This is a genomic window from Vibrio sp. Vb1980 (assembly GCF_033338615.1).
Taxonomy (GTDB): Bacteria; Pseudomonadota; Gammaproteobacteria; order Enterobacterales; family Vibrionaceae; genus Vibrio; species Vibrio alginolyticus.
The window spans coordinates 57,672-115,342 of sequence record NZ_JAWOSZ010000013.1 but is presented as its reverse complement, the minus strand read 5'-3'; the positions used below and the strand labels follow the sequence as shown (position 1 = coordinate 115,342).

The following is a 57,671-nucleotide window of genomic DNA, read 5'->3' as shown; positions in this document are numbered from 1 at the left end:
ACCAAAAAATGAGCATTTTGACCAATATTTAATCGTGCATTTTTATCACTACTCTATGTTCGCTGAGGGCCTATTTACCCATAGGTACAATGAATACAATGCCGTTCCTTTTAGTATGAACAGAATCATTTAGGGCGAGACAAATGTTAAAGAAAGTTTTCGGCATTGGCCTTTTATCCGTTTTAGCTGCTTGTGCAGACGAAGAGATAACCAAGCAACCTAATACTCCCTTACCTACGATAGACGTCTCCAAAGTCATCTATGAGCCCGTTCAATCGTGGTTCACCTTTACAACAAGGCTTCAAGCCCCAGAGAAAGTTTCTTTAATGCCACGCGTTTCCGGAGTTATTGAAACGGTAGAGTTCAAAGACGGACAGAGTGTCAACAAAGGCGACTTACTCGTCACTCTTGATGATCGAACCTTCAAAGCTCAGGTCTCACGACTTGAAGCGCAAGTTAAGAGTGCTCGAGCTGCGCTAGAGCAAGCAGCAAACGAACAAAAGAGAGCCGCCCAACTGGTTAAGCGAAAAGCCATCTCAGCGGAACAAGCAGAGGCCCGAGATACCGCAGTAAAGCAACGCTCTGCAGAACTAATGGCCTTGCGTGCTCAGTTAGAATCCGCAAAGTTAGATCTTGAGTTTACGAAGATATATGCCCCTATTAGCGGCACTATTTCAAGAGCATTCATTACTAAAGGAAACAATGTAAACGCAAATCAAAGCGTTATATCAAACATTGTCTCTAACGATCAGGTATATGCATACTTTGATGTCGATGAGCGAACTTGGAACCGTTACTTCTCGACAATCAATGCCGACTCTAACTTACCTACTCGTCTTGAACTATCTGGACAAAATGGGCAGGTGTTTTTTGGACGCGTTGACTTTGTCGACAACTCCATCAACGAAAACACCGGTACTTTGCAGGTTCGAGCGGTATTCGATGCAACAAAATCAAACTTAAAAGTGGGATCGTTTGGCCGAGTTCAGATATCAACAACCAAACCAGTTGAACGAGTTCTCGTTCCAGAGCGTTCTATTGGCACAGATCTAGAAAACCGCTTTGTATTAACACTCAATGAAGAGAATACGTTGCAATACAGCATCGTAACCTTAGGCGAACGTTACGGAACATTTCGTGCTATCGAGAATGGCTTGAACGCCGACTCAATTATTGCGGTAAATGGCCCAGCAAAAGTTGGCCCAAATAGCAAAGTCACACCAAAAAATGTCACGCTAGATATTAGCAATACTTCATTGATTATGGCTTCAAACTCAACATCGTTGCCAAACAAACGTTTAGCTCAAGACTAAGAAGACAACCGAATGAAATTTGCACACTTTTTTATTCAAAGACCCATATTTGCCTCTATGTTATCGCTATTGATATTAATAGTAGGCGCAATTTCACTTTTGCAGTTGCCTGTGAGTGAATATCCAGAGGTTGTCCCTCCTACAGTAGTAGTTACAGCAAACTATCCTGGTGCGAACCCAAAAGTAATCGCAGAAACAGTTGCTACGCCTCTGGAGCAAGAAATTAATGGTACAGAAAACATGTTATATATGTTTTCACAGGCAACCAGTGACGGCAGAATGACATTGACCGTAACCTTTGCTTTAGGTACGGACTTGGACAAAGCTCAGGTTCAAATTCAAAATCGCGTCACTACAGCTTTGCCCCGGTTACCAGAAGCCGTCCAACGGTTAGGAGTTGTTGCCGAAAAAGCCTCTCCTGATCTCACCATGGTTGTGCATATATATTCTCCAGATTCTAGCCGTGAAGTCAGTTATTTAGCTAACTACGCTAATTTAAACTTGAAAGATGAGATAGCTCGGCTCGGAGGCGTTGGTGATGTGCGCCTTTTCGGTGGTGACGAGTACTCAATGCGCTTGTGGTTAAATCCAGATGAGCTCGCTTCTAGAAATCTAACCGTAATGGACGTTGTCTCCGCCGTCCGATCTCAAAACCAACAGGTGGCAGCAGGCTCATTAGGTGCGCAACCAGCCGCTAATGAAAACCAATTCCAAGTTTTGTTGAACGTAAAAGGCCGCTTGGAGAATATTGATGAATTCAACGACATTGTAGTAAAAGTTGACGAAACAGGGGCTTTGACACGTCTTAAAGACGTTGCACGCGTAGAGCTAGGTCAAAACTCTTATGCACTGCGCGCCTTGTTAAATGGTAAACCAGCGGTGGCGATGCCCGTATTCCAGCGCCCTGGTGCTAATGCTATTGAGCTATCTAATCAGGTTCGTTCAACCATGGACCGTTTACAAACAGCCTTTCCAGCTGGAGTTTCATATGAAATAGCCTACGACCCGACCGTCTTTGTTCGTGGTTCGATAGACGCGGTGGTTCATACTCTGCTAGAGGCAATTGTACTTGTTGTTGTCGTAGTCATTTTGTTTTTGCAAACATGGCGCGCGTCTATCATCCCTATCATTGCGGTGCCTGTTTCATTAATCGGTACGTTCGCTGTAATGCAAATGCTCGGAGTATCGATTAACACACTTTCGTTGTTTGGACTTGTTCTCGCCATAGGCATCGTCGTCGATGACGCCATTGTCGTCGTCGAAAACGTGGAACGGAACATCCATAATGGCCTTGCACCACTAGAAGCAACGAAACAAGCAATGACCGAAGTTACCGGGCCAATTATTGCAATTGCTTTAGTGTTATGTGCGGTGTTCATCCCGACGACCTTTATTACAGGGTTATCCGGTCAGTTTTATAAGCAGTTCGCACTAACAATTACGATCTCGACGATTATTTCAGCAATTAACTCGTTGACGTTATCGCCTGCTTTATCAGCACTGCTATTACAAGATAAGAACGCAAAACCCGATCGGCTAACCAAGCTATTGGATGCGGTTTTTGGTAAGTATGTTTTTGCGCCATTCAATAGAATTTTTGAGTACAGCTCGAACCAATATCAAGCTCTGGTCAAGAAGCTGATTCGCTTTAGCCTTGTTGTTGTGGTGGTATACATTGCGTTACTCGGGGGAACGGCTTCTCTATTCAAAGCAGTTCCTGGAGGATTCATTCCTCAACAAGATAAGCAGTATTTAGTTGCGATCGCCCAACTTCCAGATGCAGCAAGTTTAGATCGAACAGAGTCCGTTATTAAAGAAATGGAAAACCTCGCGCTGGCAACACCTGGCGTAGCACAAACCATTTCTTTCCCAGGCTTATCGGTCAATGGTTTTACTAACAGTCCGAATAGTGGCATCGTTTTTGTTACGCTTGAGGACTTCGATAAACGAAATGATCCAACTCTCGGAGCAAATGCGATTGTTGCATCTTTGAATAAGAGCTTTTCAATCATTGATGAAGCCTTCGTTGCGATTTTTCCACCACCACCAATCCAAGGACTTGGCTCTACTGGCGGCTTTAAACTTCAAATCGAAGACCGAGCGAACAAGGGGTTTGATGAGCTCTTCAAGCAATTGAACTTGGTAATAAGTGAGGCATCAACAAGACCCGAGCTGATGGGATTATATTCCACATTTCGTATACAAGTGCCGCAGATGGACATCCAAATAGATCGTGAACAAGCGATGCTGCAAGGTGTTCCTCTAGAGCAGGTTTTTGATGCGCTTCAAGTTTATTTAGGATCATTATACGTCAATGACTTCAATATGTTTGGTAGAACATACAAAGTGAATGCCCAGGCAGACATGAACTATCGTCTCGAACCTGACCAAATACTTAACTACAAAGTAAGAAATGCTGCCGGACAAATGGTTCCTCTCGGCGCTGTACTGGAGATCATACCCACGATTGGGCCTGACCGCGTGATGCACTATAACGGCTACCCTAGTGCAGAACTAAACGGCAGTCCTGCTTTTGGTTACAGTTCTGACCAAGCCCAAACGGCTATTGAGGAAGTACTGGATCAAAACCTAGCAGAGGGAATGGTTTATGAATGGACTGATGTAACCTACCAGCAGATTTTGGCTGGTAACACGATGGTGTATATATTCCCACTTGTTGTTTTGTTAGTTTTCATGGTGCTAGCTTCGCAGTACGAGAGTTTAAAACTACCATTCGCTATCATTTTGATCGTTCCTATGACCATTTTTTCTGCACTAGCAGGTGTTTGGTTCATTGGTGGTGACAACAATATATTCACACAAATTGCTTTGATTGTCCTTGTGGCTCTAGCGTGTAAAAATGCCATCTTGATGGTGGAGTTCGCTAAAGAACTTAAAGACAATGGCCAAGATACCTTATCAGCGATTTTGGAAGCATGTCGTTTACGTCTTCGACCGATTCTAATGACATCAATTGCATTTACCGCTGGTGTTATTCCATTAATGATTGGTACAGGGGCCGGAGCGGAAATGCGACAAGCAATGGGTATTGCCGTATTCTCGGGTATGGTAGGCGTAACGGTATTTGGATTACTACTCACACCTGTTTTTTACATGTTAGTGAGTCGAAACAAAAAACGTCAAACACTATAACCATAATATAAATACTCATTTAAATTCATACTAAAGGGAGCTATTGCTCCCTTTTCTTTTGGTTATTAAGTATATTAATAATTTCTAGACAGAGCAGTAGTTATACATGAAACTAATACGCTAATATCTAACTTGGATAAACATTGTGGATTTAGCAAATAAACTACACCTGCTTTTAGAAGTCTCTAAAGCTGGATCTTTTGCAAAAGCAGCAGATGGGATGAATATCGACCGCTCTGTTTTATCTAAACACATCAAGCAGTTAGAAGAGCACTTAGGCGTTAGGCTATTAAACAGAACAACTCGCTCTCTTTCATTAACGCAAGTCGGCAAGCAAATAGTTGAAAAAGCAGACCAAATATCTCAACTCCTTGATGATACTCAACAAATAGCGGAGAACTTTCAGACTGAGCCTTCAGGGAAAGTACGAATTTCAAGCTCAACATTATTTGGAAAACTCTATCTACAACCTTCGATAGAGAAGTTTTTACATAAGTACCCAAAAGCAAGTGTTGAACTAATGCTAGATGATCTTCATGTAGACGTGATTAGAAGTAATTTTGATATTGCTTTTCGAATCGGACCTATGAGGGATTCATCAATGGTAGCAAGAAAATTAGCAAAAAATACGACTGCAATCATTGCTTCTCGAAATTTAATTGAAAAACATGGTAACCCAGAAACGCCTGATGAGTTAGTTAAGCTACCTTTTATTATTTATTCAAATGGTAATTTTATTGTCGATAAACTTAAATTCTACGACAAAGAAAAATCAGATGGTTTAGATACATACCCAATATCAGGATCATACATGGTCAATGAAGCTGAGCTAATAATTGAAAGCGTAAAGTCAGGTCTGGGCGCAGCACTTATAGGTCAATTTATGCTCCCTAACAACCTAGAGTCTTCTAATTTAGTTCAACTTTTACCAGAATATGAAACTCAAGATTTTGGTGATATTTATGCCATGTACTCACACCGTCAGCAATCACCATTGGTTAGGGCATTCATTGATATCGTTCAAGAAGAAATTGGCATACCACCAATATGGGAAAAGCATTTCAATAAAAGCTAGGTGATTCTATTTAACCAAAATAAACATAAAATAAAACATCAAATAAAATCAATAAATTAAACCAGGAATGTTTAATATTCATCGAAGTTTAACGTTAGGTGAATTAAGTTCCATTCTAAATGGCGCTTAATTCACTAAATATAAAAAATTCTTGATTTATAATACTAACAAATCCATCACCTATACAAGTTACGATGTATATTAAAGAAAAACACACCTCGGTCACTAGTTTGTTAGTATATAAAATATCTTATCTTATTTTTTTGGTTATTTATACGTTAGCAACGATTTATTTTAGCGTAAAAATGGACAAAAGCACATCGGAGAACTCTCTAATAGAAATGACTCAAATAGCATTTGTGCTTTTTTCATCGTTAATGTGTTTGTATAAATCTAAGGAATATCTTGAACTCAAACACATATTAGTAATAATGTCTTCATTTTTTATGGTTATATTCGTTAGAGAAATGGACTACCACATAGAGCAGTATTTCCCTCACGGTTCATGGAAGTACCCTGCTTGGATTATAATAGTCTCGGTCTGTTATTTTTGTTTTAATAATATAGTTAACATAAAAAATGAGGTAAAACTTTTCATTTCTCATTCTAGCTTCACGACATTAACGATTGGCTTTTTTATTGTTTTCTTATTCTCACGCTTTGCAGGGTATGGTGATTTTTGGGTCGAGTTCATGGGGAACTCATACAATAGAGACGTGAAAAACTTGGTTGAAGAAAGCTTAGAGTTACTAGGTTACGCGATACTTTTAAACGGTGTTTTACTTATTAAAGTAGAAAATCACTAAGTATAAATAAGAGTTCAGAGCTTGTAGTTCAAGCTTTGAACTTTTTTGGCTAAAAAAAAGCAGCAAATTATATTTGCTGCAAATGATGAAAAAAACAATATGCGTAAGTTAACTTCCTAGCAATGGATGCGTTAACGAGTTAATAATAACGAACCGTAACAATTAAGTCTCGTTGAAAATAATCCATAAAGAATGGCATTTATTACACTGTTAATTATGTAACCTTATCTAATCTAGTTATCACACGCCGTCGTTTTTATATCTTATCTCTTTCCGTCAATAAATAGCTCTTCACATCAGATCCCATTTATCATCCCACAACAGTCGGATTCACAACAAAGCAATAAAAATCAATAAATTAGAAGTAGCCACTTAAAAAGTAAAAAGGAGTAAAAACGAAACTATGTCAGATAGAACATATTAAAGATCACCGGCTCTGAGTAGAAAACCGTTCATACTCGTTACGCATACAATCAATAAAGACTTCCATCGCCGGCGTCACACACTTCCCAGCATGATAAGCACAAAGTGGCTTGATCATCTGTGAAAATTCGGTGAACTCAAGCTCTTGTAAACTGCCCTCTTGCAACTCTTTTTCAACCGTAAAACGAGGTAAATAAGAGATACCAATATTACTCTCAACGCAGTTTTTGATCGTATTAATACTGCTAAGTTCGATCATGTTGTCGATGCTAGTATCACGCTCCTGAATAATGCTCTCAAACATCTGTCGAAAAAGGCACTTAGGGCCATTGCTTATAAACCCTAAATCAATATGTTGCTCTCTCTTCTTTAAATCTAGCCCTTTTAAAAGCGGTGAAGCAACCAATACCAGTGGCTCCTGCTCAAACTCGTGGACCTTGAGCGTATCGTCATTACCTACTCGATAAAACACACCTAAATCAGCTTTATCCGCTATCAACTCATCTCGAATCTGATAGCAATTTTGTGATTGCAGAGAGAGTCGGACATTGGGCGCTCTGATCCTGAACTCTTTTAAAACATTAGCCATCTTATAAGCAAGTTGAGTCTCAGCAACCAGCACTTTCAATTCACCGGTCGGCTCCGAGTTTTCTTGCTGTGCTGTTCCCTCAATATTTTCCATCACTCGCGCCAGTTCATAGACGTAAGGCAGTATCTTTTCTCCTGCTTGAGTCAAAACCATCTTACGCCCTATTTTTTCGAACAGCTGCAAAGACAGATCTTGTTCCAACTGCTTGATTTGAAAGGTGACGGTTGATTGCGTGCAATAAAGCTTCTGTGACGCTTTTAGAAACGATCCTTCTTCAACAATAGCTTTAAAAGTAAGAAAGCGTTTTAGATTCATGACTAGACTCCACAACCAACAGTTCAATAAATTAAAAGTCTAAGTTTTAATTTATTCAATTTTTTAATCAATTGTAGCGAAGTATAGTGCAGTAAAAACAGGAGAGATAGAGATGACCGCCATCTACACCGCATTTTTTACTTACGTAATCATTACTTCAATTACACCAGGGCCAAACAACATTTTATCGCTCAGCATCGCGACGCAATATGGACTAAAACGCTCAACAAAAGTGATTTCGGGGATGTTTTGTGGCTATGTTGTTTTGATGCTACTTTGTGGCGCTTTCACGTATAACATGATCAGCCTCTTGCCCGTGATTACACCTTGGCTAACATGGATTGGAGCAGCTTACATTGTTTGGTTGGCTTGGGGGCTTGCTACGAGTGAGATCAAAACTTCATCGGATAATTCTAAAGGTATCAGTTTCTTAACAGGTTTCGGTTTGCAGTTCGTTAATGTGAAAATCATTCTTTATGGAATTACCTCTATTTCTACGTTCGTACTGCCCCACACTCAGAATATCTACTGGATCTTAGCGACTAGCCTCATTCTTGCTTTGATCGCACTTCTTAGCAACGTAGTTTGGGCCGTTGCAGGAAAGCTACTTCAATCGCAATTCCAGAGATATGGCAAAGTCATCAATATGAGCTTAGCAGCAGCTCTGATCTATTGTGCGACACAGTTATTTACTTAAGTATATAGTTGATCATCAAGAACAATATTGCTCTTCAACTTAGACGACTACGTTTATGTGAAGAGCAAATTCTGCTCTACAAATCGCTGCGGTTTCTCGTGCCCTTACTCGCTCCTCCCGCGCCTCCATACGGCAGTTTTTGAAGAAGTAGATTCAACGTCACTTAATCAACCTAAAGATACGAAATCTTGTTTAGCTATACATACACGGCCTTGGCGACCTCGGCAATAACTAAGCATTACTTAGTATACACAAATCAGAAAAACTAAGATAATCTTAGTCATCCAAGTCCTTCGTATGAACTTTAAGTGTTGTTTAATAACCCACTCCCAGCCCGCCTTAAGCATGCGCGTAAACAAGCGAATCTGTCCCAAAAAGCACTGGGCATCCGTATCGGCATGGATGATAGTTCTGCAAGTGCAAGGATGAACCAATACGAAAGGGAGCGCCATACTCCCGACGTAAAAACGCTCAAACTTATCGCAGATGAGCTAAACGTACCTCTAAACTATTTTTTTTGTGAAGATGAAATCACCGCTGAACTTGCTGTGAATCTCCACAAGCTGTCAAATGATGACAAGCAAAGAGTGCTTGAGAGCACAGCCCAGTTGATTGCGGACGCAATCGCTACGAACAAGTCGAGTACGTAATTGGGATTAAACGCCTAAGAATACGTATCAATACCAAAGAATCAAAGAGCATAACTAAGGGTTCAACATGGCTACAACAAAAGCACTTGTGGTTTTTTCCGGTGGGCAGGACTCTACGACCTGCTTAATCGATGCATTAAATACATATGATGAGGTTCATGCTATAACGTTTGATTATGGCCAGCGTCATTCAGATGAAATAGATATCGCTATCGAATTAGGTAAGCAACTTAACATCAAAAGCCACAAAGTCCTGGATGTAAAATCAATTAATGAGTTAGCGATAAGCTCGCTGACAAGAGACAACATTCCGGTATCTAATGACTTAAGCGACGCTAACGTACCCAATACATTCGTTCCAGGGAGAAACATCCTCTTTCTTACTTACGCATGTATCCATGCTTACCAGCTTGGTATTCAAGACATCATTACGGGAGTTTGCGAAACAGACTTTAGTGGTTACCCTGACTGCCGAGACAACTTTATTCGCTCTCTAAATCTCTCTTGCAATTTAGGTATGGATAAAGCCTTCAATATTAAGGCTCCTTTAATGTGGCTTACTAAAGCAGAGACCTGGGCTCTAGCTGATAAGCACAATATGTTGGAGTTTGTCCAAAACAATACGTTAACATGTTACAACGGAATCGTTGGTAAAGGCTGTGGTGAATGCCCAGCGTGCCTACTGCGACAAAGCGGCTTAGAAGAATACTTAGCGAGCAAATAGTCTTTGTTAGCGGTAATAGCGCTGGGATAAAACCTTTTGCGTTAGCTTCTAAACGTTTTATCTCAGCGTGAAACTCCAGCCAACAGAGCTTTATTTTGATGCCGCCAGATTGGTGGCATCAATTAAATGCGAAACGATTGTCGAACCAAAGATAGCACTACACCACAACAGCCAACACTGCTTAGCTTTTACAACGCTATAAATTGCTTAGATATATCGACAATGTTTCGATAGCAAAGCTACCAACGGCATTACTCGCGAAACCGGGATTAGATAGAAAAGCTACCTCGAATGATGACGAGTCTCTCGTCTAAGCAATACTCAAATATTTATGAGTTTGAACAGACAAACGCCAATTGCGGGCAATACACGTATCAATACACAATTGCGTAGCACGAGGCTTCTGGCTAATTGGTTGTAGTGCAATGATAGTCTCAGCCGCTACGTTCGCATTTGCTAAAAGATCATCAAGGTGGTCGATGTCTTTCTGGGTACCGACTGGATGCTTAATCTCATTTGCCCGCTCTAACGCGCTATTAAGCACTGGTAATTTACCTTTCATTGCTACTTTTGGTGACACTGTCACCCACGTATTTTCTGAAGTAATCACTTCTGATGTGCCACTGGTTTCAATTTGGCATTGGCACCCCATATCTTCAAACGCCTTTGTTAAAGGGCGCAGATCATAAATACAAGGCTCTCCACCAGTAATCACGATATGCTTAGCATTAAAGCCTTGCTGTTGATATTGCTCTACGATGTTCTCGGCAGATGCAACACACCACGTCGGAGAGTCTTCCGTTTTCACCAGAATATCGCCTATTTGACGTTGATCATTCTCATCTGCATACCACGTTTGTTTGGTATCGCACCATGAGCAACCAACCGGACACTCTTGAAGCCGAACAAAAACAGCAGGGACTCCAGTGAAAACCCCTTCCCCTTGGATGGTTTCAAACATCTCATTTAGCTTATACAACGCAGAACTCACTCAACTCATAACATTTCGAGGCGAAGACCATAATGGACACGCGTGTCTAGGTCAATTTAAACCAAAAATTAATTGTTAAAATAGACCATTTTGTAGTTTCATAGCGTAATGAATATAGGTTTCTGGTTAACGTTAAACCAAGCCTTATTCACTGACAGCTCCCAAAAAACTTTAAGGTAAGAAATGATGTATAAACTGATCGCACTAGATATGGATGGCACGCTACTCAATAGTGATAAAGCCATTTCTGAAGAAAACAAACAAGCGATCGCAAAAGCTCGAGAAGCAGGCGTTACTGTCGTTCTCGCTTCTGGTCGCCCATTAGAAGGAATGCAAGACAAGCTCGACGAACTGAATATCCATTCCGATCGAGATTTTGTTCTTTACTACAACGGTTCGATGGTCAAGAACGTAGGCACAAACGACATCATCCACCAGCAAATCATAGATGGTAAAGCTGCAAAATTGGTGGCGCGAAAAGCCGAAGAGCTAGGTGCGTACGTCCATGCTTTTAGTCAAGTTCATGGTTTAATCACCAACGAACACAACCCTTACACCGATATTGAAGCAAAGATAAATGGCTTAAATGTCACCGAGATGAACTTCGAATCACTAGAAGACGATCATCCAATCATCAAAGCTATGATGGTTGCAGAGCCAAGCAAACTAACAGAAGTTATAGCAGCACTGCCAGCTGAAATGCGCGAAGCGTTTACGGTTGTTCAAAGCGCTCCGTTTTTCCTTGAGTTTCTTAACCCTGCGAGCAACAAAGGTATTGGTGTTGCCGCAATTGCCGAGTATCTGGGAATTAAACCGGAAGAAGTTATCTGTATGGGTGACGCAGAAAATGACCACCACATGCTGAAATACGCTGGCCTTGGTATCGCGATGGCAAATGCAATGGAAGAAACCAAGCAAATCGCTGACTACATTACGGCAAGTAATGATGAGCACGGTGTCGCTAAAGCTATAGAAAAGTTCGTGCTCAATGCATAGCCCTTTCCGCCATGTCTGTTGCGTTAAGCTTCTTACGTTTAACATCCCTAGCCGTCCAAGATAGGCAAGCGGCGTTGTTCGTGGACTAAACGTGTAAAAGCCTTGCTGTAATGCAAGGCTTTGTTTTTACTTAAATACTAATAGATAACAAATACAGCCATCAATCTAGCAACGTTTTGCTCGGTTGGTTTTCACAAGTCAGCTTCCTTGCAAGCAGCATAAATAACAACATTAATAATGGATAATGTAACGTCGACAAGACTAATGACCACAAACCGCTAAACGATACGATATTAGCCGAGTACAAATAGAGTTGATCAACAAGCAACAATGCCAGCGTCACAAAGATCATCTGCCGAGTATCTAAATGTGCTTTCGACTCTTTAAATGTCATGACCAACGCTGATGCAGTGATTAAAATTGCTAGCCAGCGACCAAACACAGGTAATGGCCAGATGACGGAGATGACCGCTGTTGCCGCAGTCATAATTAACCAGACGCCTTTTGAGCTTAGAACTTGATCAACGTTCACATCTTGATTTGTTTCCAGTCGAAGAACATGCCAAGCCACCAAGCTGCCTAACAGCGCGCCAAATAACATATCTAAAATAAAGGCACTGCCGAGGAAAAACTTACCTAACACCACAGTAAGAGTGATGAACACGAAGACTGCCGTTGTTCCATTCAAACCAAAATACTGGGTTCTATGAAACAAGAACGTCAGCACACAAAACCACACAGCGATAGGCAAGCTAGGAAAACTAAAGCCAAAGCTGTGCGTTAACTCCATCATTGGTATATAGACATGTGGGCGCGGTAGCGAAAAGCCTTGTTGAGCGACAAGCACCATAAGCGACGTTGTACTAATTGCGAAAAAGAGTCGGTACACAAACCGGCTACCAAAGCGCATCATGGCAAAAGGAAATAGAAAGAGTAGTACCGTCGGTTCTATCAGATCTATAACGAGTTTCGAGATCTGACTAGCTACCTCGTAACTCGTTTCTGACAACGCCCCTACCCAACTCTGTAAATCTATCAGCCACGCCAATTCAACCTGACGAAATGAAGGCGCGGATTCGATCAACTGAGTCACATAAGATACTGATTGCTTGGTAGCTTGATCAAAAAACTGAGTGGCTTGTGGCCATTGCTCAGGATAACGATATAAAGATGATGGTAATTCAGATGGGCTAAGCAACATCGCTGACGCAACTTCTACTCCATAATGAGGGGCAAACCAAATAGGCAGTTCATTTCCACCTAAAGAATTATTCATAGAAAAAGCGATAATGTCAGAGTCTGATATACAGTCGTAAAAAACCGCAGTGTCCGTTCTGCCAAGCTCCTCTCCAACCGTAACCACTATACCGGTTTCTTCCCACGTTTCTCGTTGAGCAGCAACTTGTGGAGACTCACCATCAATAATGGTTCCGCCAGGTAGAGAAATCTTATCCGTTAATACTTCATGAACTAGCACTAACTTGTCATCAGCGCGAACAATACAGAGCGCTCCTTTAACTTCGCTCGCAGTGGCTTTAGCCGTAGAAATCGGTGAAACAGGTAACAAAATAAAACAAAGGATGAGTAATAACAGCTGTCTCAACACAAAATATGACCTTAAATAAACATAATGATAACCAATGAATCATGGCAGTTAATCTTATCTTTTTCGACAAAAATTAAGTAACGAGTTATGCCAAACTGAGTTGATCGCGTAAAACCTGATCTCAACGCTCACTGGAGAATAATTTAATGCAAACCTGACAAAAATCAGACAAAACATAAAATGTTGATCGCAATTCTGCCAGTTATATAAAGATAACGTCAGGACAAAGTCATACACATTTTGTGGGTTCTCATAGTTGACACAATAAAAAAGGGCTTATTATTCGCAAACAATAAACCCCAGTTATGGTAACTATGTACTGATCGTTGAAACCAAGAATGAATCTTATCTCATGGTCAACGAATCAAATTCACTGGCCCGATCGTTAGTTAGACGTGCAATTCGCATCGCCGACTTTTTGCCAAACACCCCAAGGCCCTGAGTCTGCTGGATTATCACCTTGAGTCCACCACTGCGCTTGCCAAACTTTACCATTCCAAGTAACCGTATCTCCTTTGAGATACACTAAGCTGGCTTGCCATACAGTTTTACAGCTATCTGTGGGAGGCGTTGTCACCGTTTTCGCTTGAGCGGATACTAACGCTTGGTATTGTGTGCTGGTCTTATCAACGTTGAAGTTCAAAGCCACTCTTGCTTCTCCGCTCTGAGTAGCACCAAATTCAACATCAACACGACAACTTGCATTCATTGCTAACGTCGCCTGAGAGCACTGATCATTGGCAATAACAGCTGCATCAGTAACACCCGAAGCAAACGCGCGAACATTTTCCACAGTGAACGTGGTGTTCCCTGAATTCTGGATAACAAAGCTATGTTGCTGTAACTCCCCAACATTAAATGATGCCAGTGTCTGTTCGGTGGTGTATCCAACAGAAACATTTTCTTTTGGTGGTGTTGCTGTTCCGATAACACCATCGACAAAATTGCGCATAGCAGCGATATCGCTATAAACCCCATACATACCAGGACGAGCACAACCTATTCCCCAACTGACCACACCAAGTTGAGTAATTACACCACTGCGATTAATAACGATTGGACCACCACTATCTCCCTGACAAGAATCTATCCCACCTTGAGGAATACCCGCACAGAATGACACTTCTCCAACCGTTGTGTAGTTGCCACCGGCTTGACGGCAAGTCATATCCGACACAAGTGGGACGTCAACCTCCTGCAATCGAGACGGAGAGCTTCCTCCTTCAGAAGTTCGCCCTAAGCCAGCAACACTAAGCCAATCTCCGATGCTCGCGTATTGCGTTAGACTACCATTCGCAATCTCAACTGAAGAAACACCTTGAGGCACAGAGTCGAGCTTCAATACCGCGAGGTCATGAGAAAGCGTCGCGCGGCGATATGCCGGGTGCATATGGATCTCACTGACGTTTGCACGAACACCATCACTACCGTTATAAACAACGCCACCGATTTTAACCGCAATCTGACTCGGAGAATCACCCTCAACACAATGTGCAGCAGTCAGGACGTAACCATTCCCGATATAACTGGCCCCACAATACGATCGGTTACCATAACGACTAACAATTTGGGTGTAGAATTTCCAGTCACGTGGGTCGGCAGTTACTCCGCCTACGATCTGGGGTTGGATAGTGTGATTTTGCGTCTGAGACAAATCATCAGCACTTGCGAACATTGGCAAAACGGCTAAAGCAAGTAACGATTTTGTTAGTTTCAAAATATTGTCCTCTTGTTTTTGTAAGCACGATCCTCGTGCTACTAATAAACAAGCAGACAAAAACGCCGATACCAATGTGGGTGCATATCAATTTGTTAACATTGCGAGCAACTTATAGAGAAAAGTCTATTGACGAACTGAATGATTTCAATTCGATAGAACCTAAATCACAATATTAAAGTTAAATACGATTATTCGTTCAGCGGTTTTCTTAAATAGTGGATATGATGTGCAAATCCTTGTTTTTCATACAAAGATATTGCGCCCTGGTTAAAATGCCATACTTCAACAAACATCTGTTTTGCACCGTAATCAGAGAACGTTGACTCAATTTTATTAATCAATGCCTGCGCCGTACCTTGTTTTCGATATTCAGGCAGCACATAGAGCTCATCCACACTTCCCATCATAACTGGCTGGCTGACGGTAGAAATAAGTTCACAGAAGTGACCAGAGATAAAGCCAATAATTTCATCTCCTTGTTTTGCTACGTAAACAAGGCACTCAGGGTCGTCAATATATCGAGCAATGCTTTTTTCTTGTTCTATCTCCTCTGCCGTTTTGAAAAGCTCAGGAGATTGAAGATGATGCTCATCATGAAGCTCGAACATAAGATCGTTGAGCAACTCTAGGTCGCTAAAACACGCAGGTTTAATCGCAAACGTGGTCATACAAAGGGTCACTAAAAATGGAATGGCTGTAGTTTGTGAGGAAAACGTCGTATTGGCAAGTCACAAATGCTTTCACGATACGTTTGTACTGTTTGAACAACAAAAAGGCCCCTGCACTTAATAAACGTACAGAGGCAGAACCAACCAACAGAGTTCGAGGATCAGGGGTTAGTTAGAATTGAGTTTTTCTCAGCGTCGTAGCACTCGCTCAATTTCGTTCAAGCTACTTGGGTCATCAATCGTTGACGGAACGGTGTATTTTTCACCATCAGCTATTTGACGTATAGTTCGACGCAAAATTTTACCTGAACGTGTTTTCGGTAAACGGTCTACAACCAACGCATGCTTGAAGCAAGCAACTGCACCTATCTCACTACGCACTTTGCCAACAAGCTCACCTTCAAGGTCTAGCTCATCCACTTTGACGCCGTCTTTTAGTACCACAAAGCCAAGTGGAAGCTGACCTTTTAGATCATCGTGGATACCAACCACCGCACATTCTGCAATCGCTGGGTGGCCTCCTACTATTTCTTCCATTTCACCTGTCGACAATCGGTGTCCCGCGACATTAATCACGTCATCAATACGTCCCATAATAAACAGGTAACCGTCTTCATCCAGATAGCCACCATCACCTGACACGTAGTAGCCTGGGAACTGGCTAAGATAACCAGTTTCAAAACGGTCATGATTACGCCAAACCGTTGGCAGACAACTTGGTGGTAGCGGACGTTTTAATGCGACAAAGCCTTGTTGGTTAGGCCCGACAGCCTCTCCAAGTTCATTCAGAATTTCGACCTGATAACCCGGAATGGGCTTCGTCGAAGAACCAGCTTTAACTGGCATCATTTCGACACCTGTCGGGTTGCCAGCGATGGCCCAGCCCGTCTCGGTTTGCCACCAGTGGTCAATAACGGGCTTGTCCGCTTTGCTCTGAACCCACTCCAGTGTCGGAGGGTCAAGGCGTTCTCCCGCCATAAAGATGGTTTTCAGATTCGACAAGTCGTACTGTTTTAAGTGCTCGCCTTCCGGATCCTCTTTCTTAATCGCACGAAACGCCGTTGGTGCAGAGAACAACGCATCTACTTTATATTCATCACACACTCGCCAAAATGCGCCAGGATCCGGTGTTCGAACAGGCTTGCCTTCGAATAGGATAGTAGTGCAACCGTGAATCAGTGGAGCGTAAACAATGTAAGAGTGCCCTACTACCCAGCCCACATCAGATGCCGCCCAAAAGACGCCATCTTGAGGAATGTTATAGATTGCGCTCATGGAGTACTTCATCGCGACAGCATGGCCACCGTTATCACGCACAACGCCTTTCGGCTTACCTGTCGTGCCCGATGTATAAAGTATGTAGAGCGGATCGGTTGCTAACACCGGAACACAACCATGTGGCAGCGCTTGTTTGTACTCTCGCTGCCAATCTAAGTCTCTTTCTTGGTTTAGCTCAGCGTCGCACTCTGGACGTTGGAAAACAAACACTTTCTCAGGCTTCCAACGGCTGTCCATAATGGCTTTGTCTACCATTGGTTTGTATGGAATGACTTTGTTGATCTCAATCCCGCACGACGCCGTCATGATCACTTTCGGCTCTGCATCTTCAATTCGTACAGCAAGCTCATTAGGTGCAAAACCACCGAATACTACGGAATGAATCGCCCCCAAACGCGCGCAGGCAAGCATCGCCATTGCGGCTTCTGGGATCATCGGCATATAAATAACGACTCGGTCGCCTTTTTCAACACCTTGAGCAGACAGCATGCCAGCAATTTTTGCTACTTGGTCACGTAGATCGCTATAGGTGTACGTGGCTTTACGACCTGTCACTGGCGAGTCATAAATGAGTGCAGTATTATCACCGCGTCCTTGCTCGCAATGGTAATCTAATGCTAACCAGCACGTATTCATTACACCATCTGGAAACCAACGTTCTATGCCGTTTTCATCAGATTTCAAGATAGTTTTAGGAGATTCAAACCAATCGAGATTCTCCGCTTGAGCGCGCCAAAAACTCTCCGGTTCATTCTTCGCCCATAAGTATTCTTTTTCGTATGAAGACATATTGCTTCCTCCAGTATGTCCTGACATTGCTCTCGTTCTACTCAAAGATCGCTCTTTTAATCCAAAGATCGTCTCTTTTAATCGAAGACATAGAAGGGTACACGCACAAATCCCTCCATCAGTATTCTCGCACTTCGGCTCATAATGGCTTTTTGCACCACCCAGCCCTGCTCAGTTTGCTTCGCTTGTGCCCCAACTTTTAACGTTCCTGACGGGTGACCAAAAGTCACGGACTCTTTTTCACCGCCACCAGCGGCTAAATTCACTAACGTTCCGGGCACACACGCAGCAGAAGCAATAGCAACGGCTGCTGTTCCCATCATTGCATGATGTAGCTTGCCCATCGACAGCGCGCGAACGAGCACATCAATATCCGACTCATTAACGGCTTTACCACTTGAAGACAGGTAACTTTTCGGTTTAGAAACAAACGCTATTTTCGGCGTATGTTGGCGTGTTTGAGCTTCTTCTAAATCAGAAATCAGGCCCATTTTTAACGCGCCATATGCACGGATGGATTCGAACATCGCTAATGCTGTGTCATCGTTGTTGATATCGTCTTGCAGCTCGGTGCCCTGATATCCTATCGATTCAGCATCAATAAAAATGGTTGGTATGCCCGCGTTAATAAAGGTCGCGTTGAACGTACCCACATCCGGCACCACCAAATCATCAACTAAGTTACCCGTTGGGAACATACTTCCTTCGCCATCGGAAGGATCAACAAAATCCACTTGAATTTCTGCCGCTGGAAACGTGACACCATCGAGTTCAAACTCTCCGGTTTCTTGGACGAAACCATTGACGATTGGCACGTGAATCAAAATCGTTTTGCTTATGTTCACTTGCCAAACACGCACCGTCACAATTCCATTTTCTGGAATGCGGTCTTGTGGAATCAGCCCAGCATGAATGGCGAAGGGACCAACTGCCGCAGACAAGTTGCCGCAGTTACCACTCCAATCGACGAATGGTTTGTCGATCGACACTTGTCCAAACAAATAGTCAACGTCATGACCGTCTTGGCTACTGCGCGAAACAATCACTGTTTTACTGGTGCTGGAGGTTGCACCACCCATACCGTCGATTTGCTTCGCGTAAGGATCCGGGCTGCCGATAACACGTAACAACAGCTTGTCACGTGCGGCTCCAGCCACTTGCGCTTCTTGAGGTAAATCCTCTAGGTTGAAAAAGACACCTTTACTCGTGCCGCCACGCATGTACGTCGCGGGCACTTTTATTTGGCTTGTTTGATTCGGAGTATTATTTGACATACGCACTCCTTATTGTGCCAAGAAATCTTGCGCGAAACGCTGCAGAACACCGCCCGCGTTGTACACGTGAACTTCGTCAGCGGTATCTAAGCGACAGGTGACCGGAACATCGACTTTCTCACCATTGCTACGTGTAATAACCAAGGCTAAATCTGCACCCGGCTTGATTTCACCAACCACGTCATACAGTTCAGTACCATCCAGTTCTAATGTATTGCGATTAACACCCGGCTTAAATTGCAGTGGTAACACGCCCATGCCAACCAAGTTAGTTCGGTGAATACGCTCAAAGCCTTCTGCAACGATTGCTTCTACACCAGCCAATCGAACGCCTTTTGCTGCCCAGTCACGAGATGAACCCTGACCATAGTCAGCACCTGCAACAACAATCAGTGGTTGCTTGCGGTTCATGTAGGTCTCAATCGCTTCCCACATGCGTACAACCTGACCTTCCGGCTCGATTCGCGCCAGAGAACCCTGAACCACTTCACCGTTCTCTTTCACCATTTCGTTAAATAGTTTCGGGTTAGCAAAGGTCGCGCGTTGCGCCGTTAAGTGGTCACCACGGTGAGTCGCGTAAGAGTTGAAATCTTCTTCTGGCACACCCATTTTCGCTAAGTATTCACCTGCTGCGCTGCTTGCGAGAATCGCGTTGGATGGTGATAAGTGATCAGTGGTGATGTTGTCGCCCAGAATCGCCAATGGACGCATACCAGACAATGTTCTTTCTCCCGCTAGCGCACCTTCCCAGTACGGTGGTCGGCGGATATAGGTACTCATCGGACGCCAGTCGTACAGCGGGTTGGGATTTTGCTCTTGATCATTCAGCTTAAACATCTGAATGTAAACTTGCTTAAACTGCTCTGGTTTAACATGAGTACCGACAACTGCATCGATCTCTTCATCGCTTGGCCACAAATCATTGAGATAAATTGGTTTGCCGTTTTGGTCCGTGCCAAGCGCATCGCGCTCGATATCAAAACGAATGGTACCGGCTAGTGCATAAGCGACAACCAATGGTGGTGAAGCCAAGAAAGCTTGTTTGGCGTACGGATGGATTCGACCATCAAAGTTACGGTTACCAGAAAGCACCGCTGTTGCATATAAATCACGGTCGATGATCTCTTGTTGGATTTTTGGATCCAGCGCACCACTCATACCGTTACAAGTTGTACATGCGTAACCAACAATGCCAAAGCCAAGCTTCTCTAGCTCTGGTAATAAGCCCGCTTCTTCCAGATACAAGCGTGCAACTTTAGAACCCGGAGCAAAAGACGATTTCACCCAAGGTTTACGTACAAGACCAAGTTCGTTGGCTTTCTTCGCGACAAGGCCAGCAGCAACCACGTTTCTTGGGTTACTGGTATTCGTACATGAGGTAATAGCAGCGATGATCACTGCACCATCTGGCAACTCGCCTTCTTTCTCTTCCCACGCTCCAGAAATACCGCGCTGTGCCAACTCAGAAGTTGGTAAACGACGATGAGGGTTTGACGGACCAGCCAAGTTACGGCTAACTGATGATAAATCGAACTCAAGTACGCGCTCGTAAACGGCGCTATCAAGATCGTCTGCCCAAAGACCGGTTTGTTTTGCGTAATTTTCTACTAGAGCAACTTGTTCTTCATCTCGACCAGTTAGTTTCAAGTAATTGATGGTCTGCTCATCAATATAAAACATGCCAGCTGTTGCGCCGTATTCTGGTGTCATGTTTGAAATCGTTGCGCGGTCTCCGATCGTTAGATCACGTGCGCCTTCTCCGAAGAATTCAAGATATGAAGATACCACACGCTCATTACGCAGAAACTCAGTAATCGCGAGGACAATATCCGTTGCGGTAATGCCCGGTTGACGTTTACCCGTCAGTTTGACACCGACAATATCTGGTAGACGCATCATTGATGGTCGGCCAAGCATGACGGTTTCTGCTTCCAGACCACCGACACCTATCGCAATAACACCAAGAGCGTCTACGTGAGGCGTGTGACTGTCCGTACCCACACAGGTGTCTGGGTAGGCAATGCCCTGCTTTGCTTGTACCACAGGAGACATTTTTTCCAAGTTGATTTGGTGCATGATGCCATTCCCAGCTGGAATCACGCTGACGTTTTCAAACGCTGTTTTACACCACTCAATAAAGTGGAATCGGTCTTCATTACGGCGCTCTTCAATCGCGCGGTTTTTGTCGAAGGCATCAGGGTCAAAGCCCGCATGTTCAACCGCTAAAGAGTGGTCAACGATCAATTGTGTCTCAACCACTGGGTTCACTTTTGCAGGATCACCGCCCTGATCTGAAATGGCATCGCGCAGACCCGCTAAATCGACTAGAGCGGTCTGACCAAGAATGTCATGACAAACAACGCGTGCTGGATACCAAGGAAAATCAAGATCGCGTTTGCGTTCAATTAACTGTTTCAGGCTATCTGTCAATGTGTTCGGGTCACAGCGGCGGACCAGTTGCTCAGCTAGCACGCGAGAGGTATAAGGGAGTGTTTCATAGGCTCCAGGAGAAATGGCATTGACGGCTTCGCGTGCATCAAAATAATCCAGTTGAGTTCCCGGAAGCGGCTTACGATATTGAGTATTAATATTTGTGTTCATGGTTTGCTTCCATTCAGTCTTTACATCTTGCCTTCATCAAGGTTTTCCATTGCTCCAGAAACACAGTGATGAGAGGATCTCCTTCCTCTGTTAGAGAGAATGACAAAGGAAGGAGGTGGTCAACCAAAGCATATAATGCCCTCGTTGACCTTCGCGCTAGCGATTCTCGATAGGCACCCATTCTTGATGATCTGGGCCCGTATAATCGGCACTTGGGCGAATAATACGGTTATTGGCACGCTGTTCATAAACGTGTGCAGCCCAGCCCGTTAAACGACTCATCACAAAGATTGGGGTAAATAGTTTGGTTGGAATGTCCATGAAGTGGTAAGCCGATGCATGGAAGAAGTCCGCATTACAGAACAGACCTTTCTCTCGCTTCATCACTGATTCAACACGCTCAGAAACCGCATATAGATGTGTATCACCAACTTGTTTCGATAGCTCTTTGGACCATCGTTTTATTAAGGCGTTGCGAGGGTCACTTTCACGATAAATCGCATGACCAAAGCCCATGATCTTGTCTTTATTGGCTAGCATTTTCATGATGTTCGCTTCCGCCTCGTCGGGCGTTTGCCAATCTTCAATCATTTCCATCGCCGCTTCGTTCGCACCTCCGTGAAGTGGCCCACGAAGCGTACCGATTGCCGCCGTGATACAAGAATGAATGTCTGACAACGTTGATGCACAAACGCGTGCTGCGAATGTAGAAGCATTAAACTCATGTTCAGCATAAAGAATGAGCGAGCAATGCATCACTTGTTTGTGCAGCGCAGATGGCGCTTTGTCTGTAAGTAATCGCAAGAAGTAACCACCGATGCAATCTTCAGTCTGATCCTCGGTGTTGATACGCACGCCATCATGACTAAAGCGGTACCAGTAACAGATGATGGCAGGGAACAAGGCTAGCATACGTTCGGTTGCTTTCAGTTGCTCCTCGAAGCTCATTTCCTGCTCTAGGTTACCCAATACAGAACAACCCGTGCGCATTACGTCCATTGGGTGTGCGCTTGCAGGAATCAACTCTAAAGCTTGTTTTAGCTCGGCTGGCAAACCTCTAAGGCTGAGTAGGTGTGTTTTGTACGCATCAAGTTCTTGTTGATTCGGCAAGTGACCGCGTAACAGAAGGTGAGCCACTTCTTCAAACTGTGCGTTGTTCGCAAGATCAGTAATATCGTATCCACGATAAGTTAAACCAGTTCCCGTTTTTCCGACAGTACATAAAGCTGTGCTTCCTGCGCTTTGACCACGAAGGCCTGCGCCACCTAATTCTGCTTTCTTTTCTGCAGTTTGAGACATTGTTTGAACTCCTTTTCTGTCTGACTTTTCCCTCTCTGGGGTGTTTTTAGCCAAACGAATTTCACGTTATTAGATGAGATAAATTCCGATTATCTTTTTCTTGGGCTTCCGTCTATTTTTGCTTTTCCCCGCTATTTCCCTTCAGAGAATAACTGGTCAAGTTTGTCTTCATAGTCGTGGTAATTCAGGTGCTGATACAACTCTTTACGTGTTTGCATCGAATCAACCAGTGCTTCCTGATTACCCACTTCTAGCAAATGTTTGTAGACCGTTTCAGCAGCTTTGTTCATGGCACGGAACGCACTTAATGGATAAAGCACCATGTCCACTTTTGCTTTCGCTAGCTCATCGCAGCCATACAGCGGTGTCGCGCCAAACTCTGTAATATTCGCCAGAATAGGAACGTGCTTTCCGGTCGCTTGCTCAAGCGCATTTGAAAACTGAAGGTACTGGTCCAGCTTGTTCATCGCTTCGGGGAAGATCATGTCTGCGCCAGCTTCCACACACGCAATCGCACGCTCGATTGCGCTGTCCATGCCTTCAACAGCTAGCGCATCAGTACGAGCCATAATCACGAAACTTTCATCATTGCGTGCATCAACCGCGGCTTTTACACGATCAACCATCTCTTGCTGGCTGACTATTGCTTTGTTCGGACGATGACCACAACGTTTCTGTGCAACTTGGTCTTCCATGTGCACCGCTGCCGCGCCTGCTTTTTCCATCGCTTTGATCGTGCGAGCAATGTTAAATGCACCGCCAAAACCCGTGTCGATATCAACCAAAAGAGGCAAATCACATGCGTTAGTGATGCGGTCAACGTCAACCAAAACGTCGTTTAATGTTGTGATACCGAGATCCGGCAATCCGTATGACGCATTTGCGATACCGCCACCAGACAAGTAAATCGCTTGGTGACCCAAGTTTTTTGCCATCATGGCGCAATACGGGTTTATAGTGCCGACAATTTGTAGTGGATTATTTTGTTCAATGGCGAGTCTGAATTTCGCTCCCGGTGTTAAGCTCATGACGAATTCCTTCTAGTCTTTGTCTAAACTTTCTGTATGTATAATTTGAGATTGGATGAGCTTTCGACTTCCTGATATGTGTCTTCTCATCAACATTTCTGCAAGCTCTTCATCGCGATTGCGAATGGCTTCCAAAATGAATTTGTGTTCGGTGAGTGCCTCATTCGGGCGAGATTGTGCACGTGGCGACTGGTAACGATACATCCGTAATAAGTGATAGAGTTCATCACACAGCAGAGATATTAACTTACTGTTTCTGCTCGCTTGGATGATGCGATAGTGAAAATCAAAGTCACCATGTTGATGGAAGTAAGACGCGCCTTCCATTTGGTCTATATGCTTGGAATGTGTCGACAATAGCATTTCCAAGCTTAAGAGCTCTTCTTGCGTAATGTGTCGCGCAGCTAACCTTGCCGCCATGCCTTCCAATGCTTCTCGAACGGCATAAAGTTCTATCAGCTTTTCCGGAGAAAAAGTGGTCACTCTAGCCCCAACATGAGGAATTCGCTCGATGAGCCCTAGCCCCTCTAAGCGCATCAATGCTTCACGCAAAGGCCCACGACTGACTTGATATTTCTTTGCTAGCTCAGGCTCTGATATCTTATGGCCAGGCTTCACGTCGCCATTAACAATGACTTCAATGAGTGTTTCGGTCAGCGTTTCGGATTTGGTGTGTTCTTTCTCAGAACCCAGCACTTTATAACGAGCTTTCAACTCAGAGTTCATATTCAGATACTCTTGTTACCGACATCGAAATGTCTACAATTTTTTAACCTGAATATAAAGTAGTCGATCAAAGTGTCGACAATCAAGTAAATTGTCGACAATTTAGACTAAGGTCGTAATTTAAATGGGCCTAAAATGCCTATTAAGTGCCGTTTTTAGCAGGAATAAAGAATGGGGAACTCATATTGTCGACAACTTATAAACCTTTAAGCTTATGATCTAAAAACTAAAAGCTCAGCTGTCGAACAATAATCGGATAAAAAACTATTCTTTAGGTACAAATTGATCAAAGACTTGTTGCGAAGTCATCTTTTGTGAAGCGGAATTGAGGTCATAATAAGCTGGCTTTTCATCGGTAAAAATCTCTAAAGTGAGTTTGAAATCTGGGTTATCGAACAAACCAGCGGAAAGAATGTACTCACCTGTCGGCAACAAATGGTAGAAAAGGTTTGTGCCACACTCACCGCAAAACCCCCTCACTCCCCAGTCTGACGACTGATAACGTTTAGGTTCGCCACCTTTAAACGTCACGTTAGGCCCACAATGCACCGCATGAAGTGCGCCACTCGACCATTTTCGACACATCGAGCAATGGCACAGGCTAACCTCATTTTTAACCTCAGCGATGACTTCAATTGCCCCGCACAAACACGTCCCTTTCATTCTCTTTTCCTCGTTCATTTCCGTCATTTTATTATGGCCTACCAAAGCGTAAAGCCGCGTGACCTAACACCAACTTCTCGCCGTGCACTTTATGAACAAAATAACCGAAATGCTCAATATTCTCTTTATATCTCTTTTACAGACAGATATTTAACACTTAATTAACCTTTACACCAAGTTCAGCTTTAACGCTTACAAGGCATGACAACTGAGCAAAAACAATAAGGCTCAACTAAATAGAGTCGCTAACATAAGGAACGTGAACATGTTAAAGGTACTCAAACCAACGCTCGCCGCTTCAATCATCGCAGCTTCATTTTCATTCAACGCTCTTGCTGCAGATATTGAAAAAATGCACTTTCTTATCCCTGGAGGTGCCGGTGGCGGTTGGGACATGACCGCCCGAGGTACTGGTGATGTATTAATAAAGTCAGACATCGTCGAAACCGTATCATTTCAAAACCTATCTGGTGGTGGCGGTGGCAAAGCAATCGCACATTTGATTGAAACGGCTGATCGTCAAGAAGATACACTCATGGTGAACTCAACACCGATCGTCGTTCGCTCGCTCAGTGGGATCTTCCCACAATCTTTCCGCGACTTGACTCCTGTTGCCGCAACGGTTGCCGATTATGGCGCCATTGTTACATCAGCCGATTCTCCTTATAGCTCTTGGGAAGATGTCGTTAAAGCTTTTAAAGAAAACCCACGTAAGGTGAAGGTTGCTGGTGGCTCTGCTCGTGGTTCTATGGATCATTTGGTTATAGCAGCAGCTTTCAAAGGTGAAGGTTTTGATGCGCGTAAAGTTCGTTACATTGCCTATGATGCAGGTGGAAAAGCCATGGCAGCCCTACTTTCAGGCGAAACACAACTGCTCTCTACAGGGCTAGGTGAAGTACTCGAAATGTCTAAGTCTGGGCAAGTGAAAGTGTTAGCGATTACAGCACCAAAACGTTTAGAAGCTGCGCCTAACATTCCAACTCTCACCGAATATGGTAATGAAACTGTCTTTGCTAACTGGCGTGGATTCTTTGCAGCACCAGGCACAAGCCAAGAAAAGCTAGATGAATGGAATGCCGCATTTACTAAAATGTATAACACCGACGAATGGCAAGTCGTTCGAGACCGCAATGGTTGGATCGACAACTATAAAGCGGATAAAGCATTCTTCGCGTTTCTTGAAGATCAAGAGCAGCAGATGGGTGACTTAATGCGCGAGTTAGGCTTCCTGAAGTAACAATCGAATTGGGGTCCCTCAGATACCAACCTCAATGAATAACGTAGGTTGGTATTTCCCCATTGTATTTGTACTCTAAGTTTCACCGCATATGGACATTGTCGACAATCGACATGCACACTCCTTTGTTTATATACCCAAAGCGGCTCGACTAGCAGCGAAATGCTTAATTGTTAATGGTTTAGTTTATTCATTGACGTCCATATGCGGTCTTTTTTACTTTTGTTAGGAGTTGAATATGCCTCGTTCAACCAACTTTTTCACCAAAGAGTATTTGCTCTGTCGTGACCGCGTCGGCGCAATGATCTTTCTACTTTTCTGTCTTTGCTACGGTTATCAAACCTCACAAATTCCATTGTTTCCAGGTGATGAGTATGAACCATTCACCGCACGTACTCTGCCAACCATCCTGACTTACGTTGGTGTCGGCCTTTCTTTGCTATTGCTGGTGACAGGACAACCAGATAAACAAAGTGGCGCAGTGCTGACCTTCAATTGGAAGTTACTGATTGCCTTTTTAATTTTAATGGCGCTCTACGGCGTGGGCCTGACTTATCTAGGTTTTGTGATAGCTACTGGCTTCTTTTTATTGGCTGGCTTTTATCTGCTCGGGGAAAGACGTAAACCCGTTCTGTTTGGCGCGTCGTTTCCATTCGTGATCGCGTTCTACTTATTACTCACTCAAGGTTTGGACATCTATCTCGAACCGGGTTTGATTTTCACCATCTGGTAGTCAAAGAAAGGACTGAATTATGTTAGATGGAATTCTACAAGGTTTATCCACCGCAGTAATGCCAATGAACATTATGATGGTGATCGTTGGTTGCTTCGTCGGTACATTTATCGGCATGTTACCTGGACTTGGGCCGATCTCAGCCATTGCTTTGATGATCCCAATTACTTATGGCCTAGAGCCCTCCTCTGGCCTTATTTTAATGGCGGGTGTTTATTACGGTGCGGTATTTGGTGGTTCTACATCGTCGATTTTAATCAACGCGCCGGGTTGTTCTTCAACCGTGGTCACAGCATTCGACGGCTACCCAATGGCTCAAAAAGGCCAGGCAGGTAAAGCATTAGCTTTGGCAGCTTATTCGTCTTTCACTGGCGGTACGCTATCTGCCATTATGTTGCTTGTTGCCGCACCAGCATTGGCTAGCGTCTCCCTTAGCTTCCAATCGTCGGACTATTTTGCGTTGATGCTACTTGGGTTATCAGCAGTCGCGGCTTTTGCGGGGAAAGGTCAGGTAATCAAAGCGTGGATGATGACCATTCTTGGTTTGATGCTATCTACAGTTGGAATCGATAAAGGCGTAGGCGTTGAACGCTTTACCTTCGGTTTAACGGATTTAATGGATGGCTTTAGCTTCTTGTTGCTTGCAATGGCGACATTCGCACTGGGTGAGACACTGATGGGCATCCTTAAACCATCAAAAGACACCAGCGATGAAGAACAAGAAAAGCTGAGCAACATTGGCTCAATGAAAGTGACCAAGGAAGAAATCAAAGATGTTGCGCCTGTTTCAATTCGCTCTTCAATATTAGGTTTCTTCACTGGCGTTCTTCCTGGCGCAGGGGCAACCATTGCTGCTTTTTTAAGCTATGGTATGGAGCGCAACCTCGCACCTAAAGAGAAAAAGGATGAGTTCGGTAAAGGCAGTATCCGTGGTTTGGTTGCGCCAGAGTCTGCGAACAATGCAGCATCTAGTGGTTCATTTGTACCGCTATTAACGCTTGGTATTCCGGGCTCTGGTACAACAGCAATAATGCTCGGTGCGCTGATCGCTTATGGTATTCAACCTGGCCCTCGCCTATTTGTTGAACACCCAGATGTGTTCTGGTCAGTGATCATTTCCATGTACTTCGGCAACATCGTACTTGTGATCCTGAACTTACCATTGATTCCGTACATTTCAAAGCTTTTGGCGGTTCCAAGAACGGTGCTTCTACCGATGATTTTATTCTTCTCAATCACCGGGGTTTATTTGGTCTCTTTTAACACTATGGATGTGTTCGTGATGCTGATTGTGGCTATGGCTGCCATTGCACTTCGGCTCGCTAACTTCCCGCTCGCACCTTTATTGCTGGGCTTCATCCTTGGAGGATTAATGGAAGAGAACTTACGCCGCGCATTAATGATTTCAGATGGAGAACTGAGTTTCCTATGGGAGCGTCCTATTACCCTTACCTTTACTGTTTTAGCTGTATTGGTATTGGCAAGTCCACTAATCGTAAAGCTGATTCAAAAGTTTAAAGCACAGCCAGTCAGCGTTGAGCAGTAATCGCTGTCTCTTTCAACCTAGATAAAGCCATCCATCGTGATGGCTTTATCTTCCGCCCTCCAAATCGTTCGCTTATTGTGCAGATGGTATTGACAAATCACTGTCGTTATATGAAGGTGATTGTATGAACACACACTTAGCGCAACTTAACCAACGAATTATCATCATTCCATAGGAATGGTGGGATTTTTTGATGCGCTCAGTATTTATCGAACCCACCCATAGCGGTGGGTTTTCTGTCTCTACCGTATGGGAAAAGCTCTCTTGGAGGCGGTCACAATGCAAAAAATAGCAGTTTTTGGTAAACCCGGCAGTGGAAAATCGACGGTAAGTAAAGCAATCGCGTCTGCTACCGGTCTTCCTCTTCATCAATTAGATTCAATAGTCTATAAACCAAACGGTGATCCCGTCGAGCGTAACGTTTTTGATGAAGCCCATAGCAATATACTAAGCTCAGATCGTTGGATTATAGATGGCCTTGGACCGATCAGCTCTTTCAACGCTCGTTTAGATGCAGCCGATACTCTCATTTATATTGATCTACCATACTCCGTAAGCTATTGGTTTGTGACGAAACGTCTCCTTAAAGGACTATTCATAAAACCTGAAGGTTGGCCTGATGGTAGTTCGGTACTGAAAGGAACGTTACAAAGCTACAAAGTTCTTCAGCAATGCCCCGCATTCTGGAATGATGACTTTATGTATCGCCTCGAAGGGTACTCTCAAAGTAAAGCCGTTCATGTCATCAAAAACGTTACAGAACTGAACAATTTTGTTTTAGAGCGGGTAAAGTAAACCTCATATCAGAACATTAGAGCATGTAGGTTAGATCATCTGAAGCTCTAACAATAAAAAAGAACATAACAAGGATTGTTTATGCTTTTAGAACTCTCACTTTTATTCATTGCTGGCGTAATTGGTGGGATCATTAACTCCATAGCGGGAGGCGGAAGCTTTATTACTTTTCCGGCTCTATTGGCAGTTGGTGTTCCTCCTATTATGGCTAACGCAACAAACACATATGCTTCATGTGCGGGTTACATTAGTGGAGCCGTCGGGTTCAGAGAAGAGATCATGAAGAACAAGCATGAACTGCTGTTCACAGTCTCATTCAGTTTAGTCGGCGGCGCTGTCGGAGCATATCTGTTGCTCAACACGCCAGAATCGCTATTTATGGAAGCCATCCCTTGGTTACTCTTATTTGCCACCGTGCTTTTTCTCACCGGTTCTCGTTTAACAATGCTAATCAAAACTGTCGCGAAAGAGCACAAACATGCTGGCATACTCGGAGCAATCGCGTTGGGTTTACTACTTGTTGGTGTCTCTGCTTACGGTGGTTTTTTCAACGCAGGTTTAGGGGTTATTGTTCTGAGTTATCTGGTAGTAGCTGGTCACCAAGACATTAATTTAATGAACGGTTTGAAATTGCTCGTATCTACGTGTGTTTCACTCATTGCTATCGTGATTTTTGTTGCCAATGGCTCCATTGATTGGCACACAGGTAGTGTTGTTTTGGTCGGTACGTTGGTAGGTGGGTATCTTGCAGCTCGTGTATCTCGTCAACTGAATCCCAATCATGTTAAAGGGTTTGTTGCTCTTTCTTCTATTCTCATCACTATCTACTTTTTCATTGATGTTTATGTTTAAGCAAAACTTGTACAAGTGGATAACACTCCTACAAAAACACCAGCGCGAAAGATTAATGCAGATAGCTTAACGATTTTTTGTGTCACTCCAGCGAGGTTAGGAATCTAATAGCACTACACTGAGCGGCCAATGAAACCATTTTGATCACAAAGTGCTCGGATGGAAGATCCTGTATCACGCTCCTTCGTCGCTGTACAGGATGACGAGAGATAGAAATATGCCACTCGCAGTTAAACGAGTGGCATTGATCGAGAAAGATGGCGTTTTACATCAATAATAAGAGAAAGTAACGCTTACTTAATCAGCCCTACTTCTTTGTAGTATTTGAGCGCACCTGGGTGAAGAGGCGCAGATAAACCGTCTTTTACCATTTCCTCTTTCTTCAAGTTTGCAAACGCTGGGTGGAGACGGCGGAAATCATCGAAGTTTTCAAATACCGCTTTAACCACGTTATAAACCACATCTTCTGGTACAGCAGTAGAGGAAACAAACGTCGCGCCCACACCAAAGGTTTGAACATCACTATCTGTGCCACGATACATACCACCCGGGACATTTGCGACACGATAGAAGCTGTTGTCTGCAACCAGTTTTTCTACATTAGGTCCAGCTACCGTTACGATATTACTATCACACGACGTAGTGGCTTCTTTAATCGCTCCACTTGGGTGACCAACGGTATAAATCATCGCATCAATTTTGTTATCACAAAGTGCTTTTGATTGCTCTGCTGCTTTTAACTCAGAGACAAGCTTAAAGTCGTCGTTACTCCAACCATACTGGTTCATTAGCACTTCCATAGTACCTCGCTGACCAGAACCAGGATTACCAATGTTGACGCGCTTACCTTTCAAGTCATCAAAAGTTTTGATGTTCGCGTCTTTACGTGCAACGACAGTAAACGGTTCTGGATGAACGGAGAATACGGCGCGCAGCTCTTTAAAAGGCCCGCTTTCTTCAAACTTACTGGTTCCTTTGTAAGCATGATACTGCCAGTCTGATTGCGCGATACCGAGGTCCAATTCACCAGCACGAATAGTGTTGATGTTATAAATCGATCCCCCAGTACTTTCTACCGAACAACGGATACCGTGATCTTCTCGCGATTTGTTAACCAAGCGACAAATAGCGCCACCAGTCGGATAATAAACCCCTGTTACTCCACCGGTACCAATCGTGACAAACGTTTCCTCCGCAGACGCAGAAAAGCCTGTTGTGAGTGCAGCCAAAGAAGCCGCAAGTGCGATTTGCTTAATCTTAAACATTGAACATCCCTTTTACTTGTGTTGATGACCGTTTAAGTATAGCAATCGTTAACAATTTGATAACGTTTGAGTTCTCATCCTTGGAGGTTGATTTATAGATATATACTTTTTTATCAACTTAACCTACTGATAAATAGCATTTAGACTTGAATTCCATAAAAAAAGCGTTGTATAAACAACGCTTTGTAGTTAGTGAAACGGATGGTTACACCGTTGGGACTGATGCTCGCCACGCTTGGTTCTGGCTATCTGAGATAGATCGGAACAAGTCACGTAGCTCTTTCAATAAACCTTCTTGGAAACCAATGTTTTCATCGGCTTTCTGTTTGGCTGCTTGTGCGCGAGTCGCTTGTACTTCATCATCTTTGCTGCGCGCTTGCGCTTTGGTTTGCTCTACATTCGATGCTGAGTTTGCCATCTGGCCCAAAGCTTGAAGAATCGCGTTCTTCGCTTGGTTTGAGCTCATCAACTTATCGAACTTACGGCCACCACTTGTCAGCTGCGCTGTCGTGTCTGCGATATTGTCTTTCGCTAGTGAGTGCGCACGCTTAACCTGATCTTGCTGAGTTTTAGACAAGCTATTGTTATTTAATAACTCTTCTGCTTGATCGAAGCCAGCTTTTTGCGTTTTCAGTACATTATTGCTCGCCATTTCATTCTTGATTTCTTTCCCTGCTTTGAAAGAACCAAGGGCACCAATAATTGCGGTAGCTCCCGCTAATACACCCGAAACGACTGCCATCGCGATCATTGCGCTTGCCGAGTTGTTGAGTTCTGCCGCTTGGCTTTCTAAACTCGCGACGTTTGCTTCAACAGCAATTTCACGTTGTAGCACTTGCTGCTCACGGCTCAGCTTTGATACTTGATACAACAATGTTAATAGCGTCAACGATTGTGATACCGCATCTGATGGTGACTTGATCACCTCCTCACCGTTAAGCGCTTTCATCGTTGTGCTCATTAATGAGCTCACCGTCGGTGCAAGAGCGCTCATTAGGTTTGCAACAACTTGAGCTTGGTTACTCACTGTAGGAGCTTTAGGTGTCTCTAACTGGTAGCGTGCTGCACCAGAAACACCTGACTCACTTTGGCTTTTAACGGCGCCCGCTTCAAGCTTTGTTTCCGGCGCTTTTTCTGCTTTGTTGGTTTTTATGGTATCGCCTAAACCGTATAGTTCACCACGACCCGTTCCGCCTACTTTATCTAGCATAATAAACTCCTTATACCGTTGCAGGACGGCTTAACACCGTTTGCATAGTTTCACTTTTCGCTTGAATCATTTGCATGATGAGGCTCATCAACTCTTGGAAGTCTTCCATCAACTTACCAATCTCTTCTTTGAGCTTATCAATGACAGCCTGGCTTAACGTCATTTTGGCTCGAAGGTCTGTGATATCAGCCTGAATCTCTGTCACGTGAGCATTGTTAGCAGCGTGGACACTGTCCGTTGCGCCTTTACCCACGTTGACGGCGAGATCAACGGTTTCTGCGCCATAACGAATCGCTTTCGCTGTTGTTGTCGCAGCTTTTGTGCCCATATCCGCCACTTTCGCCATGTTTGCAGCGGCTTTCGTAGCGATTTCCGTGACCTTTTGAGCTACCTTACCAGCACCTTTCGCTGCAAGTTTCGCGATACCGCCAGCTGCTGCACCACCAAACGTCACAACAGCTCCGATAACCGCGACGGCGATTTCTAATGCCATTACGACTTTGTTTAACACATCGACATTTACGCCCGCTTCTTTTAGCGCATCTTGAACGGCTGGCTCTTGCAACGCCATGCTCACTGCTCCCATGACGCCACCAGCGATCATAAGTGCACCGGCTGCTGCACCAACACCCGTTGCCACCATTACGGCACCAACAACAATAGAAACCACCGCACTGATCCAACCAAAGATCTTCGCTGCTAAGCCTGATTTTTGGGCTTCTTTTGCAGCGGCTTCCGATTCTTTGATTTTGTCTTGGTTTTCCACCATCTCTTTTTCGTGCTTAGCTTTTGCGACCTTCACTTCCTGAATTTTCAGCTCGTTTTGAGCACTTTTCAGTTTATCCGTGATAGCAGCAAGCTCTACTTCAAAATCATCAGCAGATCCTGCGATGATTTTGACGGCAATCGAACCTGTTTGGTCTGCAACTGCATGGAGAGATTTTGCAATGGTATCGACGATCTTTTGCAGCTGTGCCATGGCTTTTAGCGTCAAATCATTCACTTTGTCACTAACAGCTGCGTTAGGTGCATCTAACTGAACTTTTACTTTTCCGGAGTTCAGTACATCTGCATCTTTACTCTTCACGTTTTCTACCGTCACAGAAGGCGTCGCTGTAGACACCGTTTTCTGCACGTTATCTAACGTGGCTTGGCCAGATTCAGGGCTATAAACCTGTGTCTGGATGCGGTCAAGTGCAATAGAACTCATAGTCTAATTACTCCTTTTTATTTCTCACCGCTTCTAACATGATGCCTGCACGCTCATGCAAATCTGCATATTGTGATTTTCCGGCAGACATCTCCTTCGCGCTATAAAACCCACTCTCTGCTTCTGTCAGTTGTTCCAGTTTCAGGTGACATTCAGCAGAGTGAAAAGGTGGGCGTGGATCATTTACGTCCACTAGCGCTGCGTAGCTGTAGGCGTCTATTGCCTGCAGATACTCACCCAACTCCTGACGAGCCGCGCCAAGGCCAATGAAAAATCGCGCCTGATAATGATCAAGCATGCTGAGTAATTGAAATACTTTCGCTGCTTGCTCAATCTTTCCCGATTGGAAAAAGTTGTAACCTACGGCATAAATATGTTCGATGGTGTCCTGAGACACATCGTGCAACATTTTTAGCGTGCCTCCCTCTTCCAAAAAAGACAGCAGTTCTTCTGCTTGCATTTGAGATGGATCGGTCGCGTTTGTTTTAGTCATGGTTGGTTATCCTTAAATGGCTCGTAGGATTTCTTGTAAAATACTGTGGTACTTCTGAACAAACTTGTTCATCGCTTCAACGGTCGAGTTGTATTGAGAACTGGTGTCGTTCAGCTCAGTGGTTTTGATTTGCACTTCATCGTTAAGCAACTTGGATTTAGCACTGACAGAACTAGAAAAATTAGACAGTTTTTTAGACTTCTCTTCGTCTTGGTACGACGCACCATCACCGATAGTAATACCTTGTGTTTGAAGGAAGTCTCGATGGTTTGTTATCTTATTATCCGTCAAATACTTGTACTCAGGTGAAGCTTCAAAATCCGTTTGATTACTGTAGTTAAAGTCACTCGCTTTGAAGTTACTTTCTGGATATCCCGGTTTATAAACCCCATCAACACTTTGCGTAGAGTGAATTTTTGATTGCACAACACCAAAAACTTTAAGCTGTATTGTGAGATCCTCTAATGCCTCTTTCTGGTCATTACGTTTCTCTAAACGGTTAACACGACGCTCATTTAGTGCAAGCAGCACTTGCTCATCAAAACGGTCTCCAATGCTGGACTCAACAACGGCCAACAAATCACGAGCCGTTAGAGAGTGCTCTGCTCTCACCTCGCGATCCGCTTTCTCTTTGTCGGTGATATTGAGTAGACGCTCTTTCAATGCTCCTAAGTTCTTGCGCAATGCCTCGTATCGCTCAGTAAATGAAGCCCCGGTAGATTCACCTTTTACTATTTTTTCAAACTGTAATCGGATATCTCGTTCGGTGTTTTCTTTGATCAAATTAACTTGAGCTGCCGTTATTTGTGTTTTTTGGACATCGGCTATCGCGCTGTCCTGGTAAAAGTCGTCGATTTCTATATTTGTTAAACTCACCGCGAAGTTGGCGAACAGACTAGAAAGGGTCAAAGGCTCAGTTCCACCAATGACAGTATTAAGTGCTGCTTTTAGATTGTTCGTTCCACTCGCCTCACCATAAGCTGCGCTATATTGGCCTTTCACTTGAGCGGCCATTTCATCTAACGCTTCTTTAAGCTGCTGTTTAGAAATACCAGGAGTCCAGGTAATTCTGCTAGCTAGCGCACTTGCGTCATCGGTGCTTAAAGTAATACCGATGCCTTGAAAACTACTTTTTAATTGAGCTGAGACTTGAAGAGCGAAACACTCTTTAGTCAACAGAAAATCCGAGCTCTTCAGTTGCGCGAGATTAGCGGAACCTAAGCTACTAAAGGCATTGCGAAGAAAAGAAATAGAAGCATCTCTCACTTCACGGGAGCCCATTTGATTAGCAAGCTCTGCAACAAAAAGAGAAATTTCTTTGGTGGCATTAGCCAGACCTGTCTCGGAGAGGTTGGCGATCTGCTCCGCTTGGTTACTCTGAGTGCCCAGATTAAATTGACTAACAAACTCAGTAGACAACGAGCTATCTACGTTTTCCGTCAGTAACTTACTAAACCGAGACTGAAACTGATTTGATAGCGTTTGGTTTGTTTGAGCATTAAACTCGGCTGCGGTTAATTCGCCATCTGAGTTAGCACTTTGTAGCGACTTTATCCAAACAGATGCGGTGTCGGTCAATGATATACCAGCAAACGCGTTATTTTTCGCTTTTAGGTTTTCAAGCGTATCAACATAAAGCGCGATGCTTTGTGATTCCGTTTGTCCCGAGATAGTTGGCAATGAAGAGATTATCGAGGCAAGTTGCTGAGTCTCTGCTTCACCCAGTACAGGGGTAAATGCCTCTATCAAGTTTTGTTGGAAAGTGGGTAATGGTGCACTACTCGCAGCTGTGTCTGTTGCTCCTGTCGTAGAGCCAGTCGTTTTCATATTCGTCATTTCCAAACCTCTAAATCATCATGCCGCGCATCACTGTGGGACGCTTTCTGCGTTTACCTGACGTACCTTGTAGCTGAGTTTGTTGCTGCCGGCGGCGCTGGACTTCGTCTATTAGCTCTTGCTCTGCACGTTTCATGGTATCTACTGGCGCTTTTATGCCGCCAAGTAAAACATCCCCCGCAACAGGACCAACACCTAAGCCTTCCAATAGCTCGTTAAAAATATCGGTTCTGTCTTCAGCTTTTCTAATGGCAAGCTCAGCGTTCTCAATCGCATCGGTAAACGGTTGCTTCATCTTGATTCCTATCTTAAAGCGGGTCATCTCATCGGTGCTGTCAGTAACAGTCGTGAGTTTTTACTTTTTCAACTTTTTCAAAGGTCTATAATCTGCTAGGCGTAAACAGTACCAGTCTTCTAGCTCATCATGGCTTGCACCGCATGCTTTTAGATAGAACTGTGCCAATCGCTGGCTGCTCATGTTGCTACCACGTAACACATCGACGTTGCCGCGAATGACCCAATCGGAGGGATAAAGTTGAATGGCATGTTCAGCCAAGAGAAATAAGCCGGCAAAGGGGTTACTCAACCCCAATTTTGGACGAACGCGTTTCAGAAGAACGATGATGATTTCACCGTCCTCCACCCGAAAAACGAGCTCTAAGCCCTCAACTTCAATTCGATAACCAAGTTGAATTTCACTTTGTTGCCAAAAGTATGGCGTCACTTCGATCCCCGCTTGCGCCAGCGAGAGTATTAGTTTTGTTTTCATTACATCCCCACCCTTCCAAGTGGCTGAATATTGATTTGCTGGGTTAGTTCTTGAAATGACAAAACGGGCAGATCGTAGTATTCCGATTCAATAAGCTTTCGCACATATCGGCGTACATCCATAGACACAACTAGCACAGGTTTATTCGGCATGCGGCTTAAGTCACCAATGGTCTGTTTCACATCACTGACAAATTGTTGCGTTACTGACGGATCTAACGCCAAGTAACTCCCTGCTGAGGTTTGACGAATACCGCTGCGTATTGTGTCTTCGAGATTTTGATCCAATAAGTAAGCGGGCAACATGTTTTGTCCGCTCGCGTATTTGTAGCAAATGTAACGTTTTAAGCTGGAACGAATGTACTCCGTCAGCTGTACAACATCTTTCTCTTTTTGGCCCCACTCAACCATCGCTTCCAAGATCACGCGAAGGTTTCGGATAGAAATGTCTTCAGAAACCAAGCGTTGCAAGATTTCCGTCATTTTTTGCAACGGAACAATACGCTGGGCCTCTTTGACTAGCTCCGAATAACTGCCTTCCATCTGCTCCAACAGATAACGCGTCTCCTGAATACCAATAAAGTCTTGTGCGTACTCCTTAAGAACATGAGACAAGTGGTACGTTAAAATCCTGTCGGGTGTGAGAAAACCGACATGACTGGCTACGAGTTTTTGCTCATAACTCTGTGCCACCCAAATGCTAGAAATACCGGGTAGAAAATCTTCATCTTGCTCATAAGGCACGCCTAATAAATCGATCTGTTCATTCCCTTCTGTCACCAAGAGTTGATCTTTAACAATTCGTCCTCGTGCAACCGGGACTTCTTGTAACTGAATTAAGTACTCGCCATTTTGCATCCCCTCGTTAAAGCGCAGGTGGATGCCTGGGAAAGGCACGCCTAGGTCGAGATATAGTGCGCGTCTAACCCTTGCTAGCTCTTCATTTAATGCGACCGCTTCCAAGCTTTCCTGAAGGCTCGCGTCAAGATCGATCAAGAGTGGGACCGTCATGGCAAACTCTTCTTGCTCACCTAATTTGCCTTTACTGTTTCTAGATGGAGTGGGTTTGTTTGGCTTCGCTGCTGGCGAACCGGCCCCTTGCGAAACAAAGCTTGATAAGTCGGTGCTATCTGATTCAGCTTGTTTTTTCTGTTGATAGAAAAGGAAGAAACCACCACCACCAACCACGGCGGCCAAGACCAGAAAAGTGATTTTTGGAAACCCAGGGATGAGTGCGAACAGCACCAAAAGCACACCACCAATAAGAAGCGCACGTGGCTGAGCAATGACCTGCCCACCAATGTCCGACCCAAGATCAGAAGAATCTTCATGAGAAACACGCGTCACGATAATACCGGCGGTAATCGCGATAAAGAGTGCCGGGATCTGCGATACCAAACCATCGCCAACGGTCAAAATCGCAAACAATTCAAGTGCTTCAGAAGCACTCATGCCTTTTTGCGTTACCCCGATCGTGACGCCACCTAAGATGTTGACCACAATGATGACCAGACCCGCAATGGAGTCGCCTTTAACGAACTTCATCGCGCCATCCATCGAGCCATACATTTGGCTTTCTTTTTCAATCAGTGATCGTCGGTGCCTAGCTTCGTGTACGTCAATTACTCCGGCACGCATGTCACCGTCAATACTCATCTGCTTACCAGGCATCGCATCGAGTGAGAAGCGCGCACTAACTTCTGCTACCCTTTCTGAGCCTTTGGTGATCACCATAAACTGAACAATGGTAATGATCAGGAACACAACGATACCGACCACTAAGTTACCGCCCACAACGAAGTTACCGAATGTATAAACGATTTGACCAGCATCGCCTTGTAGCAAGATCAAGCGGGTTGTCGTGATAGATAAAGACAGACGAAACAATGTCGTGATCAATAGCACCGCAGGAAATGCAGAGAACTCAAGTGGCGTGGTGATGTAAATCGCTAACATAAGCAGCACCACCGCAATGCTCATGTTGGTACCAATCAGCACATCCACCAGTGCGGTAGGAAGTGGCAATATCATCATAAAGACGATCGCGAGTAACATCACCGCAAGCATGATGTCTTTGCGTTGCCCTACTTTGTTTAGAATATCGATCAACTTATTCATGTGATTCACTATTTAAAGATTGCAGATAGCGTCGGTGCGCTTGGCGTGCCCCATCGACGTCATTTTGTTTCCAACGCGCTTGGCTTAAACAAAACCAGAGTCCTGCCGAGTCAGGATGAAGGTCAGATTTTAATAAGTGCTCACACACCTCAATCGCCCGGGTATATCGACCACTTTGTAAACACGCCACAGCAAGTGTTTGCATCGCCTCTTTGTGCTGCGGTTCTATTTCTAGAACCGCATCGAGAATAGAAATGGCATGCTCTGGCTTTTGGTATTGAACTTGTAGCGCAGCGTGAACAAGTAAGAGTTCAATGTCTTTGGATCTCAACATGTTGGTTAGACCTGAATAAGGAGATTGAGCGCCATAGTGAGGTAACGCTGATCTAGTTGCGTACTTTGTAGCGTTTCAGATGCTTTGATAAAAGAAGCGGAGCCTGAATCCTGTGCAAGAACTTGCAGCTGAGCTAACGTTTCATCAAATTGTTGACGGTATTTTTCTGGACGCAACAACTCTGAGTGCAGCAGCTTGGGCTTAGTTAACGCGATGAGATATTGGTCTGAAGGCCTGAGATCATAGAGCTTCTCTAAATGTGTAGCGACCGCCTGACCATCAGGAAGCAATTGAAATCGCTCTGGGAAATCGGCCTTAACTTCACTATGAGTAACATGCGTAAAGGCTTCGATGCCTACGTTTAAAGTGCTGACTCGAGTCATGAGCCTGCCACATCGTTATGTAGACGAGCCAAAAGCGTAAACGCTTGCTCTAAGGTCGGAAGTGTTACTTCTTCTCCTTTTAGCCTTGCTGAAAAAACCAGAGTTTGTTCATCTAACAAGCCGGTTTTAATTTCGAAAGGCCAGCCTTGATCGGCATGACACAAACACAGTGCACTTTGAATCATGTCACTGGTTTGATGCCAAGATAACGCTCGAGACAACATCAAGAATAACTGCTCACCCTGTCGCTCAATATGCAGCGTACCACTTTGCTCAAAACCCAGCTGCACCCGTCCAGCTGATGAGAAATCGACGGCATCGAGCCCCATTCCTCGGCAAAATTCATCGACGGATGCATCAATCCAACTCATCTTCCCACGCTTCCTCTTCTTCTATATCAATGGCTTCGTCTAGCGCCTTTTGTACCGCTTGGATTAAATTCTGTCGTTGTTCTTCATCGGCGAATACGTCAATTGGGATTGCGCGAACTAACTTATGGAACTCTCGAAAAAAATCGATTTTTTGTTCTACCGCCGTCAATTCCATTGCGTTGGCGACTTTCCATATCTCATCACTGCTTACCCATCGCTGCTCTACCAACGCAATCACATCAGCCATCAAATTAGAAACTTGATAAGCCATAATTCGTCCTTTCCGGTTTAAACATTTGGAACAGCTGACTCACACGATCTTGCAACGTATTTAGAGTTTTGAGTTTTTGCATATCGGACATCAACCACTTCAACTTAACCGAATCGATACTGCTACCTTGAACACTAAGATCTGCACTCATGCCTTGCAGCATAAAGTCAACAGCGGTCGATACCTCCTGCTCACCAAAGCGCGCCACAACATCTTGATAAGCCGCGCCGAGCCCTTGATAACTATGAACGGTATCGCGGTAGAAGCCGCGCAGCTGATGCAAAGAGCTAAACTCTTGCTCTTGGCTGTATTCATCAGCAAAATTTGAGACACGGATTTCCGTATCAATTTGAGACCATGTATCTGGGTTTTGCTCGATTCTTAGAAGTGCTTGGTCAATCAGCGCTAGTAGGTGTTTACTTTCTGGACTCGCACTCAAAAACTTTTTAACGGCTTTTAGGGCTAGGTATTGATGGCTTTTCTCATCGGAAAACCCATTCAAGTAGGCTTGTAATTGCGCGATGGTCGAGATATTTCCTCCCGCCATTTTTGTAGCCAAATCTTTGATTTTTTGATTCTTTTCAAGATCAGGGACTTTTCTTAAGTAGTCCGAAACGAGTTCATGTGCTTCATTAACTCGAACACCACTGTCTTTCACTTTGCGCTTGGTCAGATCTTTCTCTGCTTTTTCGGAACCGAGTGAAGTGAGTTCTTCCATCGCATCAAAAAGTGATTGTGTGGCATTGTGAACACGGACGGTTTCACCGCGATAATTGCCTTTTTGTGAAACGTCGGGACGAGACGATTCCAACCCGTTTTGGATAGACGCATCAAACTTTGGATTTGTTGCGATATGATTGTTGATAATACTCATTCACTTGCACTCCTTCCGCACAATACAGGCGAATTATAGGAAGTGCGCTTTGTTGAAGCTGTCAAAATCAGACGTGTTTTTTTAGTGCGCTTTCAGTTTTCTAAAAACTCCCGACTGATATTCACTATAAATTGATTCTTATACTTTCTATCCTCTCAGCATCAATCATTGCGCATATTTTTACCTTGAACGATTTCTCATACATCACTGATATCCAACAATCTGCGATTAAACACACGCGTTTGATCCAAATTCGCGGGCGCGTTACACAAGTCACCGGCACCATTATCAAAGCTGTCGTCCCTGGCGTTCGTGTAGGTGAACTGTGTGAGTTGCGTAATCCCGATCAAACTCTGTCTTTGTTAGCGGAAGTGGTTGGCTTCCAGCAGCATCACGCTCTGCTCACCCCATTAGGAAATATGTTTGGGATTTCCTCAAATACAGAAGTAAGCCCAATGGGCAAAATGCACGAAGTGGGTGTTGGCGACCACCTGTTAGGTACAACGCTTGACGGGCTTGGGCGTCCTTTCGATGGTACGCAAAGTCAGGAACCAAGTGCTTGGTATCCTGTTTATCGCGATGCGCCACCACCAATGCAACGTAAACTGATTGAAAAGCCAATCTCTCTTGGCGTTCGATCCATTGATGGGCTACTGACCTGTGGTGAAGGTCAGCGCATGGGTATTTTTGCAGCGGCTGGCGGGGGTAAAAGTACCCTACTGGCAAAACTGATTCGCTCCGCAGAAGTTGACGTGACCGTTCTCGCCTTAATTGGTGAACGCGGACGCGAAGTGCGCGAGTTTATTGAGCATGACCTAGGCGAAGAAGGAATGGCCAAATCGGTTTTAGTGGTCGCTACCTCTGATCGCCCAGCAATGGAGCGCGCCAAAGCCGCTTTTGTTGCCACTTCTATCGCAGAATATTTTCGTGACCAAGGTAAACGCGTGCTACTGCTGATGGATTCTGTAACGCGTTTCGCCCGCGCACAGAGGGAGATTGGACTAGCCGCAGGCGAGCCACCAACACGACGTGGCTATCCGCCTTCCGTTTTTGCCGCTTTGCCAAAGCTGATGGAACGAGCTGGACAATCAGACAAAGGATCAATTACAGCACTGTACACCGTGTTGGTGGAAGGTGACGACATGACAGAGCCTGTCGCGGATGAAACTCGCTCCATTTTAGATGGGCACATCATTCTCTCGCGCAAGCTTGCGGCAATGAACCATTACCCCGCCATTGATGTACTTCGGTCAGCAAGCCGAGTGATGAATCAAATCGTTGAACCCGATCATCAGGCGTCTGCTGCTCATATTCGCGAAATGTTAGCTAAGTATGAAGAAGTTGAGCTGCTAATCAAAATTGGCGAATACCAACATGGCGCAGATAGCCTAGCAGATATGGCCATTGCACAAAGTGATGATATACGCGCCTTTTTACGCCAAGGCACTCATGAACCAAGCGATCTTGATGGCGCTATCGCTCAACTTAAAGGGATGGCGAAACAATGATAGAACGTTTATTAGAAATCAAAAAAATTCGCGCTGACCGTGCGGATAAAGCCGTCAAGCGTCAAGAATACCGAGTGTCAAACGCCGCAGCACAGGTTCAAAAGGCCGAACGTTCTGTCGCGGACTATCACGTTTGGCGCCAGGAAGAAGAAGAGCGACGTTTTGCTAAAGCAAAACAACAAACGCTCGTTCTCAAAGAGCTGGAAACATTAAGACAAGAAATCGCGTTGTTAAGAGAGAGAGAAGCCGAACTTAAACAACGTGTGGCCGAGTCAAAAAAAGCGCTTGAAATCGAACGCTCGGCACTTAAAGAAAAGCAAAAAGAGGCGCGACAAGCCCATAAAACCAAAGAAAAATTCGTTCAGTTGCAGCAACAAGAAGTCGCGGAAAAATCGCGAGAAAGGCAATACCAAGAAGAACTCGAACAGGAAGAGTTTCGCACTGTCGACATTATCTAAAGGTTCACTATGCGCATTACCCCAACAACTGAAGCATCGAATACGCTGCACAAATCAACGCCAGAACAAGCGCCTCTCGAGAAGGAGGCCGAGCTTCAATCACAATTCGAGCATGCAATGACGAAGAAGCCTAGCAAGGGAAAGGAGTCTATCGTTGCGAATCCCCAAAAAAATCATACTGGCGAAGAAGACATACCGCTAAGGCATAAGACATCTCAAGGTCTAGATAAGAAACCTAACTCATCGAACCAAGAAGCCAACGCTGACAAAAACACCTCCACTTTAAAAGGTAAAAGTGACGTCGTCACTAAGAGAGATATAGAGAAACCGCAAGACGACGCAGCAAATAGCGAAGAAATAATTAGCGAAAACAATAAATTGCTTAAAAATGATGGAAAAAGCGATGGCGACACAGTTCTAAGCTCCCCTTCTACCGAGCGTGTTGATCCTCACTTTCAAGCTCAAGCTCATTTGAAAGAAGATAAACCGACGCCGATGGATAAACATACCTCGCCGGATTGTCTCTCTACGCTTGAATCTGGCTTGCTTCCCCAAAGTGCGACAGAGACAGAGCTCGCTCAATATGGGATTAACATTGTTGGCTTAACGAAAAAGCAAACTGAAAAAACGCACAATAAGCGTGCAACTCCGCCGCTACAGAATACAGGCAAACGACCAGACCAAACTGGTGGCCTGCCTGAAACCAAGCCTCTTGAAAAAATCGTGACGAAAAGCGCACTAGTCGCCGTTAAAACGGATGAAGAAAAAGTGCCTTCTCAACCCCTTGCAAGTGCGGTAACACAAGGCGATGTCATCCTAAAAAGTGTTGCTTCGCAGGCTCAACCAAGCCCAACGCGAGACGTAAACCAATTACTCCAGCAATTGGTGGATAAAATCTATGTTGCTCTGCCAACCGCATCGGACAACAAAGAGGTTCGGCTGTTTCTAAGTGAAGGACAATTAAAAGGTGGCGAAATCCACATCAAGTTGGACGCTCAAGGGTATAGCGTGACGATTCGACAAGAGCATGCCCTTTCCATTATTAGCCAGCAAGCTAGACAAGATCTTGCTGAACGGCTAAACCGATTCGGTGGTGAGCAGCCACTTCGCTTAGCGATCAGCGAACAAACTCAACAGCTCGATCAACAACAACATGAACAACAACACTCACGCCAACAACGCAGCGTGTATGAAGAATGGCAAGCGGAGAATGACCTATGACACCGTTAATAATACCCAAAGTGGATGCAGAAAGTATCGCGCTCAGCAATCAACTTTGTGCAAAACAGTGCCACTTCCAAGGGACTGATGGTCAGAGCGTATCGATTACTGTTGCTCAAATCCCTTCATTTGAAGGGTTCCGTTTAACCACGTTGATTGGAGGGCAAACCCTACAAGTAGACTTTTCTCGTGCGCAGCTCCAACATTGGCTGAAATCGACCCTAAATGCTACTGCGTTTGAGTCCCTGCCTAACTCCCTCCAGTTAGCACTTTTGAGCTCACAGATAGAACCGCATAGTGAGGCAATCAAAGCGCTATTTGGTCAGTTACCCATTCTTAGTCAACTACAGCCGTTAGAGGCGAGCCAGGCCCAAGAGCATACTTTAATGTTAACCCTCAATAAGCCTAACGGCTCTCTTTGTTTGTGGGTTAGCGAAGGATCAGACGTGTTGTTGGATGCGCTACCAAACAGCGCTGCTCTACAAGCTCGACACCTCGCTTTACCTGTGTGGTTAAGTCTTGGAAGGACCCATTTGACGTTAAGCGAATTTAATTCGCTCGAGCTGGGAGATGTCATCTTTTTTGACGATGGTTACATCGCCAAGCAACAAGCCATTTTTCAAGTATCTAACCAGAATCTCTGGCGCTGCCAGCTAGATGACCAAACTCTTCACATTATTGAAAAAGAAACCAATATGAATGACGTAAACACTTCAGAAATGTTAACCGACCACCAGCAACTGCCTGTGGAACTCACGTTTGATATCGGCCATCAAACCATCACGCTAGAGCAGCTTAACCAGCTTCAGCCAGGATACGTATTCGAGCTAAACCAGCCTGTATCTAAGCCGGTAACATTGCGTGCCAACGGCAAAATCATTGGTGAGTGTGAACTTGTTAATGTTAACGAACATTTAGGTGTGCGCGTACTGGAGCTGTTCGGTGGCACGCAGGAGCCAGCATGATCCAGTTACCCGACGAGCTCAATCTCATTGTCAGCTTAGCACTGCTGGCACTGATCCCATTTATCGCTATGATGGCGACGTCGTTTGTGAAACTCGCCGTTGTATTCTCACTGCTGCGTAACGCTCTCGGTGTACAGCAAATTCCGCCGAATATGGCGCTTTACGGATTGGCTATCATTCTGTCAATTTTCATCATGGCTCCCGTCGGGTTTGAAACCTACGACTACGTAAAGCAGCATGATATCTCCCTTGAAGATTCTGCAAGTGTAGAAGGCCTCATTGAAAGCGGTTTACAGCCTTATCGAGAATTTTTGAAAAAGCATATTCGGGAAACCGAAGCCATATTCTTCACTGATGCTGCACGCACATTGTGGCCACAGAAGTACGTAGACCGTTTAGAGTCGGACAGCTTATTGCTCTTACTGCCCGCATTTACCGTCAGCGAGCTTACTCGCGCTTTTGAAATTGGCTTTCTGTTGTACTTACCGTTCATCGCTATTGACCTAATTGTGTCGAATATCCTACTCGCGATGGGGATGATGATGGTATCGCCAATGACGATTTCCCTCCCCTTCAAATTGTTGCTTTTTGTCTTGCTTGACGGCTGGACAAAGCTCACCCATGGCTTAGTGTTGAGTTACGGTTAATCACGGAGAAAGTATGCATTCTGCTGAAATCATTCATTTCACGACCCAAGCATTAACCCTAGTGTTGTACTTGTCATTACCGCCGATTTTAGTCGCAGCATTGGTTGGTACATTGGTGTCGCTTATTCAGGCGTTAACTCAGGTCCAAGAACAAACGTTAGGCTTTGTGGTCAAGCTTATCGCGGTCATTATTACGCTGTTCGTCACAACGCAATGGCTAGGGGCAGAGCTCCACGCCTTCGCCTCGCTTGCTATGGATAAAATTCCTCAAATACGATGAGTTATCACGACTTACACCAGGCTTTATTTTTGTACAGCCTGACGTTACCTCGGTTAATGGCATGCTTCATCTTTTTGCCTATTTTGAGCAAGCAAATGTTAGGCGGCACCATGGTGAGAAATGGTGTGCTTTGCTCACTCGCACTGTTTATATTTCCGATGATTAATCAGCAAACCTTGCCTGCAGAAACCGACGGCATTTGGCTGATAATGATTTTGGGTAAGGAGGTATTAATTGGGCTATTGATAGGATTTGTTGCTGCTATCCCCTTTTGGGCGATAGAAGCGGCCGGTTTTCTGGTCGACAACCAACGTGGGGCTGCCATGGCAAGTATGTTTAACCCAACGCTAGGCTCACAATCCACACCAACAGCGGTATTACTGACCCAAACGCTGATTACCCTGTTCTTCTCTGGCGGGGGCTTTGTCACTTTTATCTATGCGTTATTCAAAAGCTATACATCTTGGCCGATCGTGGACTTTTTCCCAACCGTTAGCGACGCATGGGTGAGCTTCTTCTACGCGCAATTTGAACAGCTTATGTGGCTTGGTGTGTTGATGTCCGCTCCACTAGTGTTGGCAATGTTTCTTGCTGAGTTTGGTCTGGCGCTTATCAGTCGTTTTGCACCGCAATTGAATGTTTTTTTCCTTGCCATGCCAATAAAAAGTGCCATCGCGAGTGTTTTACTGATCGTGTATCTCGGAATAATGATGGATCACTTTGAAGTACAGTTTTACGGCATTACCCGATTCGCAGAACAACTCAATACCATTTGGCAATAACGCTTAGGATTCTTTATGAGTGCAGAAAAAACAGAGCAACCCACCGCAAAAAAGTTACGCGATGCTCGACAGAAAGGTCAGGTTGCCAAAAGCCAAGAAATCGTATCGTCTGCATTAATTTTGGCGCTCATAATTGTACTGTTTGCGTTCGCCGATTATTACATGTCGCACATCTCAGAGCTTATTCTCCTACCAAGTAAGCTTGCTTATCAGGGTTTCCAAGATGCGCTAGTCGATGTCGCTATCGCCATCGCAAAAGAAATTGCCTATCTACTCGCTCCGATTATTCTGGTTGCTGCACTCGTCGCCATCTTTTCCAATATGGGGCAGTTCGGGTTCCTATTTAGTGGTGAATCCGTTAAACCCGACATCAAAAAGATCAATCCCGTCGAAGGGGCCAAACGCATTTTTTCCCTCAAGAGTGTGATTGAGTTTATCAAGTCGATCCTTAAAGTCTCTCTTCTTTCCTGCATTATCTGGGTGACATTACGCGGTAACATCAACGCTTTAATGCAAATTCCAACTTGTGGGCTAGAATGTGTCCCGACCATTACTGGCGTCATGATTAAACAATTAATGATTATCTCTTCGGTAGGCTTCATCGTCATCGCTGCAGCAGATTTTGCGTACCAGAAGTTTGATCACACGAAAAAGCTCAAAATGAGCAAGGACGAAGTGAAGCGCGAATACAAAGAGATGGAAGGCAGTCCAGAAATAAAAAGCAAACGTCGTCAGTTGCACCAAGAGCTACAAGCCTCCAATCAACGCGAAAACGTTAAACGTTCTAATGTATTAGTTACAAACCCAACACATATCGCGGTTGGCCTTTATTACAAGAAAGGCGAAACGCCTCTGCCCGTCATCACTTTGATGGAAACCGATGCGGTAGCCAAACGTATGGTCGCAATCGCTAAAGAGGAAGGCGTGCCTGTGATGCAAAAAGTCCCTCTTGCTCGTGCACTATACGCCGACGGTAACGTCGACCAGTACATCCCAAGTGATCTTATTGAGGCAACTGCGGAAGTGCTTCGTTGGTTGGCTTCGTTAGAGTCCGAGGCGGACTAACAAACCACATCCCATTCAAGATCTGGGCTTACAACTGCCCAGCTTTCAACCTCGATACTTTCAACGCTATAATGCGGTATTCTTTAACTGTATGTTGTTTTTTATGAAATCTAACTTAAGCATTCGCTCCTACACGAAACGTATGAGCCGACATACTCATAGTGATTATCATCAACTGGTGCTTCCTCTCCAGGGCAACATACATATTGATATGGATAGTTATGTCGGAAAGGTGGCGGTTGGCGACTGCATAGTCATCCCCAAAAGTTGTGCCCACGGTTTTAATGCCGAAGAGTCATCACGCTTTATTGTTGCGGATATGACCACTTTGCCCACTCATTTGATGGATAATAGTGTGGCTGTGTTTTCGATTAGCCCGCCTCTACTGAGCTTTATCCAGTTTGTCGAAAAGCAACTTGAGTATCAGGTTAATGATGAAATTGAAAACTCAATGGTTGCAACCTTCTATCTGTTGCTAGAGCAGCAAAAGCGGTCTCGCTCCGTAGATTCGCGTATTCGAGATGTACAGGTTGTGATCGCCGAGCAGCTTGATCAGCCACTCACCATTGCCTCATTAGCGAATGCCGCTTGCTTGAGTCCGACGCAGTTTAAAAAGCTTTTTAAAGAGCAGCTAAAAGTGAGCGTCCATAAGTACATTACACTACAACGTATGGAAAAAGCCAAAGCACTACTGACTCATACAGACCTTCCAGTTCAGTTGATAGCTGAACGAGTTGGCTATAGTGACCTTTCCGCGTTTAGTCGACGGTTTTCAATGCATTTTGGTATGTCTCCTAGAGAGTTTTCCCGATAGTCACTAGAATAGTCTTCTGGAACAAGTATTCCGTCTTTTCAGCACAAAAATCTCTATCGCTTTCTTTTATTCTTTCTACCCTAAAACAGCCATTCACTAGGTAGAAATTACAGTGTTAAAAAAACATTTCACCGACTATCAATTAGGAACTTTATCCATACTTTTTGCTTCAACCCTGTGGGGAACGACGGGCACCGCTGCCAGCTTGGCACCGGATGTCAGTGCTCTCGCCATTGGCGCATTTTCTATGGGTATTGGTGGATTTATGCAAGCATGTCTGTCTGCGAAGTCACTGAAGAGAGATTTTCGAAAAGTCGTACATAAGAAGAAAACGTTACTGGTTAGTATTATCGCCTTAGCCACCTACCCACTGGCTTTTTATTCATCAATGCGATTCGCCGGTGTGGCTATTGGTACGGTTGTTTCTATCTCCACTGCACCTTTCTTTTCTGCTTTGTTAGAGTGCCTCTTTAGCCGAAATCAGACCATAACCAAGCGCTGGATGATGAGTTTCGCAATCGGGGTCATTGGCATTACCTTGTTACTGGCTTCTGAGTCATCCGCAAATAGCTTATTTGATCAGGATATGAAGCATTGGGGTGTATTACTTGGCCTATTGGCAGGTCTAACGTACGCCATTTACTCATGGGGAGTAAAGGCTATGATTGACCACGGCATTGAATCGCAAACGGCCATGGGAAGTGTTTTTGGTATTGGTGGAGTTTTGCTTCTACCAACACTTTTCATCACGGGCGATAATCTATTTGCATCATCAACTAATACGACGGTCATGATCTACATGGCCTTGATTCCAATGGGGTTAGGTTACGTCGCTTTTGGGTTTGGGTTACGATTTGTTACAGCCAGCGGAGCTAGCATACTCACGCTATTTGAACCTGTTATCGCAGCAGCACTAGCAGTTGCGATTGTTGGGGAAGAAATTTCTCTCATTGGTTGGGTTGGTATAACGTTGACACTTGTGTGTTTGTTTCTTCAGTCGAAAAATTAAATTCAATGGCGATGAGCCAGCCCCAAAAAGTAACGCTGACGGTAGATAAAGTAAGGAGCAGCACCTACTCCCTACTTTACCATTTGAAATTACACCCAGCCTTCTGCCAAGTACATCAATCGCAATTGACTTGGTGAGCCTAATTTTTCTAGCGCACCTAACTGGACGTCACTCAGGTTTGGGCATTTATCAAGATAAACTCGTCCGTTTGCTGCATCTAGGGGGAGCTTGTAGGTGAGCTTTTCGTTTATTTTACTTGCTTCCCCTTTATCAATCGCTCGAACAGCTGGCATGAGCCAATCCCAATCTTCTCCTAACAGTTTTTTAAACGCCCCGTTAGCAATAGACTCGGTTTTACTTGGTGCATCCTCTGGGCTTAGCTTCAAGATAGAGTCTACGTCAGGAACCAAGTGCTCACTTGGCTCTGAACCCAACATCTTTTTCAGTGTTAATCGAGCGGTTTCCATCTCTTGTGCCTCTTTAGGCGCTTGAGGAGAAGTCATTGCAGTATTCTCCTTAGGACCAAGGTACGCCATTAATGCGCGGACAGAAGCCGGATCTTGCATACTGAAGGTAAAGTCTCCTTTAGCATTAGAAACTTCAAGCCTTGGTAAAACACCAGACATCTCACCTTGCATGAGTTGTTCTTTGACTTCTGTATTTAGTCCGTATGCTCCAGCTTGGTTCGCCACAAAACCACCGCCGCTCATGATAGCAGTCGTTGCCGCAGAACCGATTGCCTCTTTTGCTATCGGTGTGACGCCCACCGTTGCTACAGAGCTAACACCGAACGTGCCCAGGCTCCCCGTCGCCATACCTAACGTAGCTCCAATGCCACCTTCAGCCGACAGTATCGCATGACCTTGAGCCAAGGTTTGCTGCATCGGCATAGAAAGACGTTGATCTCGCCCTGGCAGCTGTGAAATTTGTTCTAACTGATGATGGTAAGCCTCAGCATCACCATTTACGGCCGCTTTGTGCAACTCTCTACCTGTAGAAATCAATAAGCCAACGCCAGGTAATGCCAAGTTAATAACGGCGTTCACACCAGAACCTTTTAGCTTTTCTTTGCCCATCTGTAACAGTTCAGCAGCGAAGCCATCCATTTTTCCTGGATACTGGGCTTCTAAACTCACCTGCATACGCGGATCTTTGCTGATCGCATCAAACGTATTTTTAAGCTGCTGGTACGTATCGCTGCTCACTTTTATTTCATCCAATAGGCTGACAACTTCTAAGATTTTACGCTCAGTAAGTGGCTCACCGCGATAGCCTGAAGGACTCACTAGGGAGTAAGCCAACAGCGCAACCTCAGGTTTTTCTTGCTTAAGTAGCGCCTGCTTTAAATCAAGGTGAGTTTTGATGTTTTCTTGGAAAAACTTAGTGTATTTGCTTCTCAATACGCCTTCGTGAATAGAAGCAAACTTATGACCTTTGTGGAATGTGGAAGGTTCTTTTACTTCACCTCTTTTACTGATCACTCGGTCATCTTTTTGCGCAGCAACTGCACGAAACTGTTCTAGATCAGGTACTGGGCTTTGGCTGATTTTTTGTGTTGTATTAACCATTTTTCTCTCCTACACACGAAGTGATTGAACATGAGCTTGTTCATGATTAGAGGTGGTTGGAATCGCTTGATCCAACATTGCGAAACGCGCTTGCCACAGCTCGGCCTGTTCAATAACTTCGTGAAACCAAGCGGTAAGGTTCGTCGTATTTAGATGCTCAACGGGTTTACGTCCTGCTAAGACAAGCTGTCGACCGTTTGGAGCCAAAGCAAGTGTGAGGTTGCCACTACCAATTCCTTGATAGTTAGCATGAGCAAGAAGCTCTAAACCTTTTAGTCGTTGTTCACCGGATTTTTCTAACCCTCCGAACGTTACAGACAACATCAAATCATCCGTATCTGTCGCGATGAAATACAACATGTAGCGATCATCGACCAGTAGCTGACAACGTTCATTTTCTTCAAAATTCAGTTCGGGCAACTCATTGAGTTGGCAAAACTCCAAGAGCAGTTGTTGAATCGTGTTCATAACTTTTTCCTTTTGTTTCAATAACTCTATTGAACAACGATTGCAGATTGAACGATGTCGGTAATGGCTTTATTTTTGTCACTTTTTCGCCTTCATTGTGAGGTTTTCCGCAGAAATCTCGCTCTAAGATCGAGTTGCCAGAGTAATAAAAAAGAGCAGCTCAGAGCTGCTCTTTCAATAAAGGTTAGATGCTTAGCATGGTGTATTTGCTCACTTCTTTTGCAGATTGACTAACCCAGTTTATGGCTATCAAAAATGACTTCTGTTGGCGGGAACATATTCGAAACAGGTGGTCGTTGTGCATCTCCAAACATTGGTGCACCGAATGCAGATGTCGCCCACGGGTCAACAATTTTCACATCCTTACTCCACGTTGATGGATCTTTTATGTCGCTCCCCTCTTGTCGACCAACCAGTACATAAAGGTGTGTACCTGAATGACCCTTTTTAAACGCAACCACTTCTACTTTGGGTTCACTTTCAGGTGTTCCTGACATGCCTTGAATCATCTCAGCGGCGGCAGCAAAGGCAAATGTAGTACAGCAGCCGGCTTTCGCGGTTTGTACTGCCTTAGCAATGTTCTGTAGACTGCTTAATTGCGGTGCGGTTCCTCTTTGTGCTGCAGCTTGAACTCCGTTTGCGGACATCGTCGCTCTGTGATCTTGCATGATTCGCGCTTGATCCGCGTGAAGCTCTTTTAGTCGTGGCTTTCCTTTTGTTTCATAAAACTGTGCCCCCTTAACACCGAACGTATTTAAGTCCGTACAGGCAAAATCACCAAGCTTTTGAAGGTTGGCTTTATGTTCGTTGATAAGCGCGACACTCGATGAAGCTTTATTGGTTTTGGAAGAAGAGGCTGCCGTTTGTGCAGTTGGCCAATTTGAGCTAGGACCAGACGACAATCTCTCAAGATTTTTCAGACTCCCAAGCGTTAACTTGTTTTCACCATTCAACACATTTTTCAGCATGAGCTTCGCAACATCTTTAGGAATACCCTGCTTAGTAAGCAGGTTCACTACAATATCTTTCGCTTTATTCTGGTGGCTAATACGCGCGCTGATACTTTTATTTTTTGGTGCACCCTCTTTAACAAAAATATCTTTGCCGTTGTGTGCTCGAACCTCTTTGTCGTCAGCTTGATTTTGTGTCGCCAAATGTGACGTTAACTGACTCAACGAGTGCATGTGCGATGTATTAATATTGACCATGTGTGATGCCTTAAACTTGAATAAATGCGTGTACGTCTGTTTGGCTAAAATCTACAACCGTGTTGTTTTGAAATAACTGTACCCAAGTATCAACTAATTCATTCAACTGAATGATTAAGTTAGCAATGTTGGTGAGTTCACTTCCAGCCGCGATAGCAACTTGAAGAACAACGTCTTTGCGTGTTGGATTCACACAAAACTGCACACCACCTGTTTCTCGATACAAGAAGTTGTATTCAAGTAAAACTTGAAGTTTATCTAGCGTAATATCATCTTGTTCTATAAGCAGGTTTTTGGAAATCAATAACTCGCCTTTTTCCTCTACGAGCAGAACATCGACACTGTTGTTTTCAGCAAAATGCAGTGACCACATTTGATCGTCATACGCTGTCACGCGCTCAAGGTTCAGCACTTCTCCTAGCTCAGAGAGAAGCATATTAATCTTTCCTGTATCCATGTTGTGTCCTGTCTAATTTATTATAACTAAGTGACATCGATATATTTATTGCAGCGAAGCCACTTGGGTATAACGGCTCATTTAAATAAGCGAATAAGGATAAAAGAGATTTTATGGCGAGATAGAAACCGACACTTTATTTCAACGTCTCATTTTTATTGCTATTAGCCGTTTTATTGAGAAGAAAAATTAAGGTTAAGCTGGAAAATAAAAGAGCGGCAATCGCCGCTCCGAAAATTAAATAGAAGTAGAAAATCACTTAATACCGTGAAGGCTATTTTCTGCATCCATAGCTAAAGGATTGAACGAGTCGTTACGAAGTTCTGCTATCGCGTATAGCATGCGCCCCATGCGACCATTTCCATCGGTAAAGCCATGGTACCCGATAACTCCGGCGAACAAATGTTTACCTAAGTCTTTATCTTCTACAGGGTTCTCTTTCAAAAAGCCTTCAATGTGCTGCTTTAACATGCCCTCACCGCCAATACTTGAAGGCAAAGTACCACCCGAAATATTTGGCCCTCGGTAATCACGCTCAACATTAGGCACCAATCGAGCGTGTAGCTCTTTTAGGTTTTCCATATTCAATAAATCTTTACCATTAGACGCGTATTCTTTCAGTAAAGACGTAATATTTTCGGCATCGTTTCCTTTAGAGTTAGAAGCATTAATGATCCACGCCGCAGCTCTTTCAACATTATTGGTTACGCCACTTTTGTTAAACGCGTCCTCTGCCAGTCCTTCAGCGTATACACCTTGGCTTAGATCGTTGCTTGCTAGACCTTCGATATGACGTTGCGCCGATTTAAGATGCATCACCTCCATATCAAACACCGCTTGCATTTGATTAATGCTACCTGCCGGGTTTTTCTGCGCTGCAGATACACCACCGCCGTAGTCTTTTACTACACGTCCAGCAAGCGACTTCGCTGCACTTTCGCCAATCAGTGATGTGAGGTTTTTACCAGAATCGGTTTCTAACATTGCCTCTGTCATCGCTCGCTCTGCTAACTGGTTTAGCTCAGCAGAGTTCGACTGAACTGATTTACTGTCTAACTTCGCAAAGGCATTTAAGACATCTGATGCGGTTTTTATGTTTCCATCTTTGAAGAACATTTGTCCATGCTCAACAGAAGAAGCAGCTCGTAAACGCTGAGCTTGGCCTTGCTCATTATCAAATACGGCTTTTGTAAGGGCTTTCGCAACCGATTGTGAGCTGCCTTCGCGAAACAATTTTCCTGTCGCTTCAAAAAATCGCGCTACCGCACCATTAGTAGGATTGGTACGAGTAAATTCTTGGGTCGCTGCGTTGATTTGGTATTCTTTGCCACCAATACTCAGCTTGCCTTCGTTTAGTATCTCGTTGCGAGCTTGCGGCATGGCGGCCTGCAACGCGCTAACACTTCCAAAACTGATCATGTTTTAAACCCTTAATGTGGAAAAATGAGTGGTATTCGTTTCCGGTACTTCGGTTGTTTTATTGGTTACTTCTTGTGTATTCGCACTTTTTAACCACTCGATGAAATTCGCAAATGACTCATCGAAAAAAGATGCAGTTAGCAGTTGCTGAGGCAGGTGTATGAAACCGATGTATCCGGTCTCTTCCTCCCAGCATACCGCTGGAGAACCTTGCGTTAAGGCATCTTTCATATGTTGATGCAAAATATCAGCACTCGGCTTATCGCCTGAAATCAGCCCGATAAGCGTCACACGATCTTCTTGTGCACGAATTGTGATTGCTGTGTTTTGCTCAACGAGTAGATGGCAACAATCATCTTCATCAAAAACCAACGGCTCCAATTGGCAGCGGCTGGCAAAATCTGTCAGTAAAGAAGTTATAAATCCATTAGCCATTCGACTAAATAATCCTATTTTTGTTGTTTTAGAGGCGCTGCTTGGTTGCAACACTTATCAACTAAGCAGCTTTCTTAGGTGTATTCTTAAGGATTTATGGCAGTGAATATTTTAGAAATGGTCGGATTTTTTTTGTTTAAAGGCATTAAAATGAAAAAACTCAGCAAGTGCTGAGTTTTTAAGGTTTATTCATGAATCGTAATTTTACGCTCGCTGAGCTGCTTCACCATAGCTTGCTTTAACGCATGCAGCTGTCCATCAATACTGGCGTCGATGATCCCAACTTCTGTTTCCAAAATGCAGCCTCCATTTTTCAAGCGCGCATCTGCTACCACGTCAACGTAACCGACTTCAGGGAAATCACTTAATACTCCAGCCACCTTTTCTCTCACCTCAACAACCTGCTCTGGGTGGACATGTAAAATGACCTGCTTTTGGTTACTCACCAGTTGCAACGCTTCTCGAACTACACTCACCGTGGTATCGACATCATCGAAGGTATCGATGATCTTGCGTACTGCTTCTAACACCACACCTGTCATTTTTTCTTCGACTTGCTGATAGTAGTCATTACAACGTGCTAAGGTTTCAACCATCGTTTGCGCATTTTCAATCTTGGCTTGTGCAAGGCCATCTTGATAACCACGTTGTTTTTCGGTTTCGTAGGCTTGCTGGGCATTAGCAATGATGCTTTCAGCTTTGGAGTTCGCGGCTTCAACTAAGTGTTGCGAATCCAGATAACTGGCATGATCTTTCGCTTTCAGCACCTTTAAGCCAGGTGCCAGCTGCAAATTGTCTGTTTTTATTTCAACAAATGAAACCATTGAGGAATAACCTGTTTTGCGATTTTTTTTGTGAGTCGATACGCCAGATCTCGTTGATCCGCTTCCAACCAGTTAGCTGTTTCCGCGTTTTCGCTAAGTTGCTTTTCTAATTTGAATTGCCAACGAAGAACAACATCTTCCGGTGAGTTAATCAAAATAAACCTCATCCAAAAATATCCCAGCGCCCTCATGCTTGCTTCAACAGACCTTTCATCCAATAGTTCTGGTAACGAACGCTGCCAGCCTTGCGGCCAGCTGAATAACAGCATAGGCCCGTTTTGAATTAAGAACCGAGCGCCTTCCAAACCAAAAACGTTGTTCAGAACCTGTTTCGGGCGTTTTAAAACAACGCCTCGCATTGCCACACAATGTAAAGCTCCGCCCACCATCAATACGAGTTGGTTCAACGCATCCGCTGGGAGCAATGCCAAACTATGACAAGGTCTGTTAAAAGCCGTCTCAGGAACGGGAGATAACGCCCACTCATTGATACACCATTGGTTGAACATGGGGTTATCTCTCCAGCCTTCGATATTTAGTAACCAAGGCTGCTTTTGCTCTATCCAACTTCTATGGATGTACTGGCAAGGCGCATAGTTAAACTGGTGTTGTACCTGCGCGAGTGGTGTTTCTGGTTTAACCACGCTTCGTGTTCCTACGACACCATGTAAAAGTAGCGATATTCGAGCCGATGAGTGCCGCTACCAAGAACACCAAAATGGCGATAAGATTATTCGCCGTCTCTTTGGTGACCTGAACCGACAAAATGCTTTTAAATTGATTGTTTTGAGTAGCAACTCGAACCTCTGATGAGGGTACCATCACTACGCTGATTCGATCGTAGTTCAGCCCCTCAATGCTAT

56 protein-coding genes (1 of these 56 only partly in view) are annotated in these 57,671 nt (G+C 44.4%); 22 read left to right on the top strand and 34 right to left on the bottom strand.

What is annotated here, in order from left to right; all coding sequences use genetic code 11:
* Positions 1 to 143 precede the first annotated feature (143 nt).
* The 3 genes from R7F64_RS18135 (at position 144) to R7F64_RS18125 (ending at position 5,541) form a co-directional block, all read left to right on the top strand.
* Positions 144 to 1,313 (top strand): efflux RND transporter periplasmic adaptor subunit, encoded by a 1,170-nt coding sequence (locus R7F64_RS18135; protein ID WP_025768141.1) that lies wholly within the window; start codon positions 144 to 146, stop codon positions 1,311 to 1,313.
* A gap of 12 nt (positions 1,314 to 1,325) precedes the next feature.
* The gene (locus tag R7F64_RS18130) at positions 1,326 to 4,466 is read left to right on the top strand and encodes an efflux RND transporter permease subunit (protein WP_025768140.1); all 3,141 of its coding nucleotides are present in this window, start codon (positions 1,326 to 1,328) and stop codon (positions 4,464 to 4,466) included.
* A 145-nt stretch (positions 4,467 to 4,611) separates the two neighbouring features.
* Complete coding sequence (locus R7F64_RS18125) at positions 4,612 to 5,541, top strand: LysR family transcriptional regulator (protein WP_042523739.1); 930 nt, start codon at positions 4,612 to 4,614, stop codon at positions 5,539 to 5,541.
* A gap of 1,233 nt (positions 5,542 to 6,774) precedes the next feature.
* Here R7F64_RS18125 and R7F64_RS18120 read toward each other — a convergent pair.
* Positions 6,775 to 7,674, bottom strand: coding sequence for a LysR family transcriptional regulator (locus tag R7F64_RS18120; protein ID WP_213970259.1), 900 nt, complete (start codon positions 7,672 to 7,674; stop codon positions 6,775 to 6,777).
* A gap of 112 nt (positions 7,675 to 7,786) precedes the next feature.
* Between R7F64_RS18120 and eamB the strand changes: the two genes are divergently transcribed.
* The 3 genes from eamB to queC all read left to right on the top strand — a co-directional run bounded on the left by eamB (position 7,787) and on the right by queC (position 9,745).
* Entirely contained in the window at positions 7,787 to 8,371 is a 585-nt protein-coding gene (gene eamB, locus R7F64_RS18115; protein WP_005388201.1) for a cysteine/O-acetylserine transporter, read from the top strand.
* Positions 8,372 to 8,679: 308 nt separating this feature from the next.
* Positions 8,680 to 9,021, top strand: a complete 342-nt coding sequence (locus R7F64_RS18110; RefSeq protein WP_025768136.1) for a helix-turn-helix domain-containing protein — start codon at positions 8,680 to 8,682, stop codon at positions 9,019 to 9,021.
* Positions 9,022 to 9,088: 67 nt separating this feature from the next.
* A complete protein-coding gene (queC, locus tag R7F64_RS18105; protein WP_042523743.1) occupies positions 9,089 to 9,745 on the top strand; it encodes a 7-cyano-7-deazaguanine synthase QueC in 657 nt (218 codons plus the stop codon).
* A 310-nt stretch (positions 9,746 to 10,055) separates the two neighbouring features.
* Here queC and queE read toward each other — a convergent pair whose 3' ends face one another.
* Positions 10,056 to 10,706 (bottom strand): 7-carboxy-7-deazaguanine synthase QueE, encoded by a 651-nt coding sequence (gene queE, locus R7F64_RS18100; RefSeq protein WP_005377296.1) that lies wholly within the window; start codon positions 10,704 to 10,706, stop codon positions 10,056 to 10,058.
* 216 nt (positions 10,707 to 10,922) lie between these two features.
* Here queE and R7F64_RS18095 point away from each other — a divergent pair, with 216 nt between their 5' ends.
* Positions 10,923 to 11,732, top strand: coding sequence for a Cof-type HAD-IIB family hydrolase (locus tag R7F64_RS18095; RefSeq protein ID WP_017821691.1), 810 nt, complete (start codon positions 10,923 to 10,925; stop codon positions 11,730 to 11,732).
* A gap of 160 nt (positions 11,733 to 11,892) precedes the next feature.
* Here the strand turns inward: R7F64_RS18095 and R7F64_RS18090 are convergent, their stop codons facing one another.
* From R7F64_RS18090 to R7F64_RS18045, 10 genes are all read right to left on the bottom strand, one after another.
* On the bottom strand, positions 11,893 to 13,338 hold the full coding sequence (locus R7F64_RS18090; protein ID WP_042523745.1) for a bifunctional NUDIX hydrolase/phosphatase PAP2 family protein: 1,446 nt from the start codon (positions 13,336 to 13,338) through the stop codon (positions 11,893 to 11,895).
* 385 nt (positions 13,339 to 13,723) lie between these two features.
* Positions 13,724 to 15,055, bottom strand: a complete 1,332-nt coding sequence (locus R7F64_RS18085; protein WP_042523747.1) for a trypsin-like serine protease — start codon at positions 15,053 to 15,055, stop codon at positions 13,724 to 13,726.
* Between the two features lie 191 nt (positions 15,056 to 15,246).
* On the bottom strand, positions 15,247 to 15,726 hold the full coding sequence (locus R7F64_RS18080) for a GNAT family N-acetyltransferase (protein WP_005377290.1): 480 nt from the start codon (positions 15,724 to 15,726) through the stop codon (positions 15,247 to 15,249).
* Between the two features lie 189 nt (positions 15,727 to 15,915).
* Positions 15,916 to 17,793: a propionyl-CoA synthetase gene (locus tag R7F64_RS18075; protein WP_054866169.1), complete on the bottom strand. Its 1,878-nt coding sequence runs from the start codon at positions 17,791 to 17,793 to the stop codon at positions 15,916 to 15,918.
* A 77-nt stretch (positions 17,794 to 17,870) separates the two neighbouring features.
* On the bottom strand, positions 17,871 to 19,067 hold the full coding sequence (gene prpF, locus R7F64_RS18070) for a 2-methylaconitate cis-trans isomerase PrpF (protein WP_318071957.1): 1,197 nt from the start codon (positions 19,065 to 19,067) through the stop codon (positions 17,871 to 17,873).
* A gap of 9 nt (positions 19,068 to 19,076) precedes the next feature.
* Complete coding sequence (acnD, locus tag R7F64_RS18065) at positions 19,077 to 21,668, bottom strand: Fe/S-dependent 2-methylisocitrate dehydratase AcnD (protein WP_136976232.1); 2,592 nt, start codon at positions 21,666 to 21,668, stop codon at positions 19,077 to 19,079.
* Between the two features lie 156 nt (positions 21,669 to 21,824).
* Entirely contained in the window at positions 21,825 to 22,967 is a 1,143-nt protein-coding gene (gene prpC / locus R7F64_RS18060) for a 2-methylcitrate synthase (protein ID WP_005377283.1), read from the bottom strand.
* A gap of 131 nt (positions 22,968 to 23,098) precedes the next feature.
* Positions 23,099 to 23,995, bottom strand: a complete 897-nt coding sequence (gene prpB, locus R7F64_RS18055; protein WP_005388185.1) for a methylisocitrate lyase — start codon at positions 23,993 to 23,995, stop codon at positions 23,099 to 23,101.
* A gap of 12 nt (positions 23,996 to 24,007) precedes the next feature.
* Positions 24,008 to 24,721 (bottom strand): GntR family transcriptional regulator, encoded by a 714-nt coding sequence (locus R7F64_RS18050; RefSeq protein ID WP_005377279.1) that lies wholly within the window; start codon positions 24,719 to 24,721, stop codon positions 24,008 to 24,010.
* 264 nt (positions 24,722 to 24,985) lie between these two features.
* On the bottom strand, positions 24,986 to 25,384 hold the full coding sequence (locus R7F64_RS18045; protein ID WP_017633774.1) for a GFA family protein: 399 nt from the start codon (positions 25,382 to 25,384) through the stop codon (positions 24,986 to 24,988).
* 265 nt (positions 25,385 to 25,649) lie between these two features.
* Between R7F64_RS18045 and R7F64_RS18040 the strand changes: the two genes are divergently transcribed.
* The 5 genes from R7F64_RS18040 to R7F64_RS18020 all read left to right on the top strand — a co-directional run bounded on the left by R7F64_RS18040 (position 25,650) and on the right by R7F64_RS18020 (position 30,547).
* Positions 25,650 to 26,621, top strand: coding sequence for a tripartite tricarboxylate transporter substrate binding protein (locus R7F64_RS18040; RefSeq protein WP_005388181.1), 972 nt, complete (start codon positions 25,650 to 25,652; stop codon positions 26,619 to 26,621).
* Between the two features lie 238 nt (positions 26,622 to 26,859).
* Positions 26,860 to 27,354 (top strand): tripartite tricarboxylate transporter TctB family protein, encoded by a 495-nt coding sequence (locus R7F64_RS18035; protein ID WP_005388179.1) that lies wholly within the window; start codon positions 26,860 to 26,862, stop codon positions 27,352 to 27,354.
* A gap of 19 nt (positions 27,355 to 27,373) precedes the next feature.
* On the top strand, positions 27,374 to 28,900 hold the full coding sequence (locus tag R7F64_RS18030; RefSeq protein ID WP_005388177.1) for a tripartite tricarboxylate transporter permease: 1,527 nt from the start codon (positions 27,374 to 27,376) through the stop codon (positions 28,898 to 28,900).
* A gap of 279 nt (positions 28,901 to 29,179) precedes the next feature.
* Positions 29,180 to 29,695, top strand: coding sequence for an adenylate kinase (locus tag R7F64_RS18025; RefSeq protein WP_054728525.1), 516 nt, complete (start codon positions 29,180 to 29,182; stop codon positions 29,693 to 29,695).
* A gap of 81 nt (positions 29,696 to 29,776) precedes the next feature.
* A complete protein-coding gene (locus R7F64_RS18020) occupies positions 29,777 to 30,547 on the top strand; it encodes a sulfite exporter TauE/SafE family protein (RefSeq protein ID WP_047102688.1) in 771 nt (256 codons plus the stop codon).
* Between the two features lie 293 nt (positions 30,548 to 30,840).
* Here R7F64_RS18020 and R7F64_RS18015 read toward each other — a convergent pair whose 3' ends face one another.
* The 13 genes from R7F64_RS18015 to sctW all read right to left on the bottom strand — a co-directional run bounded on the left by R7F64_RS18015 (position 30,841) and on the right by sctW (position 41,680).
* Positions 30,841 to 31,812 (bottom strand): TAXI family TRAP transporter solute-binding subunit, encoded by a 972-nt coding sequence (locus R7F64_RS18015; protein ID WP_318071956.1) that lies wholly within the window; start codon positions 31,810 to 31,812, stop codon positions 30,841 to 30,843.
* Between the two features lie 205 nt (positions 31,813 to 32,017).
* Entirely contained in the window at positions 32,018 to 33,022 is a 1,005-nt protein-coding gene (vopD, locus tag R7F64_RS18010) for a type III secretion system translocon subunit VopD (RefSeq protein WP_005377262.1), read from the bottom strand.
* Between the two features lie 10 nt (positions 33,023 to 33,032).
* Positions 33,033 to 34,232, bottom strand: coding sequence for a type III secretion system translocon subunit VopB (gene vopB / locus R7F64_RS18005; RefSeq protein ID WP_318071955.1), 1,200 nt, complete (start codon positions 34,230 to 34,232; stop codon positions 33,033 to 33,035).
* A 7-nt stretch (positions 34,233 to 34,239) separates the two neighbouring features.
* On the bottom strand, positions 34,240 to 34,725 hold the full coding sequence (gene vcrH / locus R7F64_RS18000) for a SycD/LcrH family type III secretion system chaperone VcrH (RefSeq protein ID WP_005377258.1): 486 nt from the start codon (positions 34,723 to 34,725) through the stop codon (positions 34,240 to 34,242).
* Positions 34,726 to 34,737: 12 nt separating this feature from the next.
* Complete coding sequence (locus R7F64_RS17995; protein WP_318071954.1) at positions 34,738 to 36,561, bottom strand: virulence-associated V antigen; 1,824 nt, start codon at positions 36,559 to 36,561, stop codon at positions 34,738 to 34,740.
* Positions 36,562 to 36,571: 10 nt separating this feature from the next.
* Positions 36,572 to 36,856, bottom strand: a complete 285-nt coding sequence (locus tag R7F64_RS17990) for an LcrG family type III secretion system chaperone (protein ID WP_005377254.1) — start codon at positions 36,854 to 36,856, stop codon at positions 36,572 to 36,574.
* 60 nt (positions 36,857 to 36,916) lie between these two features.
* Complete coding sequence (locus tag R7F64_RS17985) at positions 36,917 to 37,330, bottom strand: LcrR family type III secretion system chaperone (protein WP_005377252.1); 414 nt, start codon at positions 37,328 to 37,330, stop codon at positions 36,917 to 36,919.
* The gene (vcrD, locus tag R7F64_RS17980) at positions 37,330 to 39,456 is read right to left on the bottom strand and encodes a SctV family type III secretion system export apparatus subunit VcrD (protein ID WP_086013853.1); all 2,127 of its coding nucleotides are present in this window, start codon (positions 39,454 to 39,456) and stop codon (positions 37,330 to 37,332) included. Before vcrD ends, R7F64_RS17985 begins: the two co-directional genes overlap by 1 nt.
* Positions 39,440 to 39,781, bottom strand: a complete 342-nt coding sequence (vscY, locus tag R7F64_RS17975) for a type III secretion system chaperone VscY (protein WP_005377248.1) — start codon at positions 39,779 to 39,781, stop codon at positions 39,440 to 39,442. The genes vcrD and vscY overlap by 17 nt, the downstream gene beginning before the upstream one ends.
* A gap of 5 nt (positions 39,782 to 39,786) precedes the next feature.
* A complete protein-coding gene (vscX, locus tag R7F64_RS17970; protein WP_005377246.1) occupies positions 39,787 to 40,164 on the bottom strand; it encodes a type III secretion system protein VscX in 378 nt (125 codons plus the stop codon).
* A complete protein-coding gene (gene sycN, locus R7F64_RS17965; RefSeq protein WP_318071953.1) occupies positions 40,161 to 40,535 on the bottom strand; it encodes a type III secretion chaperone SycN in 375 nt (124 codons plus the stop codon). The genes vscX and sycN overlap by 4 nt, the downstream gene beginning before the upstream one ends.
* A complete protein-coding gene (locus R7F64_RS17960) occupies positions 40,522 to 40,806 on the bottom strand; it encodes a TyeA family type III secretion system gatekeeper subunit (RefSeq protein ID WP_005377239.1) in 285 nt (94 codons plus the stop codon). Before R7F64_RS17960 ends, sycN begins: the two co-directional genes overlap by 14 nt.
* Positions 40,787 to 41,680: a type III secretion system gatekeeper subunit SctW gene (sctW, locus tag R7F64_RS17955; RefSeq protein WP_005377238.1), complete on the bottom strand. Its 894-nt coding sequence runs from the start codon at positions 41,678 to 41,680 to the stop codon at positions 40,787 to 40,789. The genes R7F64_RS17960 and sctW overlap by 20 nt, the downstream gene beginning before the upstream one ends.
* Before the next feature lie 185 nt (positions 41,681 to 41,865).
* Between sctW and vscN the strand changes: the two genes are divergently transcribed.
* The 10 genes from vscN to R7F64_RS17905 all read left to right on the top strand — a co-directional run bounded on the left by vscN (position 41,866) and on the right by R7F64_RS17905 (position 50,429).
* Complete coding sequence (gene vscN / locus R7F64_RS17950) at positions 41,866 to 43,188, top strand: SctN family type III secretion system ATPase VscN (RefSeq protein WP_005377237.1); 1,323 nt, start codon at positions 41,866 to 41,868, stop codon at positions 43,186 to 43,188.
* The gene (locus R7F64_RS17945) at positions 43,185 to 43,646 is read left to right on the top strand and encodes a type III secretion protein (RefSeq protein WP_005377236.1); all 462 of its coding nucleotides are present in this window, start codon (positions 43,185 to 43,187) and stop codon (positions 43,644 to 43,646) included. Before vscN ends, R7F64_RS17945 begins: the two co-directional genes overlap by 4 nt.
* 9 nt (positions 43,647 to 43,655) lie before the next feature.
* Positions 43,656 to 44,867, top strand: coding sequence for a type III secretion system needle length determinant (locus R7F64_RS17940; RefSeq protein WP_318071952.1), 1,212 nt, complete (start codon positions 43,656 to 43,658; stop codon positions 44,865 to 44,867).
* Positions 44,864 to 45,832 carry a SctQ family type III secretion system cytoplasmic ring protein VscQ gene (gene vscQ / locus R7F64_RS17935; RefSeq protein WP_025768125.1) on the top strand — a complete coding sequence of 323 codons (969 nt, stop codon included), beginning with the start codon at positions 44,864 to 44,866 and terminating at the stop codon, positions 45,830 to 45,832. Before R7F64_RS17940 ends, vscQ begins: the two co-directional genes overlap by 4 nt.
* Positions 45,829 to 46,479 carry a SctR family type III secretion system export apparatus subunit VscR gene (gene vscR, locus R7F64_RS17930; RefSeq protein WP_005377232.1) on the top strand — a complete coding sequence of 217 codons (651 nt, stop codon included), beginning with the start codon at positions 45,829 to 45,831 and terminating at the stop codon, positions 46,477 to 46,479. The genes vscQ and vscR overlap by 4 nt, the downstream gene beginning before the upstream one ends.
* 13 nt (positions 46,480 to 46,492) lie before the next feature.
* On the top strand, positions 46,493 to 46,759 hold the full coding sequence (gene vscS, locus R7F64_RS17925) for a SctS family type III secretion system export apparatus subunit VscS (protein ID WP_005377227.1): 267 nt from the start codon (positions 46,493 to 46,495) through the stop codon (positions 46,757 to 46,759).
* Positions 46,756 to 47,541 (top strand): type III secretion system export apparatus subunit SctT, encoded by a 786-nt coding sequence (gene sctT / locus R7F64_RS17920; RefSeq protein ID WP_005387128.1) that lies wholly within the window; start codon positions 46,756 to 46,758, stop codon positions 47,539 to 47,541. The genes vscS and sctT overlap by 4 nt, the downstream gene beginning before the upstream one ends.
* A gap of 15 nt (positions 47,542 to 47,556) precedes the next feature.
* On the top strand, positions 47,557 to 48,606 hold the full coding sequence (gene vscU, locus R7F64_RS17915; protein WP_318071951.1) for a SctU family type III secretion system export apparatus subunit VscU: 1,050 nt from the start codon (positions 47,557 to 47,559) through the stop codon (positions 48,604 to 48,606).
* Positions 48,607 to 48,709: 103 nt separating this feature from the next.
* Entirely contained in the window at positions 48,710 to 49,420 is a 711-nt protein-coding gene (locus R7F64_RS17910; protein ID WP_213871878.1) for a helix-turn-helix domain-containing protein, read from the top strand.
* 106 nt (positions 49,421 to 49,526) lie between these two features.
* Positions 49,527 to 50,429, top strand: coding sequence for a DMT family transporter (locus tag R7F64_RS17905; protein ID WP_412034470.1), 903 nt, complete (start codon positions 49,527 to 49,529; stop codon positions 50,427 to 50,429).
* Positions 50,430 to 50,518: 89 nt separating this feature from the next.
* Here R7F64_RS17905 and R7F64_RS17900 read toward each other — a convergent pair whose 3' ends face one another.
* The 9 genes from R7F64_RS17900 to sctJ form a co-directional block, all read right to left on the bottom strand.
* Positions 50,519 to 51,997 (bottom strand): CesT family type III secretion system chaperone, encoded by a 1,479-nt coding sequence (locus R7F64_RS17900; protein ID WP_318071949.1) that lies wholly within the window; start codon positions 51,995 to 51,997, stop codon positions 50,519 to 50,521.
* Positions 51,998 to 52,006: 9 nt separating this feature from the next.
* On the bottom strand, positions 52,007 to 52,465 hold the full coding sequence (locus R7F64_RS17895; protein ID WP_318071948.1) for a CesT family type III secretion system chaperone: 459 nt from the start codon (positions 52,463 to 52,465) through the stop codon (positions 52,007 to 52,009).
* Between the two features lie 230 nt (positions 52,466 to 52,695).
* The gene (gene vopR, locus R7F64_RS17890) at positions 52,696 to 53,673 is read right to left on the bottom strand and encodes a type III secretion system effector VopR (protein ID WP_318071947.1); all 978 of its coding nucleotides are present in this window, start codon (positions 53,671 to 53,673) and stop codon (positions 52,696 to 52,698) included.
* A gap of 10 nt (positions 53,674 to 53,683) precedes the next feature.
* Positions 53,684 to 54,130 carry a type III secretion system chaperone gene (locus R7F64_RS17885; RefSeq protein ID WP_054576980.1) on the bottom strand — a complete coding sequence of 149 codons (447 nt, stop codon included), beginning with the start codon at positions 54,128 to 54,130 and terminating at the stop codon, positions 53,684 to 53,686.
* Positions 54,131 to 54,385: 255 nt separating this feature from the next.
* The gene (locus R7F64_RS17880; RefSeq protein ID WP_318071946.1) at positions 54,386 to 55,549 is read right to left on the bottom strand and encodes a VopS family T3SS effector adenosine monophosphate-protein transferase; all 1,164 of its coding nucleotides are present in this window, start codon (positions 55,547 to 55,549) and stop codon (positions 54,386 to 54,388) included.
* Between the two features lie 3 nt (positions 55,550 to 55,552).
* A complete protein-coding gene (locus R7F64_RS17875) occupies positions 55,553 to 55,984 on the bottom strand; it encodes a type III secretion system chaperone (RefSeq protein WP_042523798.1) in 432 nt (143 codons plus the stop codon).
* Between the two features lie 185 nt (positions 55,985 to 56,169).
* Positions 56,170 to 56,808, bottom strand: coding sequence for an HrpE/YscL family type III secretion apparatus protein (locus R7F64_RS17870; RefSeq protein WP_318071945.1), 639 nt, complete (start codon positions 56,806 to 56,808; stop codon positions 56,170 to 56,172).
* A complete protein-coding gene (vscK, locus tag R7F64_RS17865) occupies positions 56,787 to 57,452 on the bottom strand; it encodes a SctK family type III secretion system sorting platform protein VscK (RefSeq protein WP_318071944.1) in 666 nt (221 codons plus the stop codon). Before vscK ends, R7F64_RS17870 begins: the two co-directional genes overlap by 22 nt.
* Positions 57,445 to 57,671: the end of a type III secretion system inner membrane ring lipoprotein SctJ gene (gene sctJ, locus R7F64_RS17860; RefSeq protein ID WP_086012989.1), read on the bottom strand. Its footprint extends 520 nt past the window's final position; only the last 227 of its 747 coding nucleotides appear in the window; its start codon lies beyond the right edge, outside the window; it ends in the stop codon at positions 57,445 to 57,447. Before sctJ ends, vscK begins: the two co-directional genes overlap by 8 nt.

What these genes read in the sequence shown, in the direction of transcription:
- R7F64_RS18135 (WP_025768141.1), top strand. Translation starts at nt 144, where the DNA reads ATGTTAAAGAAAGTTTTCGGCATTGGCCTTTTATCCGTTTTAGCTGCT.
- R7F64_RS18130 (WP_025768140.1), top strand. Translation starts at nt 1,326, where the DNA reads ATGAAATTTGCACACTTTTTTATTCAAAGACCCATATTTGCCTCTATG.
- R7F64_RS18120 (WP_213970259.1), bottom strand. Translation starts at nt 7,674, where the DNA reads ATGAATCTAAAACGCTTTCTTACTTTTAAAGCTATTGTTGAAGAAGGA.
- eamB (WP_005388201.1), top strand. Translation starts at nt 7,787, where the DNA reads ATGACCGCCATCTACACCGCATTTTTTACTTACGTAATCATTACTTCA.
- queC (WP_042523743.1), top strand. Translation starts at nt 9,089, where the DNA reads ATGGCTACAACAAAAGCACTTGTGGTTTTTTCCGGTGGGCAGGACTCT.
- queE (WP_005377296.1), bottom strand. Translation starts at nt 10,706, where the DNA reads ATGTTTGAAACCATCCAAGGGGAAGGGGTTTTCACTGGAGTCCCTGCT.
- R7F64_RS18095 (WP_017821691.1), top strand. Translation starts at nt 10,923, where the DNA reads ATGTATAAACTGATCGCACTAGATATGGATGGCACGCTACTCAATAGT.
- R7F64_RS18080 (WP_005377290.1), bottom strand. Translation starts at nt 15,726, where the DNA reads ATGACCACGTTTGCGATTAAACCTGCGTGTTTTAGCGACCTAGAGTTG.
- R7F64_RS18075 (WP_054866169.1), bottom strand. Translation starts at nt 17,793, where the DNA reads ATGTCTTCATACGAAAAAGAATACTTATGGGCGAAGAATGAACCGGAG.
- prpF (WP_318071957.1), bottom strand. Translation starts at nt 19,067, where the DNA reads ATGTCAAATAATACTCCGAATCAAACAAGCCAAATAAAAGTGCCCGCG.
- acnD (WP_136976232.1), bottom strand. Translation starts at nt 21,668, where the DNA reads ATGAACACAAATATTAATACTCAATATCGTAAGCCGCTTCCGGGAACT.
- prpC (WP_005377283.1), bottom strand. Translation starts at nt 22,967, where the DNA reads ATGTCTCAAACTGCAGAAAAGAAAGCAGAATTAGGTGGCGCAGGCCTT.
- prpB (WP_005388185.1), bottom strand. Translation starts at nt 23,995, where the DNA reads ATGAGCTTAACACCGGGAGCGAAATTCAGACTCGCCATTGAACAAAAT.
- R7F64_RS18050 (WP_005377279.1), bottom strand. Translation starts at nt 24,721, where the DNA reads ATGAACTCTGAGTTGAAAGCTCGTTATAAAGTGCTGGGTTCTGAGAAA.
- R7F64_RS18045 (WP_017633774.1), bottom strand. Translation starts at nt 25,384, where the DNA reads ATGAAAGGGACGTGTTTGTGCGGGGCAATTGAAGTCATCGCTGAGGTT.
- R7F64_RS18040 (WP_005388181.1), top strand. Translation starts at nt 25,650, where the DNA reads ATGTTAAAGGTACTCAAACCAACGCTCGCCGCTTCAATCATCGCAGCT.
- R7F64_RS18035 (WP_005388179.1), top strand. Translation starts at nt 26,860, where the DNA reads ATGCCTCGTTCAACCAACTTTTTCACCAAAGAGTATTTGCTCTGTCGT.
- R7F64_RS18030 (WP_005388177.1), top strand. Translation starts at nt 27,374, where the DNA reads ATGTTAGATGGAATTCTACAAGGTTTATCCACCGCAGTAATGCCAATG.
- R7F64_RS18025 (WP_054728525.1), top strand. Translation starts at nt 29,180, where the DNA reads ATGCAAAAAATAGCAGTTTTTGGTAAACCCGGCAGTGGAAAATCGACG.
- R7F64_RS18020 (WP_047102688.1), top strand. Translation starts at nt 29,777, where the DNA reads ATGCTTTTAGAACTCTCACTTTTATTCATTGCTGGCGTAATTGGTGGG.
- R7F64_RS18015 (WP_318071956.1), bottom strand. Translation starts at nt 31,812, where the DNA reads ATGTTTAAGATTAAGCAAATCGCACTTGCGGCTTCTTTGGCTGCACTC.
- vopD (WP_005377262.1), bottom strand. Translation starts at nt 33,022, where the DNA reads ATGCTAGATAAAGTAGGCGGAACGGGTCGTGGTGAACTATACGGTTTA.
- vopB (WP_318071955.1), bottom strand. Translation starts at nt 34,232, where the DNA reads ATGAGTTCTATTGCACTTGACCGCATCCAGACACAGGTTTATAGCCCT.
- vcrH (WP_005377258.1), bottom strand. Translation starts at nt 34,725, where the DNA reads ATGACTAAAACAAACGCGACCGATCCATCTCAAATGCAAGCAGAAGAA.
- R7F64_RS17995 (WP_318071954.1), bottom strand. Translation starts at nt 36,561, where the DNA reads ATGACGAATATGAAAACGACTGGCTCTACGACAGGAGCAACAGACACA.
- R7F64_RS17990 (WP_005377254.1), bottom strand. Translation starts at nt 36,856, where the DNA reads ATGAAGCAACCGTTTACCGATGCGATTGAGAACGCTGAGCTTGCCATT.
- R7F64_RS17985 (WP_005377252.1), bottom strand. Translation starts at nt 37,330, where the DNA reads ATGAAAACAAAACTAATACTCTCGCTGGCGCAAGCGGGGATCGAAGTG.
- vscY (WP_005377248.1), bottom strand. Translation starts at nt 39,781, where the DNA reads ATGTTGAGATCCAAAGACATTGAACTCTTACTTGTTCACGCTGCGCTA.
- vscX (WP_005377246.1), bottom strand. Translation starts at nt 40,164, where the DNA reads ATGACTCGAGTCAGCACTTTAAACGTAGGCATCGAAGCCTTTACGCAT.
- sycN (WP_318071953.1), bottom strand. Translation starts at nt 40,535, where the DNA reads ATGAGTTGGATTGATGCATCCGTCGATGAATTTTGCCGAGGAATGGGG.
- R7F64_RS17960 (WP_005377239.1), bottom strand. Translation starts at nt 40,806, where the DNA reads ATGGCTTATCAAGTTTCTAATTTGATGGCTGATGTGATTGCGTTGGTA.
- sctW (WP_005377238.1), bottom strand. Translation starts at nt 41,680, where the DNA reads ATGAGTATTATCAACAATCATATCGCAACAAATCCAAAGTTTGATGCG.
- R7F64_RS17945 (WP_005377236.1), top strand. Translation starts at nt 43,185, where the DNA reads ATGATAGAACGTTTATTAGAAATCAAAAAAATTCGCGCTGACCGTGCG.
- R7F64_RS17940 (WP_318071952.1), top strand. Translation starts at nt 43,656, where the DNA reads ATGCGCATTACCCCAACAACTGAAGCATCGAATACGCTGCACAAATCA.
- vscQ (WP_025768125.1), top strand. Translation starts at nt 44,864, where the DNA reads ATGACACCGTTAATAATACCCAAAGTGGATGCAGAAAGTATCGCGCTC.
- vscR (WP_005377232.1), top strand. Translation starts at nt 45,829, where the DNA reads ATGATCCAGTTACCCGACGAGCTCAATCTCATTGTCAGCTTAGCACTG.
- vscS (WP_005377227.1), top strand. Translation starts at nt 46,493, where the DNA reads ATGCATTCTGCTGAAATCATTCATTTCACGACCCAAGCATTAACCCTA.
- sctT (WP_005387128.1), top strand. Translation starts at nt 46,756, where the DNA reads ATGAGTTATCACGACTTACACCAGGCTTTATTTTTGTACAGCCTGACG.
- vscU (WP_318071951.1), top strand. Translation starts at nt 47,557, where the DNA reads ATGAGTGCAGAAAAAACAGAGCAACCCACCGCAAAAAAGTTACGCGAT.
- R7F64_RS17910 (WP_213871878.1), top strand. Translation starts at nt 48,710, where the DNA reads ATGAAATCTAACTTAAGCATTCGCTCCTACACGAAACGTATGAGCCGA.
- R7F64_RS17900 (WP_318071949.1), bottom strand. Translation starts at nt 51,997, where the DNA reads ATGGTTAATACAACACAAAAAATCAGCCAAAGCCCAGTACCTGATCTA.
- R7F64_RS17895 (WP_318071948.1), bottom strand. Translation starts at nt 52,465, where the DNA reads ATGAACACGATTCAACAACTGCTCTTGGAGTTTTGCCAACTCAATGAG.
- vopR (WP_318071947.1), bottom strand. Translation starts at nt 53,673, where the DNA reads ATGGTCAATATTAATACATCGCACATGCACTCGTTGAGTCAGTTAACG.
- R7F64_RS17885 (WP_054576980.1), bottom strand. Translation starts at nt 54,130, where the DNA reads ATGGATACAGGAAAGATTAATATGCTTCTCTCTGAGCTAGGAGAAGTG.
- R7F64_RS17880 (WP_318071946.1), bottom strand. Translation starts at nt 55,549, where the DNA reads ATGATCAGTTTTGGAAGTGTTAGCGCGTTGCAGGCCGCCATGCCGCAA.
- R7F64_RS17875 (WP_042523798.1), bottom strand. Translation starts at nt 55,984, where the DNA reads ATGGCTAATGGATTTATAACTTCTTTACTGACAGATTTTGCCAGCCGC.
- R7F64_RS17870 (WP_318071945.1), bottom strand. Translation starts at nt 56,808, where the DNA reads ATGGTTTCATTTGTTGAAATAAAAACAGACAATTTGCAGCTGGCACCT.